General features: G+C 69.8%; 58 protein-coding genes, 4 tRNA genes and 1 pseudogene (2 of these 63 running past the window's edge). 13 read left to right on the plus strand and 50 right to left on the minus strand.

Going from position 1 to position 56,578, the window contains the following annotated elements:
• The 29 genes from rplB to ACQP2H_RS27405 form a co-directional block, all read right to left on the minus strand.
• Positions 1-176, minus strand: the 5' portion of a protein-coding gene (rplB, locus tag ACQP2H_RS27265; protein ID WP_091242024.1) for a 50S ribosomal protein L2. It extends 664 nt beyond the left edge of the window; 176 of the gene's 840 nt are visible here — the first part of the coding sequence; it begins with the start codon at positions 174-176; the stop codon falls past the left edge of the window.
• A 12-nt stretch (positions 177-188) separates the two neighbouring features.
• Entirely contained in the window at positions 189-491 is a 303-nt protein-coding gene (gene rplW / locus ACQP2H_RS27270; protein ID WP_007465304.1) for a 50S ribosomal protein L23, read from the minus strand.
• Complete coding sequence (gene rplD / locus ACQP2H_RS27275) at positions 488-1,168, minus strand: 50S ribosomal protein L4 (protein WP_208568206.1); 681 nt, start codon at positions 1,166-1,168, stop codon at positions 488-490. Before rplD ends, rplW begins: the two co-directional genes overlap by 4 nt.
• Positions 1,165-1,830 carry a 50S ribosomal protein L3 gene (rplC, locus tag ACQP2H_RS27280; RefSeq protein WP_208568207.1) on the minus strand — a complete coding sequence of 222 codons (666 nt, stop codon included), beginning with the start codon at positions 1,828-1,830 and terminating at the stop codon, positions 1,165-1,167. The genes rplD and rplC overlap by 4 nt, the downstream gene beginning before the upstream one ends.
• Positions 1,831-1,841: 11 nt before the next feature.
• A complete protein-coding gene (gene rpsJ, locus ACQP2H_RS27285; protein WP_007073037.1) occupies positions 1,842-2,150 on the minus strand; it encodes a 30S ribosomal protein S10 in 309 nt (102 codons plus the stop codon).
• Positions 2,151-2,503: 353 nt separating this feature from the next.
• Positions 2,504-3,697: an elongation factor Tu gene (gene tuf / locus ACQP2H_RS27290; RefSeq protein ID WP_204924855.1), complete on the minus strand. Its 1,194-nt coding sequence runs from the start codon at positions 3,695-3,697 to the stop codon at positions 2,504-2,506.
• A 217-nt stretch (positions 3,698-3,914) separates the two neighbouring features.
• Entirely contained in the window at positions 3,915-6,011 is a 2,097-nt protein-coding gene (fusA, locus tag ACQP2H_RS27295) for an elongation factor G (protein WP_208568208.1), read from the minus strand.
• Between the two features lie 75 nt (positions 6,012-6,086).
• Entirely contained in the window at positions 6,087-6,557 is a 471-nt protein-coding gene (gene rpsG, locus ACQP2H_RS27300) for a 30S ribosomal protein S7 (RefSeq protein WP_091242043.1), read from the minus strand.
• A 1-nt stretch (position 6,558) separates the two neighbouring features.
• Positions 6,559-6,933, minus strand: coding sequence for a 30S ribosomal protein S12 (rpsL, locus tag ACQP2H_RS27305; RefSeq protein WP_007465318.1), 375 nt, complete (start codon positions 6,931-6,933; stop codon positions 6,559-6,561).
• A 470-nt stretch (positions 6,934-7,403) separates the two neighbouring features.
• Positions 7,404-7,826: a hypothetical protein gene (locus tag ACQP2H_RS27310; protein ID WP_208568321.1), complete on the minus strand. Its 423-nt coding sequence runs from the start codon at positions 7,824-7,826 to the stop codon at positions 7,404-7,406.
• A 519-nt stretch (positions 7,827-8,345) separates the two neighbouring features.
• Entirely contained in the window at positions 8,346-8,714 is a 369-nt protein-coding gene (locus ACQP2H_RS27315) for a hypothetical protein (RefSeq protein ID WP_208568209.1), read from the minus strand.
• Positions 8,715-8,842: 128 nt separating this feature from the next.
• Complete coding sequence (locus ACQP2H_RS27320; RefSeq protein WP_208568210.1) at positions 8,843-12,733, minus strand: DNA-directed RNA polymerase subunit beta'; 3,891 nt, start codon at positions 12,731-12,733, stop codon at positions 8,843-8,845.
• Positions 12,734-12,852: 119 nt separating this feature from the next.
• A complete protein-coding gene (locus tag ACQP2H_RS27325; protein ID WP_208568211.1) occupies positions 12,853-16,284 on the minus strand; it encodes a DNA-directed RNA polymerase subunit beta in 3,432 nt (1,143 codons plus the stop codon).
• Positions 16,285-16,871: 587 nt separating this feature from the next.
• Positions 16,872-17,261 carry a 50S ribosomal protein L7/L12 gene (rplL, locus tag ACQP2H_RS27330; RefSeq protein ID WP_091276487.1) on the minus strand — a complete coding sequence of 130 codons (390 nt, stop codon included), beginning with the start codon at positions 17,259-17,261 and terminating at the stop codon, positions 16,872-16,874.
• 54 nt (positions 17,262-17,315) lie between these two features.
• On the minus strand, positions 17,316-17,864 hold the full coding sequence (rplJ, locus tag ACQP2H_RS27335; protein ID WP_088644793.1) for a 50S ribosomal protein L10: 549 nt from the start codon (positions 17,862-17,864) through the stop codon (positions 17,316-17,318).
• Positions 17,865-18,690: 826 nt separating this feature from the next.
• Positions 18,691-19,377, minus strand: a complete 687-nt coding sequence (locus tag ACQP2H_RS27340; RefSeq protein ID WP_357537867.1) for a hypothetical protein — start codon at positions 19,375-19,377, stop codon at positions 18,691-18,693.
• A complete protein-coding gene (locus ACQP2H_RS27345) occupies positions 19,374-20,306 on the minus strand; it encodes an ABC transporter ATP-binding protein (RefSeq protein ID WP_363819087.1) in 933 nt (310 codons plus the stop codon). The genes ACQP2H_RS27340 and ACQP2H_RS27345 overlap by 4 nt, the downstream gene beginning before the upstream one ends.
• Positions 20,307-20,386: 80 nt before the next feature.
• Positions 20,387-21,103, minus strand: coding sequence for a 50S ribosomal protein L1 (rplA, locus tag ACQP2H_RS27350; protein ID WP_208568214.1), 717 nt, complete (start codon positions 21,101-21,103; stop codon positions 20,387-20,389).
• An 80-nt stretch (positions 21,104-21,183) separates the two neighbouring features.
• Entirely contained in the window at positions 21,184-21,615 is a 432-nt protein-coding gene (rplK, locus tag ACQP2H_RS27355) for a 50S ribosomal protein L11 (protein ID WP_208568215.1), read from the minus strand.
• A 184-nt stretch (positions 21,616-21,799) separates the two neighbouring features.
• Entirely contained in the window at positions 21,800-22,522 is a 723-nt protein-coding gene (gene nusG / locus ACQP2H_RS27360; RefSeq protein WP_219464749.1) for a transcription termination/antitermination protein NusG, read from the minus strand.
• 38 nt (positions 22,523-22,560) lie between these two features.
• Positions 22,561-22,980 carry a preprotein translocase subunit SecE gene (secE, locus tag ACQP2H_RS27365; protein WP_219464751.1) on the minus strand — a complete coding sequence of 140 codons (420 nt, stop codon included), beginning with the start codon at positions 22,978-22,980 and terminating at the stop codon, positions 22,561-22,563.
• Between the two features lie 213 nt (positions 22,981-23,193).
• Positions 23,194-23,266 (minus strand) — tRNA-Trp (locus tag ACQP2H_RS27370).
• Between the two features lie 127 nt (positions 23,267-23,393).
• The gene (locus ACQP2H_RS27375) at positions 23,394-23,786 is read right to left on the minus strand and encodes a MaoC family dehydratase (RefSeq protein WP_433229389.1); all 393 of its coding nucleotides are present in this window, start codon (positions 23,784-23,786) and stop codon (positions 23,394-23,396) included.
• Between the two features lies 1 nt (position 23,787).
• Complete coding sequence (locus ACQP2H_RS27380) at positions 23,788-24,234, minus strand: MaoC family dehydratase N-terminal domain-containing protein (RefSeq protein ID WP_219464755.1); 447 nt, start codon at positions 24,232-24,234, stop codon at positions 23,788-23,790.
• A 133-nt stretch (positions 24,235-24,367) separates the two neighbouring features.
• Entirely contained in the window at positions 24,368-24,535 is a 168-nt protein-coding gene (gene rpmG, locus ACQP2H_RS27385; RefSeq protein ID WP_091242082.1) for a 50S ribosomal protein L33, read from the minus strand.
• A 132-nt stretch (positions 24,536-24,667) separates the two neighbouring features.
• A tRNA-Met gene (locus tag ACQP2H_RS27390) sits at positions 24,668-24,740 on the minus strand.
• A 25-nt stretch (positions 24,741-24,765) separates the two neighbouring features.
• Positions 24,766-24,838 (minus strand) — tRNA-Thr (locus tag ACQP2H_RS27395).
• Between the two features lie 96 nt (positions 24,839-24,934).
• Positions 24,935-27,454 carry a putative bifunctional diguanylate cyclase/phosphodiesterase gene (locus tag ACQP2H_RS27400; protein ID WP_219464757.1) on the minus strand — a complete coding sequence of 840 codons (2,520 nt, stop codon included), beginning with the start codon at positions 27,452-27,454 and terminating at the stop codon, positions 24,935-24,937.
• A 63-nt stretch (positions 27,455-27,517) separates the two neighbouring features.
• Positions 27,518-27,664, minus strand: a complete 147-nt coding sequence (locus tag ACQP2H_RS27405) for a hypothetical protein (protein WP_169733070.1) — start codon at positions 27,662-27,664, stop codon at positions 27,518-27,520.
• Between the two features lie 481 nt (positions 27,665-28,145).
• Here ACQP2H_RS27405 and ACQP2H_RS27410 point away from each other — a divergent pair, with 481 nt between their 5' ends.
• From ACQP2H_RS27410 to ACQP2H_RS27420, 3 genes are all read left to right on the plus strand, one after another.
• Positions 28,146-28,658: a GyrI-like domain-containing protein gene (locus ACQP2H_RS27410; RefSeq protein ID WP_357537872.1), complete on the plus strand. Its 513-nt coding sequence runs from the start codon at positions 28,146-28,148 to the stop codon at positions 28,656-28,658.
• Positions 28,659-28,846: 188 nt separating this feature from the next.
• Positions 28,847-29,365, plus strand: coding sequence for a hypothetical protein (locus ACQP2H_RS27415; RefSeq protein ID WP_219464761.1), 519 nt, complete (start codon positions 28,847-28,849; stop codon positions 29,363-29,365).
• Positions 29,366-29,515: 150 nt separating this feature from the next.
• Positions 29,516-29,962, plus strand: coding sequence for a hypothetical protein (locus ACQP2H_RS27420; protein WP_219464763.1), 447 nt, complete (start codon positions 29,516-29,518; stop codon positions 29,960-29,962).
• Between the two features lie 173 nt (positions 29,963-30,135).
• Here the strand turns inward: ACQP2H_RS27420 and ACQP2H_RS27425 are convergent, their stop codons facing one another.
• Genes ACQP2H_RS27425 through ACQP2H_RS27435 form a run of 3 tightly spaced genes read right to left on the minus strand, consistent with a single transcriptional unit; the run spans position 30,136 to position 31,433 of the window.
• Entirely contained in the window at positions 30,136-30,678 is a 543-nt protein-coding gene (locus ACQP2H_RS27425) for a DapH/DapD/GlmU-related protein (RefSeq protein WP_255597745.1), read from the minus strand.
• A 52-nt stretch (positions 30,679-30,730) separates the two neighbouring features.
• A complete protein-coding gene (locus ACQP2H_RS27430; RefSeq protein WP_255597746.1) occupies positions 30,731-31,042 on the minus strand; it encodes a precorrin-4 C11-methyltransferase in 312 nt (103 codons plus the stop codon).
• The gene (locus tag ACQP2H_RS27435; protein WP_219464765.1) at positions 31,035-31,433 is read right to left on the minus strand and encodes a hypothetical protein; all 399 of its coding nucleotides are present in this window, start codon (positions 31,431-31,433) and stop codon (positions 31,035-31,037) included. Before ACQP2H_RS27435 ends, ACQP2H_RS27430 begins: the two co-directional genes overlap by 8 nt.
• A gap of 446 nt (positions 31,434-31,879) precedes the next feature.
• Between ACQP2H_RS27435 and ACQP2H_RS27440 the strand changes: the two genes are divergently transcribed.
• From ACQP2H_RS27440 to ACQP2H_RS27455, 4 genes are all read left to right on the plus strand, one after another.
• A complete protein-coding gene (locus ACQP2H_RS27440) occupies positions 31,880-32,653 on the plus strand; it encodes a GntR family transcriptional regulator (RefSeq protein ID WP_219464767.1) in 774 nt (257 codons plus the stop codon).
• The gene (locus tag ACQP2H_RS27445; protein ID WP_219464768.1) at positions 32,643-33,545 is read left to right on the plus strand and encodes a DMT family transporter; all 903 of its coding nucleotides are present in this window, start codon (positions 32,643-32,645) and stop codon (positions 33,543-33,545) included. The genes ACQP2H_RS27440 and ACQP2H_RS27445 overlap by 11 nt, the downstream gene beginning before the upstream one ends.
• 154 nt (positions 33,546-33,699) lie before the next feature.
• Positions 33,700-34,542, plus strand: coding sequence for a protein phosphatase 2C domain-containing protein (locus tag ACQP2H_RS27450; protein WP_255597747.1), 843 nt, complete (start codon positions 33,700-33,702; stop codon positions 34,540-34,542).
• A gap of 25 nt (positions 34,543-34,567) precedes the next feature.
• Positions 34,568-34,846, plus strand: a complete 279-nt coding sequence (locus ACQP2H_RS27455; RefSeq protein WP_219464770.1) for a hypothetical protein — start codon at positions 34,568-34,570, stop codon at positions 34,844-34,846.
• A 225-nt stretch (positions 34,847-35,071) separates the two neighbouring features.
• Here ACQP2H_RS27455 and ACQP2H_RS27460 read toward each other — a convergent pair whose 3' ends face one another.
• The 9 genes from ACQP2H_RS27460 to ACQP2H_RS27500 all read right to left on the minus strand — a co-directional run bounded on the left by ACQP2H_RS27460 (position 35,072) and on the right by ACQP2H_RS27500 (position 42,532).
• Positions 35,072-36,511 (minus strand): tyrosine-type recombinase/integrase, encoded by a 1,440-nt coding sequence (locus ACQP2H_RS27460; protein WP_308290917.1) that lies wholly within the window; start codon positions 36,509-36,511, stop codon positions 35,072-35,074.
• Positions 36,508-36,663, minus strand: coding sequence for a helix-turn-helix transcriptional regulator (locus ACQP2H_RS27465; RefSeq protein ID WP_433229393.1), 156 nt, complete (start codon positions 36,661-36,663; stop codon positions 36,508-36,510). The genes ACQP2H_RS27460 and ACQP2H_RS27465 overlap by 4 nt, the downstream gene beginning before the upstream one ends.
• A 22-nt stretch (positions 36,664-36,685) precedes the next feature.
• Complete coding sequence (locus ACQP2H_RS27470; RefSeq protein ID WP_219470387.1) at positions 36,686-37,993, minus strand: replication initiator; 1,308 nt, start codon at positions 37,991-37,993, stop codon at positions 36,686-36,688.
• Between the two features lie 130 nt (positions 37,994-38,123).
• Positions 38,124-38,813: a GGDEF domain-containing protein gene (locus ACQP2H_RS27475; protein WP_433229395.1), complete on the minus strand. Its 690-nt coding sequence runs from the start codon at positions 38,811-38,813 to the stop codon at positions 38,124-38,126.
• 87 nt (positions 38,814-38,900) lie between these two features.
• Positions 38,901-39,806, minus strand: a complete 906-nt coding sequence (locus tag ACQP2H_RS27480) for a hypothetical protein (protein ID WP_219464772.1) — start codon at positions 39,804-39,806, stop codon at positions 38,901-38,903.
• Positions 39,803-40,891, minus strand: a complete 1,089-nt coding sequence (locus tag ACQP2H_RS27485; protein ID WP_219470389.1) for a cell division protein FtsK — start codon at positions 40,889-40,891, stop codon at positions 39,803-39,805. The genes ACQP2H_RS27480 and ACQP2H_RS27485 overlap by 4 nt, the downstream gene beginning before the upstream one ends.
• Before the next feature lie 383 nt (positions 40,892-41,274).
• On the minus strand, positions 41,275-41,511 hold the full coding sequence (locus ACQP2H_RS27490; RefSeq protein ID WP_219464773.1) for a hypothetical protein: 237 nt from the start codon (positions 41,509-41,511) through the stop codon (positions 41,275-41,277).
• A complete protein-coding gene (locus ACQP2H_RS27495; RefSeq protein WP_219464774.1) occupies positions 41,511-41,786 on the minus strand; it encodes a hypothetical protein in 276 nt (91 codons plus the stop codon). Before ACQP2H_RS27495 ends, ACQP2H_RS27490 begins: the two co-directional genes overlap by 1 nt.
• A 419-nt stretch (positions 41,787-42,205) precedes the next feature.
• Positions 42,206-42,532: a hypothetical protein gene (locus tag ACQP2H_RS27500; RefSeq protein ID WP_219464776.1), complete on the minus strand. Its 327-nt coding sequence runs from the start codon at positions 42,530-42,532 to the stop codon at positions 42,206-42,208.
• A 229-nt stretch (positions 42,533-42,761) separates the two neighbouring features.
• Here ACQP2H_RS27500 and ACQP2H_RS27505 point away from each other — a divergent pair, with 229 nt between their 5' ends.
• Together ACQP2H_RS27505 and ACQP2H_RS27510 are read left to right on the plus strand one after the other, a co-directional pair.
• Complete coding sequence (locus ACQP2H_RS27505; RefSeq protein WP_219464777.1) at positions 42,762-43,622, plus strand: sigma-70 family RNA polymerase sigma factor; 861 nt, start codon at positions 42,762-42,764, stop codon at positions 43,620-43,622.
• Between the two features lie 277 nt (positions 43,623-43,899).
• Positions 43,900-44,400, plus strand: coding sequence for a hypothetical protein (locus tag ACQP2H_RS27510; RefSeq protein ID WP_219464778.1), 501 nt, complete (start codon positions 43,900-43,902; stop codon positions 44,398-44,400).
• A 520-nt stretch (positions 44,401-44,920) separates the two neighbouring features.
• Here the strand turns inward: ACQP2H_RS27510 and ACQP2H_RS27515 are convergent.
• Positions 44,921-45,193, minus strand: a pseudogene (locus ACQP2H_RS27515) (hypothetical protein); the annotation flags it as partial.
• A 199-nt stretch (positions 45,194-45,392) separates the two neighbouring features.
• Here ACQP2H_RS27515 and ACQP2H_RS27520 point away from each other — a divergent pair.
• Entirely contained in the window at positions 45,393-45,623 is a 231-nt protein-coding gene (locus tag ACQP2H_RS27520; protein WP_219464780.1) for a GntR family transcriptional regulator, read from the plus strand.
• 192 nt (positions 45,624-45,815) lie between these two features.
• Here ACQP2H_RS27520 and ACQP2H_RS27525 read toward each other — a convergent pair.
• Positions 45,816-45,899: transfer RNA gene (locus tag ACQP2H_RS27525), tRNA-Tyr, on the minus strand.
• A gap of 148 nt (positions 45,900-46,047) precedes the next feature.
• Between ACQP2H_RS27525 and ACQP2H_RS27530 the strand changes: the two genes are divergently transcribed.
• Positions 46,048-46,542: a YajQ family cyclic di-GMP-binding protein gene (locus ACQP2H_RS27530; RefSeq protein WP_219464781.1), complete on the plus strand. Its 495-nt coding sequence runs from the start codon at positions 46,048-46,050 to the stop codon at positions 46,540-46,542.
• A gap of 114 nt (positions 46,543-46,656) precedes the next feature.
• On the opposite strand, the gene ACQP2H_RS27535 is transcribed toward ACQP2H_RS27530, so the two are convergent.
• Positions 46,657-47,916, minus strand: a complete 1,260-nt coding sequence (locus ACQP2H_RS27535; protein ID WP_357537888.1) for an MFS transporter — start codon at positions 47,914-47,916, stop codon at positions 46,657-46,659.
• A 189-nt stretch (positions 47,917-48,105) separates the two neighbouring features.
• On the opposite strand from ACQP2H_RS27535, the gene ACQP2H_RS27540 reads away from it, so the two are divergent.
• Entirely contained in the window at positions 48,106-48,276 is a 171-nt protein-coding gene (locus ACQP2H_RS27540) for a hypothetical protein (protein ID WP_219464783.1), read from the plus strand.
• The gene (locus ACQP2H_RS27545) at positions 48,276-49,496 is read left to right on the plus strand and encodes an MFS transporter (RefSeq protein ID WP_219464786.1); all 1,221 of its coding nucleotides are present in this window, start codon (positions 48,276-48,278) and stop codon (positions 49,494-49,496) included. The genes ACQP2H_RS27540 and ACQP2H_RS27545 overlap by 1 nt, the downstream gene beginning before the upstream one ends.
• A gap of 144 nt (positions 49,497-49,640) precedes the next feature.
• Here ACQP2H_RS27545 and htpX read toward each other — a convergent pair whose 3' ends face one another.
• From htpX to ACQP2H_RS27575, 6 genes are all read right to left on the minus strand, one after another.
• Positions 49,641-50,519: a zinc metalloprotease HtpX gene (gene htpX / locus ACQP2H_RS27550; protein ID WP_219464787.1), complete on the minus strand. Its 879-nt coding sequence runs from the start codon at positions 50,517-50,519 to the stop codon at positions 49,641-49,643.
• A gap of 201 nt (positions 50,520-50,720) precedes the next feature.
• Positions 50,721-52,277 carry an NADH-quinone oxidoreductase subunit N gene (locus ACQP2H_RS27555; RefSeq protein ID WP_433229401.1) on the minus strand — a complete coding sequence of 519 codons (1,557 nt, stop codon included), beginning with the start codon at positions 52,275-52,277 and terminating at the stop codon, positions 50,721-50,723.
• Between the two features lie 114 nt (positions 52,278-52,391).
• Positions 52,392-53,921: a complex I subunit 4 family protein gene (locus ACQP2H_RS27560; RefSeq protein WP_433229403.1), complete on the minus strand. Its 1,530-nt coding sequence runs from the start codon at positions 53,919-53,921 to the stop codon at positions 52,392-52,394.
• 114 nt (positions 53,922-54,035) lie between these two features.
• Positions 54,036-55,949 (minus strand): NADH-quinone oxidoreductase subunit 5 family protein, encoded by a 1,914-nt coding sequence (locus ACQP2H_RS27565; RefSeq protein ID WP_433229405.1) that lies wholly within the window; start codon positions 55,947-55,949, stop codon positions 54,036-54,038.
• A complete protein-coding gene (gene nuoK / locus ACQP2H_RS27570; RefSeq protein WP_433229407.1) occupies positions 55,946-56,368 on the minus strand; it encodes an NADH-quinone oxidoreductase subunit NuoK in 423 nt (140 codons plus the stop codon). The genes ACQP2H_RS27565 and nuoK overlap by 4 nt, the downstream gene beginning before the upstream one ends.
• A gap of 55 nt (positions 56,369-56,423) precedes the next feature.
• Positions 56,424-56,578, minus strand: the 3' portion of a protein-coding gene (locus tag ACQP2H_RS27575; protein ID WP_357537897.1) for an NADH-quinone oxidoreductase subunit J family protein. It continues 388 nt past the right edge of the window; the window shows 155 of its 543 coding nt (coding positions 389-543); its start codon lies off the right edge, out of view — the gene reads right to left on this strand; it ends in the stop codon at positions 56,424-56,426.

A 56,578-nucleotide genomic window follows, 5' to 3' on the forward strand; every position in this document is an offset into this window, starting at 1 on the left:
TTGTGACCGCCGCCGTGGTGCCGGGTGGTGATCCGGCCGTGGGCGTTGCGGCCACCCTTCTTGGGCAGCGGAGCCAGCAGGGACTTCTCCGGCGTGGACCGGGTGATCTCGGCGAAGTCGGCGACGCTGGAGCCGCGTCGGCCCGGCGTCGTCGGCTTGTACTTACGGATAGCCATTGTCTACACCCCTCAGCTGACCGGGCCGCCGAAGGCCTCGATACGGTCACCGTCAGCCAGCTTCACGATCGCCCGCTTGGTCGCCTTGCGCTGACCGAAGCCGGTCTTGGTGCGCTTGCGCTTGCCCTGGCGGTTGAGCGTGTTGACCGTCAGGACGCGGACGTTGAAGATCTGCTGGATAGCGATCTTGATCTCGGTCTTGTTCGCGTCCGGGTGCACCAGGAAGGTGTACCAGTTCCGGTTCAGCTCGCTGTAGCTCTTCTCCGAGACGACCGGCGCGACGATGATGTCCCGCGGGTCGGCGATCGTGCTCACTTGCCACCCTCCTCGGTGGTCTCGGCGGCGGACTCGGCCGCAGGGCCGTCCTCCGCGGGCACGCCCAGGAACTCGTCCAGGGCGTCCTTGGTGAAGACCACGTCGTCGGCCACCAGCACGTCGTACGTGTTGAGCTGGCCGGACTCGATCAGGTGCACCCGCGGCTCGTTGCGCAGCGACACCCAGTTCAGCTCGTCGGTGCTGCTCAGCACGACCAGGACCCGACGGGCCTCGGTCAGCTTGGCCAGCGTCGCCAGGGCCGCCTTGGTCGACGGCTTCTCGCCCGAGACGAACGCCTCGACGACGTGCACCTGGCCGGCGCGGGCCCGGTCGGAGAGGGCGCCACGCAGGGCGGCGGCCTTCATCTTCTTCGGGGTCCGCTGGCTGTAGTCGCGCGGCGTCGGGCCGTGGACCACGCCACCGCCGGCGAACTGCGGCGCGCGGATCGAGCCCTGCCGGGCCCGACCGGTGCCCTTCTGCTTGTACGGCTTCTTGCCGCCACCGGCGACCTCGCCGCGGGTCTTGACCTTGTGGGTGCCCTGCCGGGCCGCCGCGAGCTGAGCCACCACGACCTGGTGCATCAGCGCGATGTTGGCCTGGACGTCGAAGATGTCGGCGGGCAGCTCGACGGAGCCGCTCGTGGCGCCTTCGGCGTTGCGGACGTCAACGGTGGTCACTTGGCCACACCGCCCTTCTTCACCTTCGTCTTGGCCGCGGTGCGGACCAGGACCAGCGCGCCCTTGGGGCCGGGGATGGCACCACGGACGAGCAGGAGGTTGTTCTCGGTGTCGACCGCCTGGACGGTCAGGTTCTGGACGGTGTAGCGCACGCCACCCATCCGGCCCGCCATCCGGGTGCCCTTGAAGACGCGACCCGGGGTCGCGCAGGCGCCGATGGAGCCCGGCGAGCGGTGCTTGCGCTCGACACCGTGGCTGGCGCGCAGGCCGTGGAAGCCGTGCCGCTTCATCGGGCCGGCGTAGCCCTTGCCCTTGGTCTTGCCGGTGACGTCGATGGTCACGCCGACCGGGAACTCCTCGACCGTGACCTCCTGGCCCAGCGAGTAGTCCGCGGCGTTCGAGGTGCGCAGCTCGACGATGTGCCGGCGCGGCGCCACGTCCGCCTTGGCGTAGTGCCCGGCGAGCGGCTTCTTGGCCTTACGCGGGTCGATCGTGCCGTAGGCGAGCTGGACCGCGGAGTAACCGTCCTTCTCGGCGCTACGCACCTGGCTGACGACGCACGGGCCGGCCTGAACCACGGTCACGGGCACAACCTTGTTGTTGTCCCAGACCTGGGTCATACCGAGCTTGGCGCCCAGGATCCCCTTGACTTGCCTGTCCATTTGTCCGGTCCCTACAGCTTGATCTCGATGTCGACGCCAGCCGGCAGGTCGAGGCGCATGAGCGAGTCGACCGTCTTCGGGGTCGGGTCGATGATGTCGATCAGCCGCTTGTGCGTACGCATCTCGAAGTGCTCGCGCGAGTCCTTGTACTTGTGCGGCGAGCGGATGACGCAGAAACGGTTGATCTCCGTGGGCAGCGGCACCGGGCCCGCGACCTGCGCCCCGGTGCGCGTCACCGTCTCGACGATCTTCCGCGCCGAGGAGTCGACGACCTCGTGGTCATAGGCCTTGAGCCGGATGCGGATCTTCTGTCCCGCCATGGTGGCTTCTGTTCCTTCTCTCGATGCCGCTGTGTTGCGGGTGCCTGTACCGGCTGGCACAGGACCGCTTCGCCGACCCCCGCGGTCGGGCGTGTCGCGCCCTCGGACCAGGCTCCGCCCCGGGTCTCCGGAGCAGCTATCTGGTCACCCGGTGGGTCTGGACGCCGATCGCATCACAGCGATCTGGACGCCGTGCGAGGGTGGTTGACCGCCAGGGGCGATCAACCACCCTACGCGCGATTGTCAGTGTCCCGGAGGTCCAACTTGCGCCGGACACGGGCGACTAACCGTCGTTACGCAACCTGACCAGTATGCCGCACGACCGGCGGCAACGCTAATCGGGGTTACCTAGTTCACTTGATGATCTTGGTGACGCGACCCGCGCCGACCGTACGACCACCCTCGCGGATCGCGAACTTGAGGTTGTCCTCCATCGCGATGGGCTGGATGAGCTTCACGGCCATCGTGGTGTTGTCGCCCGGCATGACCATCTCGGTGCCCTCGGGGAGGGTGACGACACCGGTGACGTCCGTGGTCCGGAAGTAGAACTGCGGACGGTAGTTCTGGAAGAACGGGGTGTGCCGGCCGCCCTCCTCCTTGGAGAGGATGTAGACCGTCGCCTCGAACTCCGTGTGCGGGGTGCTGGTGCCCGGCTTGACGACCACCATGCCGCGCTCGACGTCCTCGCGCTTGATGCCACGCAGCAGCAGACCGACGTTCTCGCCCGCGCGGGCCTCGTCGAGCAGCTTGCGGAACATCTCGATGCCGGTGCAGACCGTCTTCTGCGACTTCTCGCGGATGCCGACGATCTCCACCTCCTCGTTCGGCTTGAGGATGCCGCGCTCGGCGCGACCGGTGACGACCGTGCCACGACCGGTGATCGTGAAGACGTCCTCGATCGGCATCAGGAACGGCTTCTCGGTCTCACGCTCGGGCTGCGGGATCGCGGTGTCGACCGCGTTCATCAGCTCCAGCAGGCGACCGGTCCACTCGGGGTCACCCTCGAGGGCCTTCAGCGCCGAGACCCGGACGACCGGCAGGTCGTCACCCGGGTACTCCTGCGCCGACAGCAGCTCGCGGACCTCGAGCTCGACGAGCTCCAGGAGCTCCTCGTCGTCGACCATGTCGCTCTTGTTGAGCGCCACGACGATGTACGGCACACCGACCTGACGGGCCAGCAGCACGTGCTCGCGGGTCTGCGGCATCGGGCCGTCGGTCGCCGCGACCACCAGGATCGCGCCGTCCATCTGCGCGGCACCGGTGATCATGTTCTTGATGTAGTCGGCGTGCCCGGGGCAGTCGACGTGCGCGTAGTGCCGCGCCTCGGTCTGGTACTCGACGTGTGCGATCGAGATCGTGATACCGCGGGCCTTCTCCTCCGGCGCCTTGTCGATCTCGTCGAACGGCGTGTACGGGTTGAGGTCCGGGTACTGGTCGTGCAGGACCTTGGTGATGGCCGCCGTCAGCGTCGTCTTACCGTGGTCGATGTGACCAATGGTGCCGATGTTGACGTGCGGCTTAGTCCGCTCGAACTTAGCCTTCGCCACTGGTGTCCTCCTGTGGACTTCTTGGTTCGCGCCCCGGCGCGCCGGACGGCGCTTAGGACTCTGTCGACAGCCTTTCCGGCCTGCGGCCGGAGAGCTTGGTGGGTTCTGCGGCGATGAAGCCTACAGGCCCGGATTCATCCAACCCGACCGAGGTGGTCGCGGGCGGGATTCCCGCCCGCGACCTGCCCCGACTCACCGGATCAGCAGCGGATGAGCGTCACTCACCCGTCGCCTTGGCGATGATCTCCTTCGCCACGCTCTGCGGAACCTCGGCGTAGGAGTCGAACTGCATGCTGTAGCTAGCCCGGCCCTGGGTCTTCGACCGCAGGTCGCCGACGTAGCCGAACATCTCCGACAACGGCACCAGGGCCCTCACGATGCGGGCGCCACTGCGCTCCTCCATCGCCTGGATGATGCCGCGGCGGGAGTTGAGGTCGCCGATGACGTCACCCATGTTCTCCTCAGGAGTGGTGACCTCAACGGCCATCATCGGCTCGAGCAATGCCGGGTCGGCCTTGCGGGCCGCGTCCTTCATCACCATCGAGCCGGCGATCTTGAATGCCATTTCCGACGAGTCGACCTCGTGGTACTGGCCGTCCAGCAGGGTCAGCTTGACGCCGACCAGCGGGAAGCCCGCGAGGATGCCGTACTGCATGGCGTCCTGCGCACCGGCGTCGACCGACGGGATGAACTCCCGCGGGATACGACCACCGCTGACCGCGTTGGCGAACTCGTAGGTCGGCGACTCGTTGTCCAGCGGCAGCGGCTCGATGCTCACGATGACGCGGGCGTACTGGCCGGAGCCACCGGTCTGCTTCTTGTGCGTGTACTCGACCTTCTCCACCTTGCGGCGGATGGTCTCGCGGTAGGCCACCTGCGGCTTGCCGACGTTGGCCTCGACGTTGAACTCGCGACGCATCCGGTCGACCAGGATGTCCAGGTGCAGCTCGCCCATGCCGGAGATGACCGTCTGGCCGGTCTCCTCGTCGAGCCGGACCCGGAAGGTCGGGTCCTCCTCGGCCAGCCGCTGGATCGCGGTGCCGAGCTTCTCCTGGTCGGACTTGGTCTTCGGCTCGATCGCCACCGAGATGACCGGCTCCGGGAAGGTCATCGACTCCAGGATCACCGGGTTCGCCGGGTCGGAGAGCGTGTCGCCGGTGGTGGTCTGCTTGAGACCCTGCACCGCGATGATGTCGCCGGCCTGCGCCGACGGACGCTCTTCCCGCTTGTTGGCGTGCATCTGGTAGATCTTGCCGATCCGCTCCTTGCGGTCCTTGGTGGAGTTGACCACCTGGGAGCCGGACTCGAGCAGGCCGGAGTAGACCCGGACGTAGGTGAGCTTGCCGAGGTGCTTGTCCGTCTGGATCTTGAAGGCGAGACCGGAGAACGGCTCGTTCTTCGACGGCTTACGCACCATCGGGGTCTCGCCGTCGGTGGCCGTACCCTCGATCGCCGGGACGTCCAGCGGCGACGGCAGGAAGTCGACCACGGCGTCGAGCATGGGCTGCACGCCCTTGTTCTTGAACGCCGAGCCGCACAGCACCGGGTTGGCCTTGCTGGCGATGGTGGCCCGCCGGATGGCGGCCTTGATCTCCTCGACGGAGATCTCCTCGCCCTCCAGGTACTTCTCCATCACCGCGTCGTCGACGTCGGCCAGGGTCTCCATCAGCTTCTCGCGCCACTCGGCCGCGGAGTCGGCCAGGTCGGCCGGGATCTCCTCGATCGCGTAGTCCTCACCCTTCTGGGTCTCCCCGCGCCAGGTGAGGGCGCGCATGCCGATCAGGTCGACGACACCGATGTGGTCGCCCTCGAGCCCGATCGGGATCTGGAGCACCAGCGGGGTGGCGTTGAGCCGGTCGATCATCATCTGCACGCAGCGGAAGAAGTCCGCGCCCGTACGGTCGAGCTTGTTGACGAAGCACATCCGCGGGACGTGGTACTTGTCGGCCTGCCGCCAGACGTTCTCCGTCTGCGGCTCCACGCCGGCCACGCCGTCGTAGACCGCGACCGCACCATCCAGCACCCGCAGCGACCGCTCGACCTCGACCGTGAAGTCGACGTGACCGGGCGTGTCGATGATCTGGATCGTGTGGCCCTTCCACTCACACTTGGTGGCAGCGGAGGTGATCGTGATGCCACGCTCCTGCTCCTGCTCCATCCAGTCCATGACGGCAGCGCCCTCGTGGACCTCACCGATCTTGTAGGTGATACCGGTGTAGAACAGGATCCGCTCGGTGGTCGTGGTCTTACCGGCATCGATGTGCGCCATGATGCCGATGTTGCGTACGTTGGCGAGCGCGTCTGCGGCGGCCACTTCAATCCCTACTTATCGTCGTCTCGACTCGACCGATGGCGGTTCCGGCGCCGGTCCGGCGCCGGAACCAGGCTGTTACCAGCGGTAGTGCGCGAAGGCCTTGTTGGACTCCGCCATCTTGTGGGTGTCCTCGCGCCGCTTGACGGCGGCACCCAGACCGTTGCTCGCGTCCAGCAGCTCGTTCATCAGCCGCTCGATCATGGTCTTTTCGCGGCGGGCCTTGGAGTAGGTCACCAGCCAGCGCAGACCGAGGGTGGTCGCGCGGGCCGGGCGGACCTCGACCGGCACCTGGTAGGTGGCGCCACCGACCCGGCGGCTGCGCACCTCCAGGGTCGGCTTGACGTTGTCCATCGCCCGCTTGAGGGTGACGACCGGGTCGGTGCCGCTCTTCTCGCGGCAGCCCTCCAGGGCCGCGTACACGATGCGCTCGGCGAGCTGACGCTTACCGCGCATCAGGATCTTGTTGACCAGCTGGGTGACCAGAGGCGAGTTGTACACCGGGTCAGCGACCAGCGGCTTCCGCGGAGCGGGTCCCTTACGCGGCATGTCAGCTCTTCTCCTTCTTCGCGCCGTAACGGCTGCGCGCCTGCTTGCGGTTGCGGACACCCTGGGTGTCCAGCGAACCGCGGACGATCTTGTAACGCACGCCGGGGAGGTCCTTCACCCGGCCGCCGCGGACGAGCACGATCGAGTGCTCCTGCAGGTTGTGACCCACGCCCGGGATGTAGGCGGTCACCTCGATCTGGCTGCTGAGCTTGACACGAGCGACCTTGCGGAGCGCCGAGTTCGGCTTCTTGGGGGTGGTGGTGTACACGCGGGTGCACACACCGCGCCGCTGAGGGGATCCCTTCAGCGCCGGGGTCTTGGTCTTGGTCGTCTTGGCCTGGCGGCCCTTTCGGACCAGCTGCTGAATGGTGGGCACCGGGTTTCTCCGCTCCCTTCGGCCGCTCACGCGACCGCGCCGTCTGCTCGTTAGCCGACCTGATGGCCGACTCTCCTACATTCCGACCGGGACCACCTCACGGAAGTCCCGGCACCCGCGGTCGGGCGTGTCGCCCGATTCACGGTTCCAGCGCGGTCGCTCGCGCGCGCACCGGATTTCTGTCACCGGCGCGTGGTCGTCCGCACGCCGGGTCCTGGGCTGTGTCGTACGGCCGCGTGATCTCCGGACCGATCCGGATCCCGCGCACGCACGAGTTGCCCGGGCATGCCCGGGCGCAAGGGGAAAGAGTACCTACCACAGCCTCGCAGGTCAAAACGGGCTGGTCCGCCGGGTCTCAGATCCCCGTCGGCCACGCCGTACGCCCTGGCTGCTCGCCCGTGGCGGGCCCCTAGGACCTCCAGTGTACCGGCTGCCGCGTGCCGCAGCCCGTCACCCCCGGGCGACGGGGGTCACGCCAGCTGCACCAGCAACGCCAGCCCCAACCCCAGCAGGCTGAGCACCAGCCCCACCCCGCCACAACTGATCCCGGCCGTGGCCAGGCCCCGACCGGTGAACCGCACCGCCGGCGGTGGCGCGGCCCGACGGATCTGCCGACGGGCCAGCAACCCGGCGACGATCGCCGCCGCGCCGGCCAGCGCGCCCGGCACGGTGAACGCGCCGGCCGCCCAGGCCCCGCCGAGCTGCGCCCCCCCGACCCCGAAGCAGATCACCAGGAACGACACCAGGATCGACACCACCCCGGCGATCAGCGACCCCACCGCCGGGCCGGAGGTGACCGCCGGAACGTCGAGGTGGACCACCGCGAAGGGTGTGCCGGGGACCGGTTCGACCCGCTTCGGGGGGCGCGGGGCGTCCGGTGGCGGTGGGGGCAGCGGCCCGGGTTGGTGCCCCGAGGGCGCCGGCCAGCCCGCCCCGGCCGGCTGTCCCGGGTACGACCCGGGCGACATCCCCGACGACCCCGCCCCGGGATACGACCCACCCGGCCCCGGGTAGGCCCCGCCCGGCGGTGGGTGGGACAGCGGGCCCCGCAGTGATCCGCCAACTGCCGGAAACGGCCCGGCGGCGGAGGGGGCTGGCTGGGCCGGCGGTGGGGCGTACCCGATCGGAGCGGCCTCCGGCGGGATGCCGGTGCCGTGGACGGGCCCGGGGACCGACGGTGCCCCCCAGGGGCCGACGGCCCAGGGATCGCGCCGGTCGGGTGCCCCGGCGTCGTTGCCGGGACCCGGGGAGCCGGCGGGCGGTCCGCCCGGGTCGCCTCCCGACGGCGGCGCCGGTTCCGTCACGGGGTCCTCCTGTCGCGATGTGGGGTCCACCGTCACGCGACGGACACCGGCCAGGCTACCGCCGCCGCGCACCGCGGGTGCCCCCTGCCGGATCATCACCCCGACGGGTCAGTCGACGTTCGGCGCGAAGTCCTGCCCGTAGGGGGACCCGGCCAGCCGGACCACGCCGATCACCACCAGCGTCACCACCGCGACCGCGACCAGCACCAGGCCCGCCCAGGCCAACCGCTCCCCCCGCCGCAGCCAGGCCGCGCCGGTGAGGAAACCACCCGAGGCGTACGCCTCCCGGCGGGCCTGCCGGGCCAACTGGAGGGCGATCGTGGCGGGCACCACCCCACCGACGAAGAGCCCGGTCAACGCCCCGATCAGCCCGAGCGCGAAGACGGCCCGCGCCTTCGTGGCGCGCACCGGGTCGGGGTCGAGTGGATGACGTGGCGGCTGGTGCGCCACCGGCACCTGCCCCGCAGCGGTCGTCATGCCCACCATCATGCCCGGCCGACGGCCGTACCGGGCACTCCCCCGGCGGGCCCGATGGCGGGTCCCGCCGGGCCCCGGAAACGACGAAGGCCCCCGGCGTGCTGCCGGGGGCCTTCGTCAGAGCTTGCTCAGCGGTACGACCCGAAGTCGAAGTCGTCCAGCGGAACTGCCTGGCCGCTGGCCGGCCCGAAGCCGTAGTCGGTCTCCGGGTAGCCGGTCATCGAGTAGACCTTGGCCTTCGCCTCCTCGGTCGGCTCGACCCGGACGTTGCGGTACTTGCTGATGCCGGTACCGGCCGGGATGAGCTTACCGATGATCACGTTCTCCTTGAGGCCGACCAGCGAGTCGCTGCGCGAGTTGATCGCCGCGTCGGTCAGCACCCGGGTGGTCTCCTGGAAGGAGGCCGCCGAGAGCCAGGAGTCGGTGGCCAGCGAGGCCTTGGTGATACCCATCAGCACCGGACGACCGGCGGCGGGCTCGCCACCCTCGCCGACGAGCCGGCGGTTCTCCGACTCGAACAGCGCCCGGTCGACCAGCACGCCCGGCAGGAACTCGGTCGAGCCGGAGTCGATGACCGTCACCCGCTTGAGCATCTGGCGGATGATGATCTCGATGTGCTTGTCGTGGATGAGCACACCCTGCGAGCGGTAGACCTCCTGGACCTCCTGGGTCAGGTGGACCTGGACCGCCCGCGGACCCATGATCCGCAGCAGCTCGTGCGGGTCGATGGTGCCCTCGGTGAGCTTCTCGCCGACCGCGACGTGGTCCCCGTCGTGGGTCCGCAGCCGGACCCGCTTGGAGATCTTGTCATAGACGATCTCCTCGCTGCCGTCGTCGGGCACCACGATGATCTTGCGGGACCGCTCGCCGTCCTCGATCCGGACCCGACCCGGGGTGTCGGCGATGGGCGCCTTGCCCTTCGGGATCCGGGCCTCGAAGATCTCCTGCACACGCGGCAGACCCTGGGTGATGTCCTCACCCGCGACGCCACCGGTGTGGAAGGTACGCATCGTCAGCTGGGTACCCGGCTCACCGATCGACTGGGCGGCGATGATGCCGACCGCCTCGCCGACGTCCACGGTCTTGCCGGTCGGCAGCGAGCGGCCGTAGCACGCACCGCAGACGCCCAGCTTCGACTCGCAGGTGAGCACGCTGCGCACCCGGACCGTCTCCACCCCGGCGGCGACGATCTTGTCGACCCCGATGGAGTTGATGTCCTGACCCCGGTGGGCCACCACGGTGCCGTCCGGCCCCTTGATGTCGTCGGCCAGGGTACGGGCGTGCACGCTGGTCTCGGCGTGCTCGTGCACGACCAGCCGGCCACCCTCCAGACGCTCGCCGATCTGCATCGGGATCGCCCGGTCGGTGCCGCAGTCCTCCTCGCGGATGATCACGTCCTGCGAGACGTCCACCAGACGACGGGTCAGGTAACCCGAGTCGGCGGTACGCAGCGCGGTGTCGGCCAGACCCTTACGGGCACCGTGGGTGGAGATGAAGTACTCCAGCACGGACAGACCCTCCCGGTAGCTGGCCTTGATCGGCCGCGGGATGATCTCGCCCTTCGGGTTGGCCACCAGACCACGGATCGCCGCGATCTGCCGGAGCTGGAGCAGGTTACCGCGGGCACCCGAGTTGATCATCTTCCACAGTGGGTTCTCCTGCGGCAGCGCGGTGTCCATCTCCTTGGCGACCTCGTTGGTCGCCTTGGTCCAGATCTCGATGAGTTCGCCGCGACGCTCCTCGGCGGTCATCAGACCACGCTGGTACTGCTTGTCGATCCGGTCGGCTTCCGCCTCGTACTTCGCCAGGATCTCCGCCTTGCGCGGGGGCGCGATGACGTCCTCCATGCCGATGGTGACGCCGGACCAGGTGGCCCAGTGGAAGCCGGCCTCCTTGAGCCCGTCCAGGGTGGCGGCCAGCGCCACCTTCGGGAAGCGCTCGGCGAGGTCGTTGACGATCGCGGAGAGCTGGCCCTTGCGGATCTCGTAGTTCACGAACCGGTAGCCCTGCGGCAGCGTCTCGTTGAACAGGACCCGGCCCAGCGTGGTCTCCACGGTCAGCGGCTGACCCTCGACCCAGCCCTCGGGGGCGACCCAGGGCTCGCCGCCGTTGCCGTTGTCGACACCGATCACGTCCCGCAACCGGATCTTGACCGGGGTCTGCAGGTGCAGCTCGCCCGCGTCGAAGGCCATCCGCGCCTCGGCGTCCGAGCTGAACGCCCGACCCTCACCGATGCCACCCGGGGTCAGGTGGGTGAGGTGGTAGAGACCGATGACCATGTCCTGGGTGGGCATGGTGACCGGCTTGCCGTCGGCCGGCTTGAGGATGTTGTTCGACGACAGCATCAGGATCCGCGCCTCGGCCTGGGCCTCGGCCGACAGCGGCACGTGCACCGCCATCTGGTCACCGTCGAAGTCGGCGTTGAACGCGGTGCAGACCAGCGGGTGGATCTGGATCGCCTTGCCCTCGACCAGCTGCGGCTCGAACGCCTGGATACCCAGGCGGTGCAGGGTCGGCGCGCGGTTGAGCAGCACCGGGTGCTCGCCGATGACCTCTTCCAGCACGTCCCACACGACCGGGCGCTGCCGCTCGACCATCCGCTTGGCGGACTTGATGTTCTGCGCGTGGTTGAGGTCGACCAGCCGCTTCATCACGAACGGCTTGAACAGCTCCAGCGCCATCTGCTTGGGCAGGCCGCACTGGTGCAGCTTCAGCTTGGGGCCGACCACGATGACCGAACGGCCGGAGTAGTCGACGCGCTTGCCGAGCAGGTTCTGCCGGAACCGGCCCTGCTTGCCCTTGAGCATGTCGGACAGCGACTTGAGCGGGCGGTTACCCGGACCGGTGACCGGCCGGCCCCGACGGCCGTTGTCGAACAGTGCGTCGACGGCCTCCTGGAGCATCCGCTTCTCGTTGTTGACGATGATCTCGGGGGCGCCGAGGTCGATCAGCCGCTTGAGCCGGTTGTTCCGGTTGATCACACGGCGGTACAGGTCGTTGAGGTCGGAGGTCGCGAAGCGGCCACCGTCGAGCTGCACCATCGGGCGCAGGTCCGGCGGGATGACCGGGACGCAGTCCAGCACCATGCCCAGCGGCGAGTTGCGGGTGTTCAGGAACGCCGCGACGACCTTCAGCCGCTTGAGCGCGCGGATCTTGCGCTGGCCCTTGCCGGAGCGGATGGTCTCGCGCAGGCTCTCGGCCTCGGCGTCGAGGTCCATGTTCTGGACCAGCGCCTTGATGGCCTCGGCACCCATGCCGCCGGTGAAGTACTCGCCGAACCGGTCACGCAGCTCGCGGTAGAGCAGCTCGTCGGTGACCAGCTGCTTCGAGTCGAGCTTGCGGAAGGTGTCGAGGACCTCGTCGAGGCGGTCGATCTCGCGCTGGGCCCGGTCGCGGATCTGGCGCATCTCGCGCTCTCCGCCCTCCTTGACCTTGCGCCGGACGTCCGCCTTGGCACCCTCGGCCTCCAGCTCGGCCAGGTCGGCCTCGAGCTTCGCGGCCCGCTTCTCGATCTCCGAGTCGCGGCTGTTCTCGGACTGCCGCTTCTCGGCGAGGATCTCGTTCTCGATCGTCGAGAGGTCACGGTGACGCGCCTCGGCGTCCACGCTCGTCACGACGTACGAGGCGAAGTAGATGATCTTTTCGAGGTCCTTGGGGGCGAGGTCCAGCAGGTAGCCCAGCCGGCTCGGGACGCCCTTGAAGTACCAGATGTGGGTCACCGGAGCGGCCAGCTCGATGTGCCCCATCCGCTCACGGCGGACCTTGGACCGGGTCACCTCGACGCCACAGCGCTCACAGATGATGCCCTTGAACCGGACCCGCTTGTACTTACCGCAGTAGCACTCCCAGTCCCGCTGAGGGCCGAAGATCTTCTCGCAGAAGAGCCCGTCCTTCTCCGGCTTGAGGGTGCGGTAGTTGATCGTCTCAGGCTTCTTGACCTCACCGTGCGACCACTGGCGGATGTCATCCGCGGTCGCGAGGCCGATACGCAGCTCGTCGAAGAAGTTGACGTCGAGCACTATGTCCCCTATGTCGTCGTCTGTACAGCTAGATCACGGGCGGGGGTGGGGGCCGGCCGACTCGCGTCGGACTCACGCCTGACCGCCCGAACGAATCGGCCGACCCCCACCGCCACCACCTACACCTCTTCGACCGAGCTCGGCTCGCGCCGGGACAGGTCGATGCCCAGCTCCTCCGCGGCCCGGAACACCTCGTCGTCGGTCTCGCGCATCTCCAGGGCCACCCCGTCGCTGCTGAGCACCTCGACGTTCAGGCACAGCGACTGGAGCTCCTTGAGCAACACCTTGAACGACTCCGGGATGCCCGGCTCGGGGATGTTCTCGCCCTTGACGATCGCCTCGTAGACCTTGACCCGGCCCAGGACGTCGTCGGACTTGATGGTCAGCAGTTCCTGCAGGGCGTAGGCGGCGCCGTACGCCTGCATGGCCCAGCACTCCATCTCACCGAAACGCTGGCCACCGAACTGCGCCTTACCACCCAGCGGCTGCTGCGTGATCATCGAGTACGGACCGGTCGAACGCGCGTGGATCTTGTCGTCGACCAGGTGGTTGAGCTTCAGGATGTAGATGTAACCGACCGCGATCGGGTCGGGCAGCGGCTCGCCGGAACGACCGTCGAACAGCTGCGCCTTGCCGGAGGAACCGATCAGCTGCTTGCCGTCCCGGTTGGGCAGGGTCGACGAGAGCAGACCGGAGATCTCCTCCTCGCGGGCACCGTCGAAGACCGGCGTGGCCACGTTGGTGTCCGGCTCGGACTCGTGCGCCTCGATCGACCGGAGCTGACGCTTCCAGTCGGTGTCGTCGCCGTCCACGCTCCAGCCCGTCTTGGCCACCCACCCGAGGTGGGTCTCCAGGACCTGGCCGATGTTCATCCGGGACGGCACACCCAGCGGGTTCAGCACGATGTCGACCGGGGTGCCGTCCTCCAGGAACGGCATGTCCTCGATCGGCAGGATCTTCGAGATGACACCCTTGTTGCCGTGCCGGCCGGCGAGCTTGTCGCCGTCCTGGATCTTGCGCTTCTGGGCGACGTACACCCGGACCAGCTCGTTGACGCCCGGCGGCAACTCGTCGCCGTCCTCGCGGGAGAAGGTCCGCACCCCGATGACCGTGCCGGTCTCGCCGTGCGGCACCTTCAGCGAGGTGTCCCGGACCTCACGCGCCTTCTCACCGAAGATCGCGCGGAGCAGCCGCTCCTCCGGGGTCAACTCGGTCTCGCCCTTCGGCGTGACCTTGCCGACCAGGATGTCGCCGGGGACGACCTCCGCGCCGATCCGGATGATGCCGCGCTCGTCGAGGTCGGCGAGCATCTCCTCGCTGACGTTCGGGATGTCCCGGGTGATCTCCTCCGGGCCGAGCTTGGTGTCCCGGGCGTCGACCTCGTGCTCCTCGATGTGGATCGAGGTGAGCACGTCCTGCTGCACGAGGCGCTGCGACAGGATGATCGCGTCCTCGTAGTTGTGGCCCTCCCAGCACATGAACGCCACCAGCAGGTTGCGTCCGAGCGCCATCTCGCCCTCGTCGGTGCACGGACCGTCGGCGATGACCTGGCCGGCCTCGACGCGGTCGCCCTCGAAGACGACCGGCTTCTGGTTGACGCAGGAGCCGGCGTTGGAGCGGCGGAACTTGTGCAGCAGGTACGTCCGGCGGTGGCCGTCGTCCTGGTGGATGGTGATGTAGTCGGCGCAGAGATCCTCGATCATGCCACCGACCTCGGCCACCACCACGTCACCGGCGTCGACCGCGGCACGGTATTCCATGCCGGTGCCCACCAGCGGCGACTCCGCCTTGACCAGCGGCACCGCCTGACGCTGCATGTTGGCGCCCATCAGCGCGCGGTTGGCGTCGTCGTGCTCCAGGAACGGGATCATCGCGGTCGCGACCGAGGTCATCTGCCGCGGCGACACGTCCATGTAGTCGACGGCACCGGGGACCACGTCCTCGGTCTCGCCACCCTTACGGCGACACAGCACCCGGTCCTCGGCGAACGTGCCGTCCGCCTTGAGCGGCGCGTTGGCCTGCGCCTTGACGAACCGGTCCTCCTCGTCCGCGGTCAGGTAGTCGATCTGGTCGGTGACCCGACCCTCGACGACCTTCCGGTACGGCGTCTCGATGAAGCCGAACGGGTTGACCCGGGCAAAGGTGGACAGCGCGCCGATCAGGCCGATGTTCGGGCCTTCCGGCGTCTCGATCGGGCACATCCGGCCGTAGTGGGACGGGTGCACGTCACGGACCTCGAAGCCGGCCCGCTCCCGGGACAGACCACCCGGGCCGAGCGCGCTCAGCCGCCGCCGGTGGGTCAGGCCCGCCAGCGGGTTGGTCTGGTCCATGAACTGGGACAGCTGCGACGTACCGAAGAACTCCTTGATCGCCGCCACCACCGGGCGGATGTTGATCAGGGTCTGCGGCGTGATCGCCTCGACGTCCTGGGTGGTCATCCGCTCGCGGACGACCCGCTCCATCCGGGAGAGACCGACCCGGACCTGGTTCTGGATCAGCTCGCCCACGGTACGCAGGCGACGGTTGCCGAAGTGGTCGATGTCGTCGGCCTCGTAGCCGTCCTCACCGGCGTGCAGCCGGCAGAGGTACTCCACGGTGGCGACGACGTCGTCCTCGGTCAGCGTGCCCGTGGTGATCGGCACGCTGAGCTCGAGCTTCTTGTTGAACTTGTAGCGCCCGACCTTGGCGACGTCGTACCGCTTCGGGTTGAAGAAGAGGTTGTCGAGCAGGGTCTGGGCGTTCTCGCGGGTCGGCGGCTCGCCAGGGCGGAGCTTGCGGTAGATGTCGAGCAGGGCCTCGTCCTGGCCGGCGATGTGGTCCTTCTCGAGCGTGGTCATCATCAGCTCGGACCAGCCGAACTTCTCGCGGATCTGCTCGGCGGACCAACCGATGGCCTTGAGCAGGACCGTGACGGCCTGCCGGCGCTTACGGTCGATGCGGACGCCGACCGTGTCACGCTTGTCGATGTCGAACTCCAGCCAGGCACCCCGGCTGGGGATGACCTTGACGCTGGAGAGGTCGCGGTCGGAGGTCTTGTCCGGCTCCTTGGAGAAGTACACGCCCGGAGACCGGACGAGCTGGCTGACCACGACGCGCTCGGTGCCGTTGATGATGAAGGTGCCCTTGGGCGTCATCATCGGGAAGTCACCCATGAACACCGTCTGGCTCTTGATCTCGCCGGTGGTGTTGTTGGTGAACTCCGCCGTCACGAACAGCGGGGCGCAGTAGGTCAGGTCCTTCTCCTTGCACTCCTCGATCGAGGCCTTGACCTCGTCGAAGCGCGGTGCCGAGAAGGACAGCGACATGGTGCCGGAGAAGTCCTCAATGGGACTGATCTCGTCGAGGATTTCCGCGAGACCCGAGCGTGCGTGCGGGTCGTCCGCCGACCGGCCCTGCCAAGCCTCGTTGCCGACGAGCCAGTCGAAGGACTCGTTCTGGATGGCAAGGAGGTTGGGGACCTCGAGGTGTTCGGTGATCCTGCCGAAAGAAACTCGGCGGGGAGCGAAAGCGCTCGACGTACGACTGGTCTTCGCAGGGCGGGAAGCTGCCAAGATGCGTCCTTCCGAGGACCGGTGCTGCAGAACGGCTGGTACGCGTGCACTCCAATGACCCCACCAGAAATATCCGTAACCGGACATTTCCGAGCAGGGGTCAAGTCGGAAGGCAGCGCAAACTAGCAGTGTAGCCGAGAGGCTAACCGCTGTCCAGCCCATCCCGCAGGTCGTCGCGGAACGTGCCTCGGCACCCCGGAAAACCGGGGTCGCACCGGCCGCTCGGAACGCGAGTTCCTGTCGGGCCGCTCGGATGCAGCGGCTGCTGGTACTGCCGCAGCCAATACCCAAGAGGTGGCCGTCGCAAGCGCGGAAGGTCTTGCTGGTGTCAGCGTGCCTGGCAGGTCGGGGCCACGTCAAGAGCCTGCTTCCGGCTGCTCGGCGGGTTTCCCACGGACGGGCTACCCGCCAGAGTCCCCACCGCATCACGCACCGGGTGCGAACACCCTGCTCACGCCACTGATACCCGGAGTCACCAAGCATGACGGGCGGTGATCCGTTGTCGGATCACCGCCCGTTCAGTTTGCGGTGTGCCACGGCTCACGTGAGCCGGCCCCCGCCAAGGTCGACCCGAGGTCGACCTCAGGTCACTTGAGGGTGACCTTGGCGCCTTCGCCCTCGAGCTTGGCCTTGGCCTTCTCGGCGGTCTCCTTGTTGACCTTCTCCAGGATCGCCTTCGGGGCGGCCTCGACCGCGTCCTTGGCCTCCTTGAGGCCCAGGCCGGTCAGCTCACGCACGACCTTGATGACCTGGATCTTCTTGCCACCGTCGGCCTCGAGGACGACGTCGAACTCGTCCTTCTCCTCCTCGACCGGAGCGGCGGCGGCGCCACCGGCACCACCGGCAGCGGCAACCGCGACCGGGGCGGCGGCGGTGACCTCGAAGGTCTCCTCGAACTGCTTCACGAACTCAGAGAGCTCGATCAGCGTCATCTCCTTGAACGCGTCGAGCAGCTCGTCGGTGCTGAGCTTCGCCATGTCTGGCGTCCTTTCTCGCAATGAAAATTAAGAACGTGGTGCGCCGGGAGGGCCTCAGGCCGCCTCGGCGCCCTCCTGCTCGCGCTTCTTGTCCGCCAGGGCGGCCGCCGCACGGGCGGCCTTGGAGAGCGGTGCCTGGAACAGGGCTGCGGCCTTGCTCAGGTTGCCCTTCATCGCGCCGGCCAGCTTGGCCAGCAGCACCTCACGGGACTCCAGGTCGGCGAGCTTCGTGACCTCGGCCGCGGAAATGGCCTTGCCCTCGAAGACACCGCCCTTGATGACGAGCTTCGGGTTGGCCTTCGCGAAGTCGCGAAGACCCTTCGCCGCCTCGACGACGTCGCCCGAAACGAAAGTCAGCGCGGTAGGACCGGTGAACAGCTCGTCGAGGCCGGAGATGCCCGCCTCGGTCGCGGCACGCTTTGCCAGCGTGTTCTTCGCGACCGTGTAGGTGGTCTCCTTGCCGAGCGAGCGCCGCAGCTGGGTGAGCTGGGAAACCGTCAGACCACGGTACTCGGTGAGCACCGCAGCGCCCGAGGTACGGAAGCTCTCGGTCAGCTCAGCGACGGCCGTGGCCTTGTCGGCCCGGATCGGCTTGTCCGCCATGTCCCTCCTCTCTCGTTACTCGGAGCTGGTCGCCGTCGGGGAGCACAAGGCCCTGCGACGGCGCCGAAGGCGTCACGACAACGAAAAAGCCCCGGCGCAGGGCGCGCGGGGCGAGGACCGGAGCGATCACCATGGTCGGCAGACCACGGGGAGGAACCGTATTACGCTTACCGCCCTGCGCGGGTCGCCCGTCGTCGCGGAGCCTTCGACCGTGCCGGAGCACGGTGACCAGCGGTCTCTGGGTGGAACTACCGGCCCAGGTTACGCGACACGTCCACCCATCGCCAAATCGCCCCCACCCGCCCTCTCGCCCCACCCCCACCCCCAGCCCCACCCCCACCCCCAGCCCCACCCCCACCCCCAGCCCCACCCCCAGCCCCAGCGCCAGCGCCAGCGCCAGCGCCAAGATCGTGCAGCTTCCTGGTTGTAGTGGTCTCGCGCGGCGGGCGCTGAGGCCACTACATCCTGGATTGAGCACGATCTTGGCGAGCCCGCGACTGTTGCCGGCAGGTCGGGAGCAGTGCGGGGTCGAGCAGCAACGGCCCGACCAGACCGAGCCGATCAGGAGAAGGCCGCGCCGAGCCAACCACGTCAGGCCACGTCGAGCCGGATCAGGACAGGGCCGCGCCGACCCCAGCCACGTCAGGCCGCGTAGGCCGGGTGAAGCCATGACACGCCGGACCAGATCGGGCCCCACCCCGCACGTCAGGCCGCGTCGGACCAGGCGGAGCCATCACACGCCGGACCAGATCGGACCCCACCCCGCCCCGCCACGGTGGGTGGGTGGTCGGCGGACGGTCAGGGGATCGCTGCCTCCAGGTCCGGGTCAGGGGCGGGTCCGCCGCCACCAGGCGTAGCCGGTCAGCGCCACCCCGGCCCAGGCGAGCGCCCAGCCGGAGAGCAGCAGGGCGGTGCCGGCCGGCAGGGAGCCGGCGAGCGCCCGGGCAGTGGTCAGCACCGGCGGCACCAGCCAGGGCGCCACCGAGCCGCGCAGGCCCAGTGCCAGGGTGCCGACCGCACCCACCGCGAGCACCGCGACGCCGTAGCCGGCGGTGCGGGTCAGCGCCCGGCTCGCCAGCGCGCCCAGGGCCACCGCCGGCAGCAGGGCGAGCAGGTGGGCCCAGAGCCCGAGCGCCAGCGCCGCCACCACCGGCAGGTCACCCGGGCCCGGCGTGGTCACCCCGCCGACCAGCCACGGGAATCCCAACGCCACCAGCACCGTGCCCACCCCGGCGACCAGGGCCGCGAGCAGCCCGGCGATCCACTCGCGGGCCGGCCCCACCGACACCATGGCCAGCCGGCGCTGCACGTCCGGTTCGACGTCCAGCAGGATCTTGGCCTGCCAGGCCAACACCGGAAAGAGCACCACGGCGCTGACGCCGTACGCCTCCGCCGGCCGGGCCCGGCCGCCGCCGTACAGGATGCCGAGGGTGAGTAGGCCGGCCAGCACCGGTGCCAGCGCCCGTCCGGTACGCAGGAAGCCGGCCAGCCGCATCCGGACCAGCGCGCTCACCGGGCCACCTCCCCGGGCCGGCCACTGCGCGCCGGGTCGGCTGTCGACCCGGCGTCAGGAGGCGGGGCGCCCACCGACGGCTCCGCCGCCCCCGCAGGCCCACCGGTGGCCGGGGCCCCGGCCCGCCCCGGAGACGGGTCAGCCACCGACGAGGACGGGACGGGTGTGGGCGGCACGAGCACCGGCGTGGGCGGGGTGGCGGGTTCGCGTACCCGCAGGATGTGGTGGCCGTCGGCGCGCAACCGGGCGACGGTGCCGGCCACCCGCGCGGCCGGCACCGCGACCTCGACCACGGCGACGGCCGCATCGCCGCTGGCCGCCTCCTCGGTGACCAGTCCGTCGGCCACCGTCCAGTGCCGGGCGCCGGGGAGCCGGACCGTCTCGCCGCGGTGGTCACTGACCAGGACCGCTCCCCCGTCGGCCAGCACCTCGTCGATCAGCTCGGGGACCAGGCCCCGGGCGGCCGAGTCCAGCCCCTCCCAGGGCTCGTCGAGCACCAGCAGGCCCGGGGTGCGCAGCATCGCCTGAGCCAGGCCCACCTTCTGCGCGGTGCCCTTGGACAGGTCGGGCAGGCGGACCTCGCGGAACGGGGTCAGCCCCAACCGGTCGGTCCACCGGTCGACGGCCCGGTCGGTGTCGGCCCGGCCGAGGCCGGCGACCCGGCCCATGGCGGTCAGATAGCGGGTCACCGTGCAGGGCTGGTCGGCGGGGAACCGCTCGGGCACCCAGCCGACGTGCCGGGGCCGGTCGACCACCCGGCCCCGGGCCGGCCGCAGCACCCCCGCGCAGAGTTGCAGCAGGGTCGACTTGCCGGCCCCGTTGCGGCCGAGCACCACCGCCACCTCGCCCGGGTCGAGCCGGGCCGTGACGCCGCGCAGCACCCATGGGCCGCCCCGGCCGTATCGAAGCCGGACGTTCTCCAGTCGCATGGGAGGAGCCTGCCACAGTGCGACATGCGGAAGGGCCCCGCCACTGTCCGTGGCGGGGCCCTTCGCGGGAGAAGCCGGGCTCAGCCCTCGGCGCCGGTCTCCTGGAGGTTCTTCACCACGTTCGGGTCGACCGGGACACCCGGACCCATGGTGGTGGCCAGGGTGACCTTCTTGAGGTACTTGCCCTTGGCCGCGGACGGCTTGGCGCGCAGGACCTCGTCGAGCACCGCGGCGTAGTTGTCGATCAGCTGGGTCTCGGAGAACGAGGCCTTGCCGATGATCAGGTGGAGGTTGGAGTGCTTGTCCACCCGGAAGGTGATCTTGCCGCCCTTGATGTCCGAGACGGCCTTGGTGACGTCCATGGTCACCGTGCCGGTCTTCGGGTTCGGCATCAGGCCGCGCGGGCCCAGGATCCGCGCGATCCGGCCGATCTTGGCCATCTGGTCCGGAGTGGCGATCGCCGCGTCGAAGTCCAGCCAACCGCCCTGGATCCGGGCGACCAGCTCGTCCGTGCCCACCTCGTCGGCACCGGCGGCGACGGCCTCCTCGGCCTTCGCGCCGGCGGCGAAGACGATCACGCGGGCGGTCTTACCGGTGCCGTGCGGCAGGTTGACCACGCCGCGGACCATCTGGTCCGCCTTGCGGGGGTCGACGCCGAGGCGCATGGCGACCTCGACCGTGGCGTCGAACTTGGCGCTGGTGGTGTCCTTGGCGAGCTTGACCGCCTCGGCCGGGGTGTAGAGCTTCGACTTGTCGACCGCCTCGGCGGCCTTGCGGTACGTCTTGCTGCGCTGCATCTCGGGTTACTCCTGTGGTCTCTGGCGGGCCGCGGGTGACGCGCGCCCTCCCACGAACTGATCTTGGGGACCGACCGGGGTCAGTCGTTGACGACGATGCCCATCGACCGGGCGGTGCCGGCGATGATCTTCGCAGCCTGGTCGATGTCGTTGGCGTTGAGGTCGACCATCTTCTTCTCGGCGATCTCGCGCACCTGGGCCTGGCTCACCGAGCCGACCTTCTGGCTCTGCGGCACACCGGAACCCTTGTCGACGCCGGCGGCCTTGAGCAGCAGCCGGGCGGCGGGCGGGGTCTTCAGGACGAAGGTGAAGGACCGGTCCTCGTACACGCTGATCTCGGCGGGGACGATGTCGCCCCGCTGGGCCTCGGTCTGCGCGTTGTAGGACTTGCAGAACTCCATGATGTTCACGCCGTGCTGACCGAGCGCGGGGCCCACCGGCGGAGCCGGAGTCGCCTGGCCCGCCTTCAGCTGAAGCGTGAACGTCTTGACGAGCTTCTTCTTCGGAGGCATGTCACTTCCTGGGGCTTGGAACTGGGAAAGGTGCCGGCCACGGGCGCGCACGGTCAGCGCGGTACCACAGCGACGACGTTCAAGAGTAGCGCAGCGCCCGACAGCGCCCCGCGCCGAGGTCCGCGCCGGGGGTAACGACGTCGCCGGCGGCGGGCTGCTGCCCCACCGCCGGCGACGAACGTCGTCAGATCTTGGCGACCTGGTTGAAGTTCAGCTCGACCGGGGTCTCCCGGCCGAAGATCGACACCAGCACCTTGAGCTTCTGCTGGTCGGCGTTGATCTCGCTGATCGTCGCCGGCAGCGAGGCGAACGCCCCGTCGGTGACGGTGACCGAGTCGCCCACCTCGAAGTCGAGGACCCTGATCTCGGGCTTGGCCTTCTTCTGCTCGGTCTCCACCGCCGGAGCCAGCCACTTGAGCACCTCGTCGAGGCTCAACGGTGCCGGCCGGTCGGCCCGGTCGGTCGCCCCCACGAAGCCGGTGACCCCCGGCGTGTTGCGCACACACGAGTAGGACTCCGCGGTCAGCTCCATCCGGACCAGGATGTAACCGGGGAAGACCTTGGCCTGGATCTGGGAACGCTTGCCGTTCTTGACCTCGACCTCTTCCCGGGTCGGCACCTCGACCTGGTAGATGAACTCCTCCATGTCGAGGGAGGTGATCCGGGTCTCGAGGTTGGTCTTGACCTTGTTCTCGTAACCGGCGTACGAGTGCACCACGTACCAGTCGCCGGGCGCGTAGCGCAGCTTCTGGCGCAGCTCGGCGACCGGGTCGTAGTCCTCGTCCGGCTCGGGCTCCGTGGTCGGGAACTCCGGCTCGCTGGCGGCCTCGACCGACTCGTCACTCGCCGCCGTCGCGACCGTGGACTGGTCGTCCGTGGTCCCGGCGGTCTCGTCGTACTCAGGCACGCTTGCTCACTTCCGTCACTATCGGCTCAGTCGGCCGGTCAGCTGGGGCTGCCGAAGACCCACAGCACGCCCTTCGCGAAGGCGAAGTCGAGAAGGCCCACGATCGTCAGCATCACCGCGACGAAGGTGACCACCACAGCGGTGTAGGTCAGCAGTTCCTTGCGGGTCGGCCAGATGACCTTACGCAGCTCGGCGACGACCTCGCGGAAGAAACGCGCGATGCGGGCGAACGGCCCCACCCGGTCGGTCTCGGACCGGGTCTTCGGCTTGCTGTCGGCAGCACCCGCACGGGTCCGCGACCGGGTCGCGGTGCCGCCCCGGGATACCGGCTCGTCCGCGTCGGTGGCGTCGTCGTCGGGGGCGTCGTTGTCGGCGGTCACCTCGTCGACGACCTCGTCGCGCTCGTCGCGCAGACCGTCGTCGCCGGCGTCCTCGCCGCGCCGCTTGCTCTCGGCCACTTCGCCCTCCGTCGCGGGATGTCGGTTCGTACGCCGGGAGGCGTACGCGGCGCTGGTCACGCCGGCCGGACCAACCGTCCCGCGACGGGCCGCGGCCGGCGGACCGGACGAAGGGCCCCGGGTCGCCCCGGAACCACCCCGCCGATGCCACCACCACGGGCCGGACGCCGCCTTGCGGCGGCGCGACCCACGGGAACGGTCAGGCCTGAGGCGCAGGGGTGACAGGACTTGAACCTGCAGCCTGCGGTTTTGGAGACCGCTGCTCTGCCAATTGAGCTACACCCCTGTGCGGCAACGCTCTCCCCACCCGACCTGCACGGCCGGGCAGGGGTCACTTGCCCCACGGCGGACCAGTGTACGGGTAGCGCCCCGACTTTCCCAACCGGTCCCGCCCGGTACGTTTCGACAGGCCGTCAGCCGGTCGTCCGCACGACCGCCCGCGCCTGCGAAAGGATCTTCTCCTCACCGCACCGGGCGGTCACATCGAGCCTGGCCAGCCCGGCTTCGGTGACCTCCTTGACCACCGCGTCCACGGTGATCTCGGTGCCCTCGTCGTCGTCCGGGACGACCACCGGCCGGGTGAAGCGCACCCCGAACTCGACCACCGCGTCGGGTGCGCCGGCCCACTCGGTGACCGCCCGACCGACCAGCGCCATGGTGAACATGCCGTGGGCGATCACCCCGGGCAGACCCACCCTGGTGGCGGTCCGGTCGTTCCAGTGGATCGGGTTGAAGTCGCCCGAGGCGCCCGCGTAGCGGACCAGGTCCGCCCGGGTCACCCGGAACGTCCGGGTCGACAGTTCCACGTCAGGACTCCCCACGTACGACGAGCTTGGACCAGACGGCGACCACCGGCTCACCGGCCGAGGTGGTCACGTCGGTGCGGGTGGTCAGGAAGGCGTGCCCACCCCGGTTGCTGATCTCCTCGATGGTGTTCACGCAGACCAGCTCGTCCCCGGCCACCACCGGCCGGGTGTACGCGAAGCGCTGGTCGCCGTGGACCACCCGGCTGTAGTCGACCCCGAGCGCCGGATCGTCGACGATCTGCTGGCTGGCGGCCATGGTGATCAGGACCGGGAAGGTGGGCGGGGCGACCACGTCCGGGTGGCCGAGGGCACGGGCCGCCGCCGGGTCGTGGTGGGCCGGCTCGGTCGCTCCGATGGCGGTGGCGAACTCGCGGATCTTTTCTCGGCCCACCTGGTAGGGGGCGGTCGGCGGATACGTCCGGCCGACGAAGGACGGGTCCAGGGACATGCCGCCGAACCTACACGGGACGCACGAACGCCGACCCGTACGGGCAGGCGGCTGTGAAGGCCGCGCCATCCGTGCGGATCGGCGTCCGGGTTGGTCGCTTGCGGACCGGGCTGGCCAGGTGGCCGACCGAGGGTCAGCGGGTCTCGCGGTGGGCGGTGTGCTTGCCGTCCCGGGGGCAGAACTTCTTCAGCTCGATGCGGTCCGGGTCGTTACGGCGGTTCTTACGCGTGATGTAGTTGCGCTCCTTGCACTCCACACACGCCAGAGTGATCTTCGGCCGGACATCGGTCGCCTTCGCCACGGCGGAGTGCCTTCCTCGCTACGGATATCAACTACAGCGCATCAGCCTACGCGGAAGATGCCTGGACATGCAAAGTGGGCGCCTGTGGCGCCCGTCCCACTCACCACCGGGGATGAGCCCGGAGGACGAGAGTAGCGGTGGCCGGAATTGAACCGGCGACACAGCGATTATGAGCCGCTTGCTCTGCCATCTGAGCTACACCGCCGAGGCGGGTCCCAAAGGACCCTCTGAGCCCCCTTACGGAATCGAACCGTAGACCTTCTCCTTACCATGGAGACGCTCTGCCGACTGAGCTAAGGGGGCCTACCCGATCACCCCGGAGGGCGTCGCGCAGGGGATACATTACACGGCACCGCGCCGGGGGTGAAATGGGATCCCCCGATACCGCGTCGGCACAGCTCAGGGCACTACGCGGAGCCTCGGCAGCTCATCCGCGCCGGTCGCCTCCTGGTCCGCCTGGGCACCGAACCAGGCCTCCAACCGCTCGTACGGCAGCGGCCGGCTGAACAGGAAGCCCTGCCCGATCTCGCAGCCGATGTCCTGGAGAAGTTCGAGGGTCAGCTCGCTCTCCACCCCCTCGGCCACCACGGACAGGCCGAACTGCTGGGACAGCGACACCACCGCGTTGACGATCGCCAGGTCCCCGGGGTCGGTCGCCATGCCCTGCACGAACGACTGGTCGACCTTCACCTCGTGCACCGGCAGCCGGCGCAGCTGGGCCAGCGACGAGTTGCCGGTGCCGAAGTCGTCGACCGCCAGCCGGACGCCGAGGTCCCGCAGCCGGCGCAGGGTGGGGATGGGCCGCTCGGTGCCGTCCAGCACCGCCGCCTCCGGGATCTCGACGGTCAGCAGCTGCGGCGGGACGCCGTACTCGGTCAGCAGCTCCCCCACCCGGTCCGGGAAGTGCCGGTCGGTCAGCGAACGGGCGGCGATGTTGACCGCCACCGCCAGCGGCTGCCCGGTGTGGCTCCAGTCCCGGCTGCGGCGCAGCCCCTCGCGCAGCACGAACTCGGTGAGCCGACCCAGCTGGCCGGTGTGCTCGGCCACCGCGACGAAGTCCTCCGGGGAGACCGTGCCGTGCGCCGGATGCTCCCAGCGGGCCAGGCACTCCACCCCGAGCAGGCGACGGTCCCGCAGGGTCACCTTCGGCTGGAAGTAGACCTCCAGCTCCCCCTCGTCGAGAGCGCGACGCAGGTCACCGGCGAGCCCGAGCCGGCGCAGCGACCGCGACTCCAGCGCCGGGTTGAACAGCTGCACGCTGCCCGGCACCGCCTTGGCCGCGGTGGCCGCCAGGTCGACCCGTTGCAGCAGCACGGCGGCGTCACTGCCGTGATCCGGATGCACGGTCACCCCGACGGCGGTGTCCACGTCGAGGGTGAGCGCGTCGAAGACCATCTCGTCGCGGATCTGCTCGCGGAGCTGGCCGGCCAGCTCCAGGGCCGCCTCGGCGTTCTCCAGCCGCAGCGTCACCAGGAACTCGTCGCCCCCGGCCCGACCCACCAGGGCCGACGACGGGGCGCAGGCGCGCAACCGCTCGGCCACCTCGACGAGGACCTTGTCCCCCGCCGCGTGCCCCAACGACTCGTTGACCTGCCGCAGCCCGTCCACGTCGAAGAGCAGCACGGCGACCACCTCGCCCGGCGCGCGGATCTTGACCGCCTCGGCCAGCGCGGCGGTGATCCGCCGCCGGTTGGGCAGGCCGGTCAGCGCGTCGTGGTAGGCGTCGTGCCGCAGCCGGTCGACCAGCCGGGAATTCTCCAGGGCGACGGCGGCGTGCGCGGCGACGGTCTCGAAGACGGGGATGTCGCTCGTGGTGAAGTGGCCGATGTCGCTGAGCCGGTTGGTCACCTCCAGGGTGCCGATCACCGCCTGGCCGGACCGCAACGGCACCACGATGGCGTCCTTGACCTGCTGGGCGCCCACCTCACGACGCAGCGCGGTGTCGTCGCCGAGCAGTCGGCCGATGGACAGCGTCTTGCCCAGCTCACGGGCCTGTTCCCGGAAGACCGTCGGGGTGGGTGCGACGTCGAGCAGGCCCGGGGTGTCGACCCGGGCGGTCAGCAGCACCTCGGGGTGCCGGCGCTGGGCGGGCAGCCAGAGGGTGGCGTACTCGGCCTGCATCAGGCCCCGTACCCGGTCCAGGAGGATGTCGGCGATCGCCCCCTCGGCGCTGTTGGTGAGCAACCGGGTCAGGTCGTACATGCCGGTGAGGGTGCGGTGCTGCCGGAAGAACTGCGAGTAGGAGCGGTAGACCTGGAACAACGCCGCGAACAACGCGGCCAGCAGCAGCGCCGACCACCAGGTGGTCTTCAACGCGATCAGGACGAGCAGGCCGACCGAGGCGTTGATGGAGGTGGTGAGGAAGACCGACGGCGCGGTACGCAGCGCCTCCCGGCCGGCCTGCCAGCCCTGGAGCAGTACGTGCACCCCGGCCACCGAGAGCAGACTGACCAGAGTGATGGTGTTGACCGCCAGGAACAGGCTGCCCCAGGTCCCCGGCCCGACCCCCTTGATCGGGGGCAGGGCCAGCAGGAGCAGCCCGGCCAGCGAGGTGGCCGCCGCCGCTTTCGCGACGTTGAACCACAGCTTGGCCGGAGCGAACCGGTGCGACGCGCTCCAGATCAGCACGGAGAGCGTGTAGATCAGCACCACCGTCAGCGGTGGCAGGAAGAAGAGCGCGACGACGAGGGGCACCTCGGTCAACGTCACCCCGACCGACTGCCGCCGGACGATCACGTTGAGAACCGGGATGCTGATCCCCGTCATCGCCACGAAGAGCACGAACGCCAAGCCCCACTCCCCGAACTCGGGAAGCAGGACACCGATCGCGGTGCTGAAGACGATGGCCAGCAAGGCCAAGGGGGCGGTGATGAACCAGGCGCGTTCGGTGGACTTACGCCGCTGATCTCGGCTGGCCATGCGCCACCCTCTCCCTGAGAGACGTCACCCCCAGGACACCGGGAGCGGGGACGACGCGGGGGCTTAGCGCGCGCCGCCCATCGTCCAGACGACGTCCGCCATTTGCGCGCTGCCGTCGATGGACTGAACGCCGGCTACGGCGAGTCCACCGAGGATGGTGGCGAGCACGAGGAGCGAGCCAAACAGCCGGCCCAGCCTTCGACCAGACATGATTGCTCCTGTCGAGAGAGTGTTCACGGGGGATGGTGGAGGTTCCACGATCGTGCCACACCTCGGGTACCCAGAAAAGCGGGGAGAGCGGCGCTGGTCCGAGCAGCGGAGAGGTTCCGCCGTTCGGACCACCGCCGTCACCTCCCCGTGCCAGATCAGCGGCACCAGGACGGGTAACAGCCTCCACGAATCGCCCAATGTCACTATCGACGCAAACCCGATCTTTAACGGCGCGGGGCCGCTGCCCGGGCGGCAGGGCGACCGTCGTATTCGAGGGTCGCGACGACTGCTCCCGGAACCGTCACATCGATCACCATAGCTCATTTCGTCAGGTACGGAAGCGGCCTGTCGGGAGTCGACGGACTCCGCACCAGATCAACGACAAAACGCGCTAACAGTGGCGAGCTGGCGCGAGCAGGCGAAACACCCGCCAGAGGCGGTCGGACCCCGTGATGTCGCACCCCGATGGTGTCGTGAATCCATGACATCGCAGACACCGGTGACGCCGGTGATCGAGGAACGGGCGGTCCAGCCCTACGTGGGGATCCGACGCACGGTGACGATGGGGACCATCGGCGATGCCGCGGATGCCCTGTCGGACCTGTTCGGCTGGCTGGCGGCGCAGGGGATCGCCCCGGCCGGCCCGGACTTCCTGCGCTACCACGTGATCGACATGGCGCGGGAGCTTGAGGTCGAGGCGGGGGTGCCGGTCCCGGCCGACGCGCAGATCACGGTCGAGACGCCCATGCGGACCGGCGTGCTGCCGGCCGGCCGCTACCTCACCACCACCCACGTCGGCGACCCCGACGAACTGGTCGCGGTGACCGGGGCGTTCCTGGAGTGGGCGGAGCGCAACGGGTTGCGCTGGGACGTCAGCGACACCGGGGCGGGCGAGCGCTGGGGCTGCCGGCTGGAGATCTACCACCTCGGCCCGGACGACGACCCGGACCGGAGCACGTGGCAGACGCAGCTGGCCTTCCGACTGGCGGACTGACGAGGACGGGCGGACCATCCGTACGCCATCCGCACAGCACCACTGCTATCAGGCAATTTGCAGTATCTGCCGCTTTACTTGAATTTCGGGCCAGGGTTTTCAAGTACGGCGAGCTACTGCGAGAAGCGGATGGCTCGCCGGGTGGTTATCCCGGAGACAACGTCGGCGTGACGGCGGACCATGTGCCGGTGCAACCAGACGATGTGCTCACCCGCCTCCAGGAGGCCGCCGTCCTGTGGAGCGTCGGGTCGGGCACGCCGGCCGAGGTGGTCGAGGCGGCCTGCGACTGCCTGATAGCGGGGGTGGACAGCCCGACGCTTCGGATCCTTGCGGGCATTTCGGCCGATCCAGGCGGCGAGAGCGACGAACTACGTCGGTGGCTCGGGGATACGCTGGCGGAACTCTCGCTGACCTTCTTCCCGCAGGGCAGCCGGGCGGGTGAGGACGAAGCCGTCCGGATCATGGCCCGCCGGTTGCTCGACCGGACGATCACCGCCCGCGCCCTCACCTCCTGGGCGTACGGGTTCATCACCCGGGACGGGACTCCGCTGGCGGCCGGGCTCATCGACCTTGAGTACGCGTACGAGATCGTCGAGGCCGTCGTCCACGACGGGCAGCCGTACCCGGACGATGCGGCTGCCGGAGTCGATGCGGACGTGGTCGCCGAAGCGCGGCGGCTGATCGGCGGCACAGCGGAGAACGACTGAGCCACCGCCGTCAGCCGAGTTGCCGCCTCGACGTCCGTGGTGTTCCGGCCGCCAGGGACTCCGCCCGGCCGCGCTGCTCGCACCGCGACCAGGGGATACCTGGGATGGTTTGGGGGTATGTCGGGGGTTATGGCAGGTCAGAACGGTGCGATGGACGAGGAGCACGCGCGGCCGGCGGGAGTCGACGACGCGACGGTCGAGGCGTTGGGCAAGCTGAGTGAGGCGTTGGAGACGATCCACCGGGTGCGCGGGCATCTCTACTCCGCGCACCAGCTCGTCGGCGGCGCGGATCTCACCCTGGACCGGGTGGTGGAGTTGCTGCGCGGGGCCGGGCACGACGAGGTGGCCGACCGGGTCGAACACGAGCTGCTGGGGCGCAACCTACTGCCCGGCCGGTGGACGTTCCAGATCGTGGAGGAGTTCGACGACGGCTACTACGCCACGTTCCAGGAGATCGAGCGGGACGCCCGGGAGAAGCTGGCCGGCGGTCGGCGGCACCTCTACGAGGCCGAGATGAAGCAGCGGCGGCGTACCCACGGCATGCCCGGCCACGAGGCCACGCCGGAGTCGGCGCGGCCCGACCGCGACGGCCGCTGACCGACCCGGCCGCGACGGGCTGCATAACGGAACCGACGGCGCCGGGCGGAGCGGGACGCACGATCGACTCAGGGGAGGCGACGTAGCGGTGTCCGGCCAGCCTGAATACCGCTACATCGGCCCCCGGGCGAGGCGGGTGAGGTCATCCCGGCCCACCGGCAAGGCGGGTGGGGTCACCACTGGCGGCGTACCGTCGCTTTGGGGCCGGTGACCAGGGTGGCGGGCGGGATGTCGTCGGCGACCACCGCGCCGGCCGCCACCACGGCGTCCCGGCCGATGCGGACGCCGGGGAGGATCGTCGCGCCGGCCCCGATCCAGACGTTCTCCGCCACGTCGATGGGCGCACCGGTCAGCCACTCCCGCCGCTGCACGGGGTCGACCGGGTGGCCGAGGGTGATGAAGGTGGCCTTCGGGCCGACCATGACGCCCTCGCCGAGCCGAATGCCGGCGTAGTCGAGGAACGTGCAGTTCTGGTTGATGAACACCCGCTCCGCGATCTCCAGGTTGAGGCCGTGATCGGTGTAGAACGGCGGATAGATGGTCACCCGCGCCGGCAGCGGCCGGCCGAGGAGCTGCGCCAACAACTCCGCCCGGCCGGCCTCGTCGGTGAAGGGCAGCACGTTCAGCCGGGAGGTCAACTCGGTGGCCCGCAACACCCTCGCGGCCATCGCCTGGAACTCGGGGCTGTGGATGCGCATGAAGCGCTCGTCGGACATCCCGCGATCCTCGCCGACGCCGCCGCCCCGGGGCGCTGCGGGCCACCGCCGTTCACCGCCGCTCCCCCGCCCGCCCCGGCGGGCCGACCGGTGCCCGCATCAGCCGCCGCGCCTGGGTCAACTCCTCGATGAGCCGGTCCACCTGCCCGCTCGACAGCAGCACCGCCTGGGTGCCGCCGTACCGGGTCGCGTCCAGCTTGATCGACGGTTCGCGCCTGATGAACCGGTCGACGAGCAGTTGCAGGCTCACCCAGCCGGTCCGCTCCCGCCCCACGGTGGCGAGGAACCCCCGGTGCATCGGGTCGTTCGGCCCGCACCCCCGGCACCACACCGGACAGACGACCGGCCGACCACCCTCACTCATCGCCGACCCCCGGACGGCCGTCACCCTGACCAGCGACCCGATCGGCCCCCGACGGGCCACCGTCGCCCCGGCCCGGATCGCCCTGGTCGGCCGCCTGGGTCAGCAGGTCGCGCAACTGGTCCGCCAGCTCGGCAGCCTGAGGCAGGGACAACTCGGCCCAGGCATTGCCGGCCCGACAGGTCGCGTGCACCCCGACGAGCGGCGCACCCGGGACTTCCGCGCTGATGAGGTACGTGACGACGAGGCCACTCGCCCGACTCTCACCGACCCGCAGCATCGGGCCACGATGCCGGCGGGCCATGTGCGGCATCACCGGCGGAACCAGGAAACCGCACCGCTCGGGGGTACACCACGGCGGGTGGGTGGTGGTCGGCTTACCGGTACGGGTCATCGCCGCCACCGCCCACCGTTACCCCGACGTGCCTGGCCCACCGTCAGCAGCGGGGCACACCGCAGGGTGGGCAGTTCGCGGGTCACCTCGACCGACCACCATGGCGTGGCGAGCGGAGGTGCAGTGGACGGGCCCGGCGGGGCGTTGCGGCGGACAGGTCGTGACGGTGAACGCCTTCGAGACCGCCAGGACGAGAACCAATCGCATCGACGATGAGTGCCGGACATCACACCTCCACAGGTAACCGGGGCGAGGACCCCGGGTTGCTTGGCTGCCAGCGGCATGGCCTGGCCCTCCGAACGGCCTGAGTCCAAGACCGGCTCACGACAGGACCGACATTGGCGGCAACTGGCTTAAGCCAGCTTCGATGAAGGGTGGCAGGCTGTCAATAGCTGGCTTGAGCCAGTTGCGCTAGCCTGGATACCACCTTGAGGAGTGGTGATCCGATGAGTGACCAGCAGGAGCGGCAGCCTCCGAGCCGCCGCATCGCCGAGGAGCTACGGGCCGCGATCATGCGCGGTGACCTCGGCGACGGCGACCAACTACCTTCCGAACGCGATCTGGCAGCCAGATACGCCACGGCCCGCAACACCGCCCGGGAGGCATTGGGCATCTTGCAGGCCGAGGGCCTTGCCCAGGCGCAGCACGGCCGAGGCGTGTTCGTACGCCTGCGGCGTCCGCTGATGAGGATGGGTCGCGACCGGTACTCCCGCCGGGCGCGGAACGAGACCGGGCTTTCGCCGTTCCGCATCGAGGTGGAGCGGCAGGGACGGACCCCGCACACGGAGTGCCGGTCGGTGACCACCGTGCAGCCGCCCGCCGAGGTCGCCCAGCGGCTGGGGCTCGCCGCCGGCCAGGAGGTCATCCGGCGGGAGAACTGGTACTTCGCCGACGACGAGCCTATGCAGGTCGGAGTGACCTACATCCCGACCACGGTGGTCGAGGGATCACCACTGGCGAGTGAGAAAAAGCTCGGCCGAGGCAGCATCTACCAGCGGTTCGAGGATCTGGGTTACCCGATCGCGCGTATCCGGGAGGAGGTGAGCGCCCGGATGCCGACGCCGGACGAGGTGAAGGGGCTCTCGATGCCGCCGGGCGTGCCCGTGATCGAGTTGCTGCACACGAGTCTCGATGGTGATGGACGAGCCTTCGAGGTGACCCGGTTCGTCATGCGCGCCGACGTGAACGGCCTGGACTACGACATGCCCGTTGAGGACTGACCACCGGCGGGTCAGCCGGGCAGGTATCGCCCGGGTGGCCGGTCTCGCGCTGCTGTGGGGGTCCGGCTTTCTCTGGATCAAGCTCGCGTTGCGCGGTTTCAACCCGGTGCAGATCGTGTTCGCCCGGCTCCTGCTCGGCTTCCTGGTCCTGACCCCGATCGCGCTGTCCCGGGGACTCCGCTTTCCATGGCACAAGCGACTCTGGGGTCACCTGTTCGTGGCCGCCATGGTCGCCAACGCCGTGCCGTACCTGTTGTTCAGCATCGCGGAGGAGACGATCGGGTCGAACGTGGCAGGGGTGCTGAACGCGACCACGCCGCTGTGGACGCTGCTGCTGGCATTCCTCGTCGGCGTCGACCGGGCCGTCACCGTCAAGAAGGCCGCCGGCTTCGCCCTCGGGTTCCTCGGGGTCGTGGTCATCTTCTCGCCGTGGGAGTCCGCGAGCGAGATCGCCAGTTGGGGCGGCCTCGCCTGCCTCGCCGCAGCCGCCAGCTACGGGCTCGGCTACGTCTACATGGGCCGGTTCCTGTCCGGGCGCGGAATCCCGCCGCTCGTGCTGTCGGCGGCCCAGCTCGGCGCGGCCACGGTTCTGCTGGTGCCGGCGCTGCCGTTTGCCGGATTGGAGTCGCCGGTGTGGCGGCTCGACGCGTTGGCGAGCCTGCTCGTCCTCGGGGTGCTCGGCACCGGGGCCGCCTACGTCCTGAACTACCGCATCATCGACGACGAGGGGCCGACCGCCGCATCGGTGGTCACCTACCTGCTGCCCGTCGTCGCAGTGGTCCTCGGATGGGTGATCCTCCGCGAGGCTGTCACGACCGTGATCGTGGTCGGTATCGCCCTGGTCCTCGCCGGAGTCACCCTGACCCGGCGACGGTCCACCGAAATCGGATAACCCACACTTCACATCGATCAGCAATCCTCGTACCCGGGTGGTGCGGATGGCCCGCCCGTCCTGATGGTCACCGAGTCGAAGCCGGCCACCGACGCTCCCCGCTGAATCGGATCGTCGGCTCTGAACCGCGTGGAGGACGCTGATGCAGGTCGTCATGGCAACCCGCCCGGCCAAGCCCGACCAGCCCAACGAAGACTTCACCGGTGCCGTACCGAATGCCGTCGTCCTGCTCGACGGTGCCGGCCTGTCCGGCACCACATCTACCTGTCTCCACGGCGTCGCCTGGTACACCCGCCGGCTCGGCGGGGCGCTGCTCGGCCAACTGGCGGCCGACGACGGCCAGGATCTCACCGCCATCCTCGGCCAGGCGATCGTGGAGGTTGCCGACGCGCACCGGGACACCTGCGACATCAGTGATCCGAGCAGTCCGTCAGCAACCGTCACCATCTTTCGGATCGACGACGACCGCGCCGATTACCTCGCGCTCGCCGACTCCGTGCTGGTCCTCGACCACGCCGGGGACGTTCCCGAGGTGATCACCGACGGGCGGGTGGACGCCGTGGGCAGCCGCTACCGCGCCGCGATGGACGCCGCCCCGAACGGAACTGTCGAACACGACCGGGCGCTCCGCGAATACATCGAAGCCCTCCGCGCCCACCGCAACCAGCCCGGCGGGTTCTGGGTCGCCGCCGACGATCCGGGGGTGGCGGCGGAAGCGCTGACCGGAAGCCGGCCTGTGTCAGGACTTAGGGGTGCCGTCCTGCTCAGTGACGGGGCCAGCCGCATCGTGGACCAGTTCGCTCTGGCGGATTGGCCGGAAGTTCTCGCGCTCATCGCCGAGGAAGGGCCGATTGAGGTGATCCGGCAGGTCCGGGCGGCAGAGACCAGCGATCCTCAGGGCAGAAGGTGGCCGCGCGCCAAGGCGTACGACGACGCCACACTGGCCGTGTGCACCCGGTTTACCGCCCGACGTACGCCCGCAGGGCCGGGGCGATAATCGTCACTCATAGAAGGGGATCAGCATGGAGACTTGGCGAGTCCTCGCGGGCGCTGCCATGAGCGTGGCCATGTGCCTCTTGGGCGTCGCTCTTGCCAGCAATTTTCGTGGCGTGACTGAATGGCACGTGCAACGGTCGATGTCCGCCGCGAGCGTGAGCCGGCGGGTTCCGCCGTGGCGTTGGCTGCCTGACGTCTCGCACGATAAGCGCCTGGCACGATTCATCCTGCTGGAACGGGTGATTGGCGGTGCTTTCGCCGCGGTCGGTCTCGTGTTCCTGACAGTCCTCGCCAGAACCGCCTGATCGAGCGAGACTCACGAAAGCGGCCCCTGACCGGCGTTCTCGCTGGTCAGGGGCCGCTTTGTGCACCTGGTGGCGGGTAGAGGATTCGAACCTCTGTAGCTTTCGCGACGGATTTACAGGGAACGCACGATCTTGGGAACCACACCCCCTCCGACCAGCTACTTTGCGTCGATCATGAGGACTCAACCCCCCGCGTTCCCGTGATGCTCCCGCAGCGGGAACGTCTCAGCTGAGCGCCTTGCCGATCCGGTCGTTAACCCCGTCCTCTCCCCCGTCGATGCAGTTGGCGTAGACCCGCAGCAGCACGGCGACGCTGTGGCCCAGCCGGCGAGCGACCTCGGTAGCCGGGACGCCAGCGTTCAGCCAGAGCGAGGCAGCCGCGTGGCGCAGGTCGTACGGGCGGCGTGCCAGAGGCGAAGCGGCCTGAGCGGGGGTTAGCGCCTTCTCCCGCGCGAGCTTCCACCACCGGTCATAGACGGACTCGGACAACGGCCCGCCGTGCAGACCTCGGAACAGCCGGCCGTCCGGGGCTGTGCCGTACTCGGTGATGTGTCGATGCAGGAGCGCGACGAGCGGCGGTGGGATCGGCACCGGACGGGTGTCGTTGCGTGCCCGATGCTTAAGGCCGCGCCGCTCGTGAGGCTGTCCATCGTCGGTCCACGCCTTGCCGGCCCTGGGAGCAGTACCGCTAAGGGTGATCCTGCCCCAGCCATACTCGATCTTCTCGTGCTGGCACGAGCCAGCCGGCAAGGCGGTCACGTCGACCAGGCCGTCACCGCAGATGACGCAACGGCCCGGCAGCTCACAATCAGAACGGCGCAGGTCGGCGGCTTCCGAAGGACGAGTACCCGCGTAGTAGAGGCAGCCAAAGAAGGCGGTCACCCGATCGGCCCGGCTGCCGAGCGCCGCCACCGCCGCGAAGAGCGCAACGACCTGAGCCGGGTTGGCGACCACCCGCCGATCGACGGCTGAGGCAACCTCAGGGGCAGTCCACTGAATACGATCGATCGGGTTCGCGTCCAGACGACCCAGCTCGACCGCGTACCCGATCGCGTTGTAGAGGATCGCCCGCTTACGGCGGACCGTGCTCGCAGCCGCAGGTTTACCGTCGAGTCTGAGGCACAACCCGTCGAGAACACGGCGCACCGTGGCCGGACTTTCCAACTCGGTGACGAGCAACGAGGAACGCTCGATCCAGGCCAGAGCGTCAGCGTGTGACGCGGGCACCTCTTCAGTCCAGTTCCGAGGAATCAAGGCGTAGCGGTATAGCGCCTCGCGGAGCACGGCCATGTCGGGACGGTTGCGCCGTTTCGACCCGACCAGGAGGAGCGTTACATCGGTGAGCGCTTCGACCGTCCCTCGACGTGACTTCGCGGCCAAGCGAGGCCATTTGCGGCCCATGTACTCACGGACGTGCACGTACCAGGTAACAGCGTTACGTGCCCGCACCTCAGCCAGCGGCCGACCAGTGTCGGTGTCGAACGGCTGGCCGTCATTAGCAGCCTTGACCAGCTCTGCGCGGAAGGAGCTAGCAAGCGCCTTCTTTTGAAACAGCTCCTCGAACGGTCGGGAAGCACCCTGCACCGTCCAACGAACCCGGTACCACACCTTTCCCCGGATCGTGCGCTTGCCAATGTCCCAGATCCGAACCTCGAAGCTCTTCACGCCGCTTCGCTTTCCAAGTCACTCAGCCAGGCTTCAAGCACCGAGCGACGTACCCGCAGCTCACCATTCGGCAGCTTGTAGACACGCGGAGCCCTGCCGGTCTGTCGCCACAGGTACCAGGTTGAACGCGGAATCCGCAGCTCCTTCAGCACCTCAGATACCGTCAGCAAACTGTTATCGACTCCCATCACCATCGTCCTTTCTGGTTTGCTGTCGGGCCGTGCGGATGCGGTCACCGATCGCGGAGGCGAGTTCGAGTTGCTCGGGGGTGTCGTAGCCGATGCCGAGGATCTGCCAGTCGTTGGCGACCAGGACGTGGGTGTCCTCGGGCAGGCCGGCGTCGGTGAGCGCCGTGCGGAGCTGGTGGGCCTGACGCTCCGCCCGCAGGTTCTTGAAGGTCGTCGAGTAGATGCGCGACTTGGTGAGGAAATGGCCCCGGAAGCCGAGCATGTGCGCCCAGTGGCGCAGCTTGAGTTCGGTGTACTGGTCGAGGCCGCCGAGGTCCCAGGCGGTTTGGATCATGGCCCGGTGGTGGTCGGACACCCGCAGCAGACCGATGTGCGCCTGTGAGCGAATGCGCCGGTCACCGGTTTCGGTGGCCCCGGTGCCCTTGGTGGCGTACTTGGCGATGTAGCCGGCGAGCCGGGTGTCGTTGACGACCTGGTCGCCATCGTCGCCGTCGTTGGTGACGTCGATGTCGGTGGCGGTGATGTCCTTGACGTCGACCTGCTTGCCCCACTGGAGGACCAGCGCGGTTCCGTCGGGTCGTGCGGTGTCCAGCTCGACGGACGAAGCCGCGGTACGGACCGCGTCGGTCAACACGTCCGGGGTGAGCCAGGCCGGAGGCATCGAGTCCGGGCCGGAGGGTCCGTCGGCGCGGATGACGGCGTGGAAGTGGACCAGGCCGCGCCGCTGGTACTCGGCAACCTTCGCGTAGGAGATCCGCAGGTGCGCCCCGGACGCGCGGACGGTGAGGCCACCGGCGGCGGCGACGGCCCGGCGGAGGGCGATGGTGAACCGGTGCCAGAGTTGCCCGCTGTGTGCCTGCCACAGCACCGCCCCGATGTAGTCGTAGGTGCCCGGATCGAGCGGGCTACCCAGCAGCGGATGCCCTTCCGGGTGCCAGCGCCCGCAGGAGCAGGGCCGCTTGCCGGGCCGGTTGTGGACCGCGCCGAACGACGGAGCGGTGAGGGTCACGAACAGTCGGGTTGACCGGGCGACGGTGTCGGGGACGCCCTTGCCGCCGTTCATGCCCGCGTGGATGAGGTGCCAGGCGTCGGCGGCGTACCGGTCGGCGCAGGTCGGGCAGACCGCAGCGCGGCGGGTGCCGCAGGAGGCCCACACCCGGCCCTGCCGCGCGGCGATCAGGTCCCCGGTGCCGAGGTGGCGGACCTCCCACTTGCCGACGAGGCGGACGGGCTGGAGGCAACCACGAACCGACTCGACGCCGGCCCGCCATTCCTTGTACGCCGGCGACCGCATCCACCGGGTCAGGGCCGCCTCAGGGTCGTGCACCCGTTGAGGTGCACGGGGTGGTGATGGCATGAGGTTCCTTCGGAGGCAGGGCCCGCCGCGCTCCCCGGGATCGAGGAGCACGGCGGGCCAGGGTGAGTCAGAGAAGGTCGGCGGGGCTGGTGACCGTGATGGGGTTCAGGTCACGGACCCGGACGGCGGGTCGGATGTCCGGGGTCGGGGTGGTGTGGTCGTCCCGATGGGGGTCGAACATGGCCACTGCGGCCCGGGTGGTCTTGGCCCGGTACATGGCCGCGTCGGCGTCCGCGAGTGCGGCGGGTAGGTCATCGGCGGTCCGGGCGAGGCCGATGCTGGCGGTGACCGTGACCGTGATGCCGGTGGGCAGCGGGATCGGAGCCGCGATTGCTCGGGCGAGCCGGTCAGCGACGCCGGCCGGGTCGGGGCCGTCGATCAGGGCCGCGAACTCGTCTCCGCCGAGTCGGGCTGCCGTGGTGGTGATGGTGCGGAGCCGGCCGGCGACGGTGGTCAGCACCAGGTCTCCGGCGGCGTGGCCGTGGGTGTCGTTCACGGGCTTGAACCCGTCGAGGTCGATCACCGCCACGTGCGGCCGGGTGGGGGCGAGGCGTATCCACGCCTGGGTGAGCCCGGCCCGGTTCGCTAGACCGGACAGCGGGTCACGCAGCAGGGCTTGCCGGAGGGTGGTCAGCTCGGTGTGGAGGGCGGTCACGCGGACCACGGTTCGCCGGTAGCGCGTGAGGACCAGGACCAGGACGACAGCGACGGCCAGGAGCAGACCGAGCGCGAGCGTAAGCGACGGGAGGTAGGACACGGCAGGTCTCCGATCAGGGGGCCGGTGGTCCTGCCGCGCCCGCAGAAAAGGAGCGCGGCAGGACCAGAGGGAACCGGTGGGAGAAGGTCAGTGCGTGTAGCCGTTGGCGGTGACCGGGGTGAGCCGGTCGACCACCCGGGCCGCGATCGGCAGCGGTAGACGGGTGACGCGCTGGACGTCGACGGCGGTTACCGGAGTGGGCGAGTCCGCGACGAGTTGCCGGATCTGCGCCTGCATTCCGGCCGGGATGCCCAGCCCCTCCAGCTCCACCACCGCAGCCGGAACCGGGGGCAGGGGCGGGGGCGGAGTCTCCGCCCGAGGGACCGGGGCCGGGGCCGGGGTGGGGGTGGTCTGCTGGGGCATGACCGGAACGGTCGGGACGTTGACCACCGCAGCCGGAGCCGACACGGTCGGTTCGGTCACCTTGGCGTCAGGCTTGGTCAGGACGATGGCCCGGCGTGCTTGGGTGCAGCGCGCCTGGACGATGGGCATGACTTCGGCGAGGAAGAACACCAGGACCGGCACCATGATGTGCGCGGCGAGCATCCCCGCGCTGATCGAGCCTTCACGCGGCCACAGCGCCGGTACGACGTTCATGACGAGGGTGGAGCCGAGGAGGAACCGTTTGAGCCAGTCGACGGCCCCGGAGTCGATGTCGATGCTCCGGGCGATCATCGCGGCTTCCCATCGCAGGATCGTGATGAGGATGCCGACCAGGCACGGTTCGACGCCCCAGCAGCCCCACCACACCGGGTCGGCCGGGGTGAGGTGACCGGCCAGGAAGTCCTGAACGCCGGTGGTGGTGAACACCGACCCGACCGCCAGGAACACCCACAGCGACCGGGTCACCGACACCCGTAGGCGTTCGATGTCGACGATGTCGAGCGCGGCGGCGTCCTGCTCCAGGTCGTGAAGCTGCCGCGCCACGTCCAGCCGGCGGGACAGCTTGCGGACCGGCCGAGGCGGTTTGGCGCCCTGCCGCGTGTCGCTCATCGCTGGCCCGTCGCGGCGAGTTCGGATACCGGCCAGCCGGCGACGCGGACGAGTTCGGCGATGTCGGAGTCGTCGCAGTACGCGGCCCGGACACGCACCGGGGTACGGGAACGCTGCTTGACGACGAACCCGATCCCGGCCGACTCCGGCACGTTCGGGATCTCATCGGCCAGAGCGCCCCGGCGGCGCATGTCCTCACCGAGAACCATGTCGACGTGCCCGGACGACGTGGTCCGCAGGCACACCCGCAGGGAGAACAGATCCCTTTGCGGGATGACGTCCTTGGTGGGTTCCTGGAGCGCGCCGATCACGGTGCCGCCCAGCGCGCGAGCCTGCGACAGGATCAGCGGCAGGACGGCCTGAGCGCCCTTGGTCAATGACCGGTCGCCGTACCCGGTCACCGCGCCCAACTCATCGAGGACCAGGACGTCCAGTGGGGTGTCCCGGGACATGGTGAAGGTCCGCCGGCCCTGCTCTGCCAAGGTGCGTTTACGTTCCTGCATCGTGGTCCAGAAGCCCTGGATGACCTCGACGATGTCGCCGTCGGTCTCGGCGTACCGGTACGACACCGGCTGGAGGGCGTTGAGTTCGGTGCCCTTGGGGTTGACCACGTGCAGGCGGACCAGGCCGTCACGGATCAGCGGCGCGCACGCCCGCAACGCCATCCACGTCACCGAGTTCTTCCCCGACCCGGAGGCCCCACCAACAAGCCAGTGCTGACCCAGCAGCGGCGCGACCCAATCGGTGCCGTGTTCGGTCTCACCGAGGTACACCCGGGACAGGTCCACCGCATCGGAGTCGCCCAGGAGGTCCGGCGGGATGATCGGTTGCGTGAACGGCTCCGACCGCTGCACGACCAACGCGATCACCTGGGGGCGCACCCGCTCGACGCCCACCCGCTCCGCCTGCAACGCGACCGCCAGAGCCTCAGCGGCTTCCTCCCACATTTTCGGCGTCTGCCCCAGCAACAGCCGCACGTAGACGGTTTCCGTGGACGGGGAGTGCGAGCGGATGCGGATGATCCGGGGCACGTTGATCACACCCGTCGTGCGGTGGACCGTGACCAGGTTGCACGCCTCCACCACCCGGCTCCACCACGGCCCGAGGTAGGCCCGCGACAGCCACCGCCGCCGCACCGCCCGCAACCGAGGTGCCGCCACCAGCTCCCAGGAGTCCGGGTGACCCCGGTACCAGCCCACCCCGGCAGCGACCGCACCGGCCATCACACCGCCCGTGGTCGCCGGCCCGAACTCCAGCATCCCCGCGCCCAGCACGGCCGGAGCCGCCACGAACCCCGGGTGCCTGGCAGCCCACCCCGCCACACGCCATTCCCAACCCCGAACGCGCTTACCCATCTCCCGCACCTACCTTCATCAAATCGGATGCAATTCCATTACTGATGTTCTGGGCATGGAAAAGGCCCGGATCGGATTACCAACCCGGGCCTTCTCCGTCGAACAACTGTCGGTCAGCGGACCGCTTCGAGCATCTTCTTCGCGAGCGTCGTCGCCCGTTTCGCCTTGTCGGTTTCCTCCAGCCACGGCGTGGCCTCTTCGAGGAGAATCAGCAGCACCGCCACCGATCGACGCAACTCGTCGTAGTGCTTCATGTAGCGGTACCGCTCCGGCATTCCCTTCATCGACCTGCGCAGCAGACGCATCGCCTGATCAACCCCGTCATAGGTGTCAGTGACCCGGTACGACATCAATTCACCTTCCACGGCTTAGCGATCAGATCCGCCTCATACGTCTTGACCCGCACGCTGAACGACCGCAGCGACTCCACCGCCTGACGGTGCGCCTCCTCCAGGTCCTCGATCCGGGCGGCGAACTGGTACAGCGTCCCCGGCGGCGGCTCACAGGACTTGATCAGGCTTTTCACGCCGTCGAGGAGCAACGCCAAGCCCTGCACGTTGCCGACCAGCGCCTCATACCGCCGCCGGCCGGTCATCGACTTCACCATCTCCGGCACCAAATCCACACCTGCTCCTTCCGGTCACGGAAGCCCACACGATCGGTGGACACCACCCACCCCCGGGAACCCGCACCCAGGAGGGATGGAAACCACCGACCAGGCGGTCACTCCCGGCCCGTCAGACGCCACACCCGCCGCCACCGACGCGTCTCACGACGAATCAGCCCGAAGTTCACCGAAACCGAAAGAATCAGCAACCCGATAAGCGTCAACTCAAAATCAGACATAGCAACCTCCCCTCAATTTGTCGAATAGTGATATCAACCTGTTTTAGGCAAGGTTCTATCCACTGTGTAATTCTCAATGAACATGCTGCCGAGGATGGACCGATCAACGGCCCATTGCCTCGACAAAGTGCCCCGACCCGACTCGAACGGGTCACCCACCAGACAGGGGCGGGGCGAACGATCAGAAACGCGCCCGACTCACCGCGCAGTCTTGAGGCCCTGCGCCTTCCACGTCAGACCCGACCGGCCGTCCCGCTCCCAGTGCGACACCGTCGGCCCGATCAGCTCCACCAACTCGCCCTCCTCCACCACGCCCGGTTCGGTCGAGAGGGTGACCTTCAGTTCCTCGCCCTTGCCCCGGTAGCCGTCCTCGGTCGCTACCGGCTTGGCGAACACCGCCACCGTGTAGAGCGGGTCGTTCGTGCCGTAAGCCGTGAGCACCTTCCCCTCCTGATCCGCCTTGATCGACGGCTCCTCCACCACCCGCAGCTTGTAGCCGGACAGGTTCACAGGAATGTTCCGCATCTGGGCTTCTCTCCTTCGGTCGACCCTCAGGTGGTCGGACGTCGTTGCCTTAGGTGGGTCCGAGTAGGGCGGACACAGCGGTCCCCAGCCTCGGAGGGGTCTGGAGTTGCCTCCGTAACCCCCCTTACGCCACAACCGTAAGTCGGGCTTCCGCCTTCGTCAAGGGGCCACTCTAGGTTTCCGTAACCCCCCTTACTAGACTGGCCTCACCACCCCGGAGGGAGAGTCTGTGGAAGAGCTACAGAGGGTCAGAGACACCCCGGACCCGCTGGATCGGGTTCGGCTGGCGACTGAGGCGATGGCCGACTATCAGGCTGCGATCGCCGAGTTCGGCAAGCTGCGCCGGGACGCCGTGGACTACCTACGCAGCCAAGGTATGACGTTGGCGGAGATTGCCGACAAAGCAGGCGTAAGTCGCGCACGGCTGTCACAGCTCAGCGCCGCGCCGAAGAGAGCCCCGGAGCGCATCCTGTTCTCGGAGGGGTCGACCGTGACGTTCGCAGTCGATACCAAGCAGGAGAGCGGGTCTGGGCGTCCGGTCGTGCACCAGGAGCACGCGGCTGCGATCGAGATCCTTAACCGCACCGTTCGCCGAACTGGCTTGGAACCCGTCGAGGTCGAGTACATCGTTCCTCCCGGCCTAATTGATCTCAACCGCGAGGGGTTGGTGGTGATCTGTGGTCCGCGACGGTCGCCACTAATCGCGCAGATGCTAGCGGCGGACGAGCGTTACGGGTTCGAGAAGGATGCCGATGGTTGGTATCTGCATGATAAGGCGACCGGGCGTCAGTACCGTTCCCCGGAGGATTCGGGCAAGCCCGGTGACTATGCCTATCTGGGTCGCCTACCGAGGCCGGACGGGCGGGGTTACTGGCTTTACATGGCTGGAATCCATGCGCCAGGCGGTCAGGGTGCGGCAATGTATCTCGAACAGGAGCTAAGCGACCTGTATCGGGACGTGAAGGCTACTCGTTGGTCATGTCTGGTCGAATGCGAGTGGGACCCCGAATCGCGCCAGATCCAGCGCGCGGAACTTCTGGCACCAATCCATCAGCCCGGGAGGAAGAGTGCACGTAAGCGTAGCCAGTGAATCCGGACGTCCCGATGGCAGGAACGAGGATTGGGCCGGAGCCACGACGAGCGTTGCCGTTGTCCTTGACGGACTGTCAGAGGCGTCCGAGACGGGCTGTGTCCATGGAACGCCCTGGTACGTGCACCAGCTTGGAAGCAAGCTGTTGTGGCTTGCGGGCAGCTCTGGTCGTGGCTTAGGGGAGGTGTTGGCAGAGTCCATCGACGCTGTAGCGGCCATGCATCGCGACTCCTGCGACCTCGCCCATCCGGGCTCCCCGTGCTCGACGGTAGCCATAGTGAGAAACGTCGGAGAATCGCTGGAGTATCTTGTTCTCTCGGACTCCGTCATAGCGCTTGATCGAACCAACGGTGAGCCGGTAGTGATACAGGACAAGTCGGTCAACGCCTACGCTTCAGATAGCGCACGGGCCGCCAGTTCCGGCAAAGACAAGAGTGACAAAAGCGCGCTCTTCACGCTGATTCGTGAACAGCAACAGGTGAGAAACCAGCCCGGCGGCTACTGGGTAGCGCAGGTCGACCCGTCGGCGGCCGATCATGCGATGTCCGGACTTGTAGAAGAGGTACGCGGCGCTGCCCTGCTGTCGGATGGTGCCGCTCTTCTGGTGACCGACTTCAAAGCGATGGATTGGCCCGCACTACTGGCCTTCTCCTACGAACAGGGCCCATCCGCCTTGATCGCGGCCACTCGGGAGTATGAGGACCGTGATCCGGATGGTTTGATCTGGCCAAGGTACAAGCATCGGGACGACGCCACGGCGGTGATCTGTCGGCTTTAGCGCGTGGTCCGGGCGTAGCGTGTTCAGACTTTCTTTACTTGGTCAAGGGCGGGCCTGCGGCCCGCCGCCGTGTCGCGCCGGGGCGCGCGTGCGGCCTGGCGGCCGGTCGCGCCCCGGCGCACGGCGTAGCAAGAGGAGCGATCGACAGCCGCAGCCGGGCGGGCCGGACGCACGCGGGATGCCGGGGCACGCGCAGCGCCCGACGCCTGCCGGACAACCCCGTGTACCCCGGCGCTACGACGGGCCGCCGCCGGAGCTGGGCTCCGAGAATGCCGCGCGGGGGAGGACCGGCAAGCCCCAAGCATGGGGGCGGCGGTCACGGTGCCCCGGCTGGTGACCCCCCGTGCCAGCTCCTACCGCTGTCCAGGTCAGTTCAAAACCGGCACCTGGGAAGGGGGTGGGGGCCGCCGTGGGCGAGGTAGTCGACCAGGGGCCGGCTGCGTTGCTGGTCCGGGTCAGGTCAACGGCGCTGCTGTGGCGGTGTCCACCGGGTGTTCGGCCGTGACACGAAAGCCGAGCCCGACGTCAGGCGCCCATCAGAACGACGGACCCGCTTGAGGCCCGCCAGCCGTACGAAGATCTCCCGCTTGGTGACGGCCTGGCCCTGGCCGTCGAGCTGGTAGCCGGTCACCCACGCCCAGCCGTCATAGGTGGGCCGGGGGCAGACCGAGATCACCCGGAACACGAAGGCCGGTGTCCGCGCGAACTGCACCGACGCTTCCCGGCTGATCAGCAGTTCCTCACCCGGCGTCGGGGGCTGGAGACGGGGAAGGCCCCGTGCCTCAAGAGACATGATCTCCCCTTCCTGCGGTGGCCCTGCCCGACCGGTGTCGGAGGAGACCGGCCGGGCAGGGGTACCGCCGCACCGGGGCGGGTTCGGGTCCTCCACGACCAGCACAGCGGGATAGCCGCACCCTATCCCAACCGGTTTATGGTGGTCCATGGTCTACCAAGCCTGACCAGCGTCCTCCCTGCCCACCTACCGTCAAGACGTGATTGACCCCGAAGGGCCGGTGCCGCTGTATCAGCAGTTGGCGGCAATCCTGCGCGAGCGGATCGAGCGCGGCGACCTGGTGCCCAACCGGCCGATCCCGAGCGTTGCCCGGCTCCAACAGGAATACGGCCTGGCGCGCGGCACCATCCTGCACACGGTGCGCGTGCTGGTGGAGGAAGGCTTGATCTACGTGGTGCCCGGCAAAGGCGCGTTCGTCAAGGAGCGTTGAGCCGGTGCCCGCTCAGTAGCGATCAACGCGGACGTAGCCGCCGCACCACGGATAGACACCGGACCATGATCAGCGTTCCCGCCATGTTCCCGTGGAGGCTCGTAGACGGCTAGACCGCACTGGACTCGGCTAGATCAACGAGAACGGCCCTGTGGTCAGCGTTTCCGCTGTTCACAGGGCCGTTCGTGCACCTGGTGGCGGGTAGAGGATTCGAACCTCTGTAGCTTTCGCGACGGATTTACAGTCCGCTCCCATTGGCCGCTCGGGCAACCCGCCAGGGCACACCACCGCGTCGCAACGCGGCAGCGGAGCAAGGATAGCGGTCGCCCCCGGGGGGATGGCAACCGGGTACCGTCAGAGGGTCGTGGGGCTGGTCAGCACCGCGACGACCCTGACAGACCGCCGGACAAGCAGGAGCATCAGCATGGCAGCGAACCCGTCGTTCGACATCGTGAGCAAGGTCGACCGGCAGGAGGTCGACAACGCCCTCCGCCAGACGGAGAAGGAGCTTGCCCAGCGGTTCGACTTCCGTGGCACCGGCGCCGAGATCTCCTGGTCGGGAGAGGAGGCGATCAGCCTCCAGGCGGAGACCGAGGAGCGGGTCGCCGCCGCGCTCGACGTTTTCAAGGAGAAGCTGGTCAAGCGGAACATCTCGTTGAAGTCCCTGGACGCCGGTGACCCGCGTTCCTCGGGCAAGATTTTCAAGATCGACGCCAAGGTGATCCAGGGCATCGAGTCGGACAAGGCCAAGGCGATCAGCAAGAAGATCCGCGACGAGGGCCCGAAGGGCGTCCAGGCGCAGATCCAGGGCGACCAGCTCCGGGTGACCGGCAAGAAGAAGGACGACCTCCAGGCCGTCATCACGCTGCTCAAGGGCGAGGACTTCGGGGTGGCCCTCCAGTTCACCAACTACCGCTGACCCGCTAGCCGGGCTCCACACGACCGGGCGGTCGTCCCCCACGGGGACGGCCGCCCGCCGCACAAACCCCGGAAGACGGCGGGGCCGCGTACACCCGAGGGGCGCGCGAGATGGTCAGACGGTGACGGGGTGTTCGGCGCGGGTGGCGGCGGCCTCGGCGCGGGCGATCGGGCCGCCGGGCAGGGCCGCGACGGCGGCCCCGACGCCGACCGCCCCGGCGGCGAAGAGGAACGCCCAGGGCACCCCGGCGGCGTGGTCGACGATCAGGCCGGCCACCGCGCCGCCGGCCGCGCTCGCCGCCACCGACATGGTCACCACCCAGGTGTACGCCTCGTTGAGCATGCCCGTCGGGGTGATCCGCCCGACCAGGGTGTTCTCCAGGGTCAACGCGGGGGCGATGGTGGCCCCGCCGATCACCAGGGCGATGCCGAGGGATACCGGGCCGGGCATCACCGCGAAGATCGCCAGGGTGCCGGCCACCGCCGCGAGCAGCCAGGCGAACTGGCGGGTCATGTTGGCCGCCGGGCGGCGTACCCCGAACCAGAAACCGCCTGCGGCGCTGCCCACCCCCCAGACGGCGAGCAGCAGGCCGGCCAGGCTCTCCGGGTCGTCGGTGGGCTGGTTGCCGGCGAACGCCGGCACGATCACCCCGGCCGCGCCGAAGGCGATGCCGAGGCTCGCCACGCATACCAGCAGCGCCGGGAAGCCACCCACCCGCAGCGGGCCGAGCCCCCGGGCATGGTGCTCACGCGAGTGGGGCCGCCAGCCGCGCATCACCCGGCCCAGCGCCACCCCGGCGGTGCCGACCAGGGTCACCACGGCCGCGCCGAGCAGTGCGGCGGCGGCGTCGGCCAGCAGGACGAACCCGGCCACCAGCAGCGGACCGAGCACGAAGACGACCTCGAACAGCGACGTCTCGGCGGCCAGCGCGGTGTTGCGCAGCTGGTACCGGCCGCTCGCCGGGGCGGTCAGGTCGTTCCAGGCACCCCGGATGGCGGCGGTCAGCGGCGGGTAGGTGGCCCCGGCCAGACCGGCGGCCAGGTAGATCAGGCGCAGGTCGGCGTTGTCGGCGCGGCTCGCTCCGAGCAGCCCGAACAGGGCCAGCGGGTGGGCAACGGCGGTGACCAGCAGCACCGGGGTGGGGCCGACCCGGTCGGCGATCCGGCCGGCGACCGGGCTGAGTGCGGCACCGGACAGCGCGTAGATGCCGCCGGCCACGGCGGCGAGGGAGTACCGGCCGGTGACCTGCTCCACGACCAGCAGCAACGCCAGCGGCGTCATCCCGATGCCGAGGCGACCGACGACACCGAGGAGCAGCAGCAGCGGCGCCCCGGGAATCCGCCAGACGCCCAGGTACTGGCGCAGTGCGGCCACGGTGGCACCTCCCAGGAGACGATCAGGTAACGACTCAGAACCCTGTAGACCCTAACGCCGCAGGTCGCTCCGGGAATGGTCGATTCACTCACACCCCGGGCCGCTGACCCGGTGGCGGCGAGAGGGTAACTTGCTGATCGACCCAGATACATACACCGCTGAATCGCCCCCGACGCCGTAGGAGGTCCGATGGTCGGCACCACGATCGAGCACCGCCGGCCCGGCCCGGCGCCCCGCGACAGCCAGCGCCGATCCGGCCCGGCCGGCCGCGACGGCCAGCGCCACCAGCCGACCCGGGTGCTCCGGGAAAGCAGCCGTCACCGGCAGAACGGGGTCGAGGAAGCGAACCTGACGACCTGATGACCGACGCCGACGAGCGGCTCTCGCCGACACCCGGTTACCTGGCGCTGTTCCGCCACCCGGTGGCTTCCCGTCTGGTCACCGCCCGGGGCATCTCCGAGCTGGGCGACTTCGTGGGGCTGGCCGCGCTGCTGCTGCTCGCGTACGACCAGACGCAGTCGGTCCTCGGGCCCGCCGCCGTGTACGCCGCCCGAGCCCTGCCCGCCCTGCTGGTCGCCACGGTGTTCAGCGGCTGGCTGGACGTGCCGGCCCGCCGTACCCTGCTGGTCTGGCTCTCGCTGGCCGGCGCGGTGCTGATCGCGGTGCCGCTCGTGTCGCCCCGGCCGGTGCCGGCGATCATCGCGGCGGGTCTGCTCGGCGCGGTCCGGGCCGCCTACTCCAGCGTCAACGTGGCGGTCGCCGCCGAGTCGGTGGACGCCCCGCTGCGGCTGCCGCTGTTCGGCCTGTCCGCCTTCGCCAACCAGGTCGGCCAGGTGGTGGGGCTGCTGGCCGGGGCCAGCATCACCGTGGCCCTCGGCCCCCGGGTGGCGCTCCTGATCGACCTGGTCTCGTTCCTGCTCGCGGCGGTGGTGCTGGCCGGGCTGCCGACCGGGCAGCAGCGGCGGCGCGGGCCACGCCCACCGGCCACCGCCGGCATCCGGACCATCGCCGGGCACCCGGTGCTGCGCGGCGTCGCCCTGCTCACCCTCGCCACGGTCGTCTCCGGCGCGCTGCCCGAGACCCTCACCCCGGACCTCGCCGACGGGGCCTGGCGGCCCGTGGTGCTGGCCTCGTCGGCGTTGGGCGGCGCGGTCTTCGTGCTGGTGCTGGGGCGGGGCACCTGGCTGGGCCGGCTGACCGGGCAGGTCACCGTGGCCGCCGCCCTGGCCGGGGCGCTGCTGCTGGCCGCCCTGCTGGTCGCCACGCACGCCCCGGTGTGGGCGCTGGCCTGCGCCAACGCGTTGATCGGCGCGGGTGGCGGGTGGCTGATCGGCGCGCAGGCCACCTTTGCCCGGCTGGCACCGGTGGAACGGATGGGGCAGGTGGAGGCGACCATCGTGGCCGCCAACATCGTCGTCGCCGGCTGCGGGATCTTCCTGCTCGGGTCGGCCGCCGCGTTGTTCGGGCCGGCCGTGGCGTACCTGCTGGCCGGGGTGCTGCTGCTGGTCGTGGTGCTGCTGACCCGCCCCGACCGGCTGCCGGCCGACGCTGGCCCGCAACCGACCGTTTCCCCGCACTGACGCCCTCCGGCGGCCCGGCTCCCGGCGGGAGGCAACGCGCCGGCCCGCTGACGGGACCACCGCGCCCGTGGTCCCGGCGGAGGTACCGCGCAGACGACCGCGCCCGCGTCCGGGACGTGGACGCGGGCGCGGGGTCGGTGCGGATCAGCGCTGGAACTGCACGGGGCCGGAGTTGCGGGCCATCTGCTCCAGCCGGGCCACCCGCTCCTCCATCCGGGGGTGGGTGGAGAAGAGCGCGGCGATGCCGCCACCCCGCTTGAACGGGTTGTCGATCATCAGGTGGGCGGTGCTGGTGAGCTGCCCCTGGGCGGGCAGCGGCCGGGCCTGAGTCCCCAGGTGGATCTTGCGGAGGGCGCTGGCCAGGGCCAACGGGTCCCGGGTGAGCTGCGCACCCGACGCGTCCGCCTGGAACTCCCGGCTCCGGCTGATCGCCAACTGGATCACGGTGGCCGCGATCGGGCCGAGAATGATGGTGAGCAGCAGCACCGCCGGGTTCGGGCCATCCTCGTCGTTGCTCCCACCCAGCGGGATGAAGAACGCCAGGTTCGCCAACATGGTGATGATGCCGGCCAGCCCGGCCGCCACGCTGGAGATCAGGATGTCCCGGTTGTAGACGTGGGACAGCTCGTGGCCGATCACCCCACGCAGCTCGCGGTAGTCGAGGATCTCGGTGATCCCGTGGGTGACGCAGACCGCCGCGTTGGCCGGGTTACGCCCGGTCGCGAACGCGTTGGGCTGCGAGGTGGGGCTCACGTACAGCCGGGGCATCGGCTGCCCGGCCTCGGTGGCCAGCTCCCGGACCATCCGGTACAACTCGGGGAACTGGGCCTCGGTGACCGGTTGCGCCTTCATCGAGCGCAATGCCAGCTTGTCGGAGAAGAAGTAGGTCACGCCGTTCATCAGCAACGAGACGACGACGGCGACGACGAGGCCACCGCTCCCACCGAACCAGTAGCCGACCGCGAGGATCAGCGAGGTCAGCAGGCCCAGCAGCGCTGCGGTCTTCAGACGGTTGTGATGCACGATCGCTCCTTCGGTGCGCGGGTCGCGCGGGACCCGCTGACCGGTACAACGTCACCGGTACCCGTCAACCATCCAGCTCATGACTGGCAGTTGACTGACAGAGGCTGGGAACCCGCTGAACGGACCGGACACCGGGGACGACCCGGGACACCAGCTCAAGGGGTATCCCGAGGCGCCCGGGTCAGGAGCTTCGGCGGCTGCTCAGCGGGACGCGAGGTCCAGCACCCACTGCGGGGCGAAGCCGATCACCACGGCCAGCGCGGTCGCCCCGGTCAGCGCCACGGTGACCGGCCAGGCCACCCGACCGGACCCCACCCCGGGTGCGACGGCCGGCCCGGCGGGGGGCGTGACGGCCGACTCCCCGGAAGGCGTCAGGGCGGCCGACTCCCCGGGGTGCGTCGGGGCGGCCGGCAGTGGGGTCGGGTCGGCGTAGAGAGTCGCGGCGATCCGCAGGTAGTAGGCCAGGCCGATGACCGCGTTCAGCGCCACCACCAGGGCCAGCCAACCAGCCCCGCCGTCCAGCAACGCCCGGACCACGGTCACCTTGGCGAACAGCCCCGCCAGCCCGGGAGGCAGGCCGGCCAACCCGACCAGGGCCAGCGCAAAGGCCGCCCCCGCCCAGGGCCGCCGCCGGGCCACCCCACGCAGGTCCGCCAGCGTGCCGCCGTCCGCACCCGCTGGCCGCAACGCCACCAGCGCCGCGAACGCCGCCAGCTCCACCACCACGAAGAAGACCGCGTACGCCACCACGGCGGCGTACGCCCCGGCCCGGACGTCGTCGACCCGGCCGGCGGCCAGCGCCAACACCCCCAGCGGGGCCAGGATGTAACCGGCCTGGGCCACCGACGACCAGGCGAGCAGCCGGACGGCACGCCGCTGGCGCAGCGCCACCAGGTTGCCCACGGTCATGGTGAACACCGCCAGCAGGGCCAGCACCGGGCCGGTCACCTCGGCCGGCAGCGCCCGCTGCACCACCGCCAGCAGGGCCACCACCCCACCCAGCTTCGACGCGGTGGACAGGTAGGCGGCCACCGGCAGCGGCGCTCCGTCGTAGGTGGCCGGGGCCCAGGCGTGGAACGGCACCGCGGCGACCTTGAAGGCCAGCCCGAGCACCAGCAACGCCACCGCCGCCGGAATCAACGGCAGGTCGGGCGCGTCGGCCAGCAACCCGCCGAGCCGGCCCAGGTGCAGGCCGCCGGTCGCCGCATAGAGCAGGGCCGCGCCGAGCAGGGTGACCGTCGTGGCCACCACGCTCACCACGAAGAAGGTGACCGCCGCCTCCGCGCTGGCCAGGCTGCCCCGACGCAGGCCGACCAGCACGTACAACGGCAGGGTCAGGGTCTCCAGGGCGACGATCAGGGTGATCAGGTCACCGGCCGCGCCGAGCACCACGCCACCGGTCATCGAGCAGGCCAGCAGGAAGCAGTACTCCCCGACCGGCGTCGGGCCGCCGCGCAGCAGCGGCCCGGACAGCCCGAGCACCCCCAGGGTGAGCAGGGCGAACACCCCGGCGACCAGGGCCGCCCGGCCGTCGAACACCCACGAGCAGTCGGCACCCGCACAGAAGGTCCGCCGGGTGCCGGCCGCGCCCACCACCACCGCACCGACCCCGGTGGCGACGACGCCCGCGCAGGCCACGGCCACCGTCGCGCCGGCCCGGCCGACCAGCAGATCCGCCAGCAGCACGAGTACGGCGGTGCCGGCCGCCAGGTACGCCGGCAGCAACGCCACGTTGTCGACGCTCTGCACGAGACTCACCGGTGCTCACCTCCGTTCGCGACTGCGGGGCTCCGCTGCGCTGCACTCCTCGCGCTCACCGCACCCGCCCTTCGCTCGCGACTGCGGGGCTCCGCTGCGCTGCACTCCTCGCGCTCACCGGAGCACCGCCACCAGGGCGTCCACCGGGCCGCTCGCATAGCCGAGCACCAGGGTGGGTGCCAGGCCGACGGCAAGGGCGAGCAGGACCAGCGGAACCCAGGCGGTCAGCTCCACCCCGGCCAGGGCGGGGGTGAACCGGCCCACCACCGGGCTCGGCCGACCGTGGGTGACCCGACGCAGCAACCGCAGGAAGTACGCGGCGGTGAGCGCCCCGCCGACCGCCGCCAGCACCGCCAGCGTGGTCCACAGCGGCCCGCCCCGCTCGACGGCCGCGACCACCGCGAACGCCTCACCCCAGAAACCCGCCAACCCGGGCAGGCCGAGCGAGGCGACCGCCGCGAAGCCGAGCAGACCGGCCAGCCGGGGTGCGGTCTCCCGCAGCCCGGACAACTCGGCGAGCGCCCCGGTGTGGGACCGGTCCTTGACCGCCCCGGCGAGGAAGAACAGCAGCCCGGTGATCACCCCGTGGGCCACGTTGCCGATCAGCGCCGCCTGGATGCCGGTGGCGGTCAGCGTCGCCACCCCCAGCAGCACGAACCCCATGTGCCCCACGCTGGAATAGGCGATCAGCCGCTTCAGGTCCTCCTGGGCCAGACAGACCAGGGAGCCGACGAGGATCGCCGCGACGGCCAACACCCCGAGGATCGGCGCGGCCCAGCGGGCACCCTCCGGGGCCACCCCGACGGCAACCCGGATCAGGCCGTACGTGCCCATCTTGAGCAGCACCCCGGCGAGGATGACGCTACCGACGGTGGGTGCCTGGGTGTGCGCGTCGGGCAGCCAGGAGTGCAGCGGCCAGAGTGGGGCCTTCACCGCGAACGCCAACCCGAGTAGGGCGAACGCGGTCAACTGGGTGCCCCGGGACAGCCCCACCCCGCCGGTCAGCGCGACGATGTCGGCGGTCCCGGCGGCGGCCACCACAACGAACACGCCGACCAGCAGCAGCACCGAGCCGAAGAGCGTGTAGAGGGCGAACTTGCGGGCCGCCGCCCGGGCCGCGTCCCGTGCCGGCAGATCATCGCCGGTGCCGCCCCAACCGGCGATGATCGCGTACATCGGCAGCAGGACGACCTCGAAGAAAACGAAGAACAGCACCAGATCGAGGGCGAGGAAGGTGCCCAGGATGCCCACCTCGACCACCAGCAGCAACGCGACCAGCGCCCGGCCGCTCCCCCGACCCTCGGGCACCCGGCGCACGGTGTAGCCGCAGCAGAGCAGGGTGAGCAGGGCGGTGAGCACCACCAGCGGCCAGGAGATGCCGTCGACCCCGAGGTGGAAACGCAGGTCGAGACCGGGCACCCAGGGCAGGTCGACCTCGTGCCAGGGCTGCACGGCGGGGGCCGGGCCGTAGCCGAACCAGCCATGGTCGCCGAGCACCAGCAGCGCCGCCCCGACCAGGGTCAGGCCGGCGACCGCCGTACCCAGCAGCCGGGCCGCCCGCTCCCCAGGGAGCACGGCCACCAGCGCCGCCCCCACCGCCGGCAGCACCAGCAGCGCGACCAGCAACACCTGCCCCACGCTCACCGGATCGGCCCCTCGCTCGCGACTGCGGGGCTCCGCTGCGCTGCACTCCTCGCGCTCACCGGACCGACCTTTCGCTCGCGACTGCGGGGCTCCGCTGCGCTGCACTCCTCGCGCTCATGAGGAGACTCCGATCAGGGCGGCGGCCAGGCCGATCAGCAGGGCGCCGGCCAGTACCGCCGCCGTCGCGCGGGGCAGGGCCGCCCGGTGCAGCGCGGCCAGCCCGGCACCGAGCGCGGACGCGCCCCGGCCCACCCCCTCGACCAGGCCGTCCACCCCCACCTCGTCACCGGTACGCGTCACCCGGGCGAGCGTCGTCGTGGGGCGTACCACGAGGGTGTGTTGCAGGTCGTCGAGGCGGAAGGCGCGGGCGAACACCGGCCGCAGCGGACCCAGCGCGCGGGCCGGATCGGCGGCCGGGTCCCGCCGCCAGCCGGCCCAGGCCAGCCCCGCCCCGACCACCAGCAGCGCGAGTGGCAGCAGCACCGCCGGGGCGAGGTGGACCAGCTCCACGTCGGCGTCGGTGCCCCGCAACCGGTCGGTGAACGGCGGCCAGAACGCCGCCAGCCCGAGCAGCGCCGCCGGTACGGCCAGCAGCAGCACCGGCCAACGCATCAGCGCCGGCGGGTCGTGCGGGTGCAGCAGCGGTAGCCGGGCCTCGCCGAAGAAGGCGCGCAGCAGCAGCCGGGTCGCGTACGCGGCGGTGAGCAGCACCCCGAGCAGCCCGGCCAGCCAGACCAGCCAACCGACCCAGGCCGGGGCGGGACCGGTGCCGTCGAGCGCGGCGGCCTCGGCGGCGGCGAGGACGCCGTCCTTGCTCCAGAAACCGGACAGCGGTGGCACCCCGGCCAGCGCGCCGAGGCCGATCAAAGTGCACCAGAAGGTGACCGGCATGCTGCGCCGCAGCCCACCCATCCGGGACAGCAGGGTGGTGCCGACGGCGTGGATCACCGCACCGGCGGCGAGGAACAGCAGCGCCTTGAACGCGGCGTGGGTGAGCAGGTGGAACAGCGCGGCGGCCGGGGCACCGACGGCGAGCGCGCCGGTCATGTAGCCGAGCTGGGAGACCGTCGACCAGGCGAGCACCCGTTTCAGGTCGTCCTGGGCGGTGGCGGCGAGCGCGCCGAGCAGCAGGGTGACCGAGGCCAGCACCCCGAGCACCGCCAACGTCACCGGGGCCCGGGTGAACAGCGGGTAGAGCCGGGTCACCGCGTACACCCCGGCGGCGACCATGGTCGCGGCGTGGATCAGCGCGGAGATCGGCGTCGGGCCGGCCATCGCGTCCGGCAGCCAGGTGTGCAGCGGGAACTGGGCGCTCTTGCCGGCCACCCCGGCGAGCAGCAGCAGGCAGGCGGCGGTCAACGTGCCGGTGGAGTGGTCGTGGGCGAGCACGTCGGCGATCCGGAAACTGCCCGCCGAGACGCCGAGCAGGGCGATGCCGAGCAGGAACCCGACGTCACCCACCCGGGTGACCAGGAACGCCTTCATCGCGGCGGCGGGCGCCTCGGGCAGCCGACGGTCGTGGGCGATCAGCAGATAGGAGCAGAGGCCCATCACCTCCCAGCCGACCAGCAGCAGGATCAGGTCCCCACTGACCACCACCAGCAGCATCGCGGCGGTGAACAGGCTGATCTGCGCCGCGTAGGGCGGATAGCGGTGGTCCACCTCGACGTCGTCGTGCGGGCCGCGCCGCAGGTAGGCCACCGAATAGACCTGCACCGCCAACGCCACCGCCGTCACCGCGACCGCGACCAGCGCGGCGACGCCGTCCAGCCGCACCCCGAGGGTGACCCGCAGCCCGCCGAGGTCGATCCAGCTGGTGCTGGTCTCCACCGGGTCGCCGACCCGCACCAGCAGCAGCACCGCGACCAGCAACGCACCGGCCGCACCGGCCACCCCGAGGCCGATCGCCGCCCGCCGGGCCGCGCTCTCCCCGGTGGTCGCCCTCTGCGGTGCCGGCGGCAGCAGCAACCCGAGCAACCCGGCAACCAGGGGTACGACCGGCAGCGCCGCCCCGAGCACCCCCGTCACCGCCCGGCCTCCGCCCGCGCGCCGGCCGACCCGGCCGCGACGTCGCTGGCCGACCCGGCCCGGTCGACAGCCGACCCGGCCCGGTCGACAGCCGACCCGGCCCGGTCGACAGCCGGTTCGGTCAGCGGCACGTCGTCGACGGTGACGCTGGCCCGCAGCCGGTAGAGCTGAAGCACGATGGCCAGCCCGACGCCGATCTCGGCGGCGGCCAACACGATCACGAACAGCGCGAAGACCTGACCGGAGTGCGGCAGCACCGCCCGCACTGTGGTGTCGGCGGTGACCAGGATCAGGTTGACCGCGTTGAGCATCAACTCCACCGCCATCAGCACCAGCACCGCGTTGCGTCGCCGCAGCACGCCAAAGACGCCCAAGCCGAACAGCAGGGCGGCCGTGACGTACGGGATGACCGGCCTCACCGGGTGGCCTCAGCTCGCGACTGCGGGGCTCGCAAACCCGGCTCACTCCTCGCGCTCACCGGATGGCCTCGGTTCGCGACGACGACGCGGCGGCGTCGGGGCGGCGGCCGATGTCCGGGCGGGACAGGATGACCGCGCCGACCAGGGCGGCCAGCAGCAGCACCGACAGCACCTCGAACGGCAGCACCCAGGAGCGGAACACCTGCTCGC

The organism is Micromonospora sp. CA-248260, from assembly GCF_050942205.1.
GTDB classification, from domain to species: Bacteria; Actinomycetota; Actinomycetes; order Mycobacteriales; family Micromonosporaceae; genus Micromonospora; species Micromonospora antibiotica.

What these genes read in the sequence shown, in the direction of transcription:
- rplC (WP_208568207.1), bottom strand. Translation starts at nt 1,830, where the DNA reads ATGGACAGGCAAGTCAAGGGGATCCTGGGCGCCAAGCTCGGTATGACC.
- rpsJ (WP_007073037.1), bottom strand. Translation starts at nt 2,150, where the DNA reads ATGGCGGGACAGAAGATCCGCATCCGGCTCAAGGCCTATGACCACGAG.
- rpsG (WP_091242043.1), bottom strand. Translation starts at nt 6,557, where the DNA reads ATGCCGCGTAAGGGACCCGCTCCGCGGAAGCCGCTGGTCGCTGACCCG.
- ACQP2H_RS27315 (WP_208568209.1), bottom strand. Translation starts at nt 8,714, where the DNA reads ATGACGACCGCTGCGGGGCAGGTGCCGGTGGCGCACCAGCCGCCACGT.
- rplL (WP_091276487.1), bottom strand. Translation starts at nt 17,261, where the DNA reads ATGGCGAAGCTCAGCACCGACGAGCTGCTCGACGCGTTCAAGGAGATG.
- rplJ (WP_088644793.1), bottom strand. Translation starts at nt 17,864, where the DNA reads ATGGCGGACAAGCCGATCCGGGCCGACAAGGCCACGGCCGTCGCTGAG.
- ACQP2H_RS27345 (WP_363819087.1), bottom strand. Translation starts at nt 20,306, where the DNA reads ATGCGACTGGAGAACGTCCGGCTTCGATACGGCCGGGGCGGCCCATGG.
- rplA (WP_208568214.1), bottom strand. Translation starts at nt 21,103, where the DNA reads ATGCAGCGCAGCAAGACGTACCGCAAGGCCGCCGAGGCGGTCGACAAG.
- rplK (WP_208568215.1), bottom strand. Translation starts at nt 21,615, where the DNA reads ATGCCTCCGAAGAAGAAGCTCGTCAAGACGTTCACGCTTCAGCTGAAG.
- ACQP2H_RS27380 (WP_219464755.1), bottom strand. Translation starts at nt 24,234, where the DNA reads ATGTCCCTGGACCCGTCCTTCGTCGGCCGGACGTATCCGCCGACCGCC.
- ACQP2H_RS27400 (WP_219464757.1), bottom strand. Translation starts at nt 27,454, where the DNA reads ATGGCCAGCCGAGATCAGCGGCGTAAGTCCACCGAACGCGCCTGGTTC.
- ACQP2H_RS27405 (WP_169733070.1), bottom strand. Translation starts at nt 27,664, where the DNA reads ATGTCTGGTCGAAGGCTGGGCCGGCTGTTTGGCTCGCTCCTCGTGCTC.
- ACQP2H_RS27410 (WP_357537872.1), top strand. Translation starts at nt 28,146, where the DNA reads ATGACATCGCAGACACCGGTGACGCCGGTGATCGAGGAACGGGCGGTC.
- ACQP2H_RS27420 (WP_219464763.1), top strand. Translation starts at nt 29,516, where the DNA reads ATGGACGAGGAGCACGCGCGGCCGGCGGGAGTCGACGACGCGACGGTC.
- ACQP2H_RS27425 (WP_255597745.1), bottom strand. Translation starts at nt 30,678, where the DNA reads ATGTCCGACGAGCGCTTCATGCGCATCCACAGCCCCGAGTTCCAGGCG.
- ACQP2H_RS27430 (WP_255597746.1), bottom strand. Translation starts at nt 31,042, where the DNA reads ATGAGTGAGGGTGGTCGGCCGGTCGTCTGTCCGGTGTGGTGCCGGGGG.
- ACQP2H_RS27435 (WP_219464765.1), bottom strand. Translation starts at nt 31,433, where the DNA reads ATGACCCGTACCGGTAAGCCGACCACCACCCACCCGCCGTGGTGTACC.
- ACQP2H_RS27440 (WP_219464767.1), top strand. Translation starts at nt 31,880, where the DNA reads ATGAGTGACCAGCAGGAGCGGCAGCCTCCGAGCCGCCGCATCGCCGAG.
- ACQP2H_RS27450 (WP_255597747.1), top strand. Translation starts at nt 33,700, where the DNA reads ATGGCAACCCGCCCGGCCAAGCCCGACCAGCCCAACGAAGACTTCACC.
- ACQP2H_RS27455 (WP_219464770.1), top strand. Translation starts at nt 34,568, where the DNA reads ATGGAGACTTGGCGAGTCCTCGCGGGCGCTGCCATGAGCGTGGCCATG.
- ACQP2H_RS27470 (WP_219470387.1), bottom strand. Translation starts at nt 37,993, where the DNA reads ATGCGGTCGCCGGCGTACAAGGAATGGCGGGCCGGCGTCGAGTCGGTT.
- ACQP2H_RS27480 (WP_219464772.1), bottom strand. Translation starts at nt 39,806, where the DNA reads ATGAGCGACACGCGGCAGGGCGCCAAACCGCCTCGGCCGGTCCGCAAG.
- ACQP2H_RS27490 (WP_219464773.1), bottom strand. Translation starts at nt 41,511, where the DNA reads ATGTCGTACCGGGTCACTGACACCTATGACGGGGTTGATCAGGCGATG.
- ACQP2H_RS27500 (WP_219464776.1), bottom strand. Translation starts at nt 42,532, where the DNA reads ATGCGGAACATTCCTGTGAACCTGTCCGGCTACAAGCTGCGGGTGGTG.
- ACQP2H_RS27530 (WP_219464781.1), top strand. Translation starts at nt 46,048, where the DNA reads ATGGCAGCGAACCCGTCGTTCGACATCGTGAGCAAGGTCGACCGGCAG.
- ACQP2H_RS27540 (WP_219464783.1), top strand. Translation starts at nt 48,106, where the DNA reads ATGGTCGGCACCACGATCGAGCACCGCCGGCCCGGCCCGGCGCCCCGC.
- ACQP2H_RS27545 (WP_219464786.1), top strand. Translation starts at nt 48,276, where the DNA reads ATGACCGACGCCGACGAGCGGCTCTCGCCGACACCCGGTTACCTGGCG.